Raw genomic sequence first — 57,671 nt, 5'->3', positions numbered from 1 at the left:
CAACGTGGTTCTCGCCGAGACCCTCGGCTCGCTCTCCGCGGGCGTGCACGGCGGCGAAAACCTCGTAGCAGTCGGTGTGGACATCAACGCAACCCACGTGCGCCCGGCAGTCTCCGGTGTGGTTACCGCAACCTGCACCGCTGTCAAGCTCGGACGCACCCTGTGCATCCACTCCATCGACATTGTGGATGAGCGCGGTCGCACCACCTGCACCGCACGCATCACCAACATGCTGATCCCCCGCCCCACCGCCTAACGTCCTACAACTTCAGCAAGTAGCCTAAAATCGTAGAAGCACGGGGTACACGGCACCCCGCCAACACCCCACCAGAAGGTACGACCAGAAGGAGCACCATGGCCCGCGAGCGCACCCCCTATTTCAAGCGTTACCCGAAGATTGTGCGCGCCAAGCGCATTGTCCTGCCCATTGCAATCGGCGTGATGCTAGTGTGCCTGGTGACCGCCATCAACAACCCCGGCAGCTTCTGGTGGCTGGGCGTAATGCTCGGTACCGGCGGAATGCTCTGGGCTGGCTCCCCCACGGACCGCCCGATTAGCGGCCCCAACAATGACGAAGATGATTTGAACCGATACATGCGCTAAGCCTGCCCGACGCTGCGCTTCTTGCGGCGCTGAGTTGCCTGCAGCACTGGCATAGAAACGCTCCGACTGCTCCGGCAGGGTGCGAGCTTCAGAAGATAAAACATTAACGCCCCGTCCCTCAGCTTCATTGTGAGGGATGGGGCGTTAGTGTGTCATGAAAAGGTGCTGGTCAGATGCTGACCAACCGAAGGCGCATACGGGCGAACCCTAGTCTTCGCCGTAGCGTACGTTCGTACCTGTACCGATGTGTACTTTGTACGTCTCGTATTTAGGAGAGCTGCTTGATGATGGTGTCGGAAACTTCACGCATGGACAGGCGGCGGTCCATGGAGGTCTTCTGAATCCAGCGGAATGCTTCCGGCTCGGTCAGGTTCATCTTGGTGATGAGCAGCGACTTTGCGCGGTCAACCAGCTTACGGGTCTCGAACTGGTCGCGGATGGTACCAACTTCCTTCTCGAGGGCGCGAATCTGCTCGTAGCGGCTGATTGCCACCTCGATTGCGGGAACCAGGTCGTTCGGGGAGAACGGCTTGACGACGTACGCCATAGCGCCTGCCTCAACGGCACGGTCTACGAGTTCCTTCTGGCTGAAAGCGGTCAGCAGAACGACGGGAGCGATCTGCTCCTTCGCGATTTCTTCAGCTGCGGTGATGCCGTCCATAATCGGCATCTTCACATCCATGAGGACGAGGTCGGGGCGGTACTTCTGTGCTAGCTCGACGGCGGTCTTGCCGTTATCGGTTTCTGCTACGACGTCGAAACCCTGGTCCTTCAGAATTTCAACGATATCGAGGCGAATCAATGCCTCGTCTTCTGCTACGACGACGGTGCGGGCCGGGGCCTGATTCTCCGCCTGATCCTGAGTGGTCAGCTCTGACATAACTCTTCTCCTTTATCAAATTTCAATCATTTAAAGTCTACAGGACGGATTAAACGTTCATCTACTTTCTCGCCTTGTCTCAGGCGTGTTATATGCGTCCCATGTGCAGGTGGGAGGAGTTTTCTTTCGTCATTTTTGAGCCACCACGCAGATTTTGCATCTTAATGCATGTTTTTGTTCTATACTGCTCATGACTGTGAAAACAAAACCGCACAATGCAGAGGTCACGCGGCGAAATTCACACCTAAAACATGGACCCGAAAATGACTCTGACATGCACTAACACCCCCTCGGGTTAGACACAAAAGTAATAAACAAAATATTTATATCGAAACCCCATCACGCGCCGCAGAAGGCCGATACACTGAAATAGGTATTCTCCTCGACTTCTCCGGCACTCACATTTGACCACCCATACTCGATACCCGGAGGGGATTCATGTCAATCACCCGTCAAGCACGCACCCTGTACTCAGACTTCGTCGAGTACAAGGAACTCGATCGCGCCCCGCTGACTTCCATTCACCCCGGAATTCTCATCGCCTTCGACTCCACCGCGCTTGCAAGCCTCTACAACTACCCAACCCACATCAGCGACGAAATCCTCCGCGTCTACTCGCAGCTGCGCGGACACGCTTTCCTCCCCCACCAGGCACTCAAAGAATTCTGGGCAGCACTCGACGGCGCCTCCCCCGTACCCGCCGCCGCAGACCGCGTCCGCTCAGCGCTCGCATCCTTCAAAGAAACCCTGCCCGAAGAACGCAACTCCCCCTGGAGCGCACTGCGTTCAGTCACGCACCAGCTGGACCACTCCATCGCGCAGATCATGAAGATCCTTGAACCCACCACCGACACCGGATCCATCAACATGGCACGCCGCGAAGACGACACGATCCTGCCGCGACTGAACCGCATCTTCACCGGCCACGTGGGTGCGGCACCCAGCCCCGAACGCCACGAACAGCAGTGCCGCGAAGCCCTCGCACAGGGCCACCCGTTGCTCGCTAACGCCAGCTTTGACGCCGACTTCGCGCTCTGGAACCAGTGCGTTGCCGAAGCAACCACCCGCGTGAAAGGCACCGACTGCGTCTTCGTCACCGGTGGTGTGCGCGACACCTGGCTGCGCAACGGTCAGCAGGTACGCGCCGCATCGGGCGGCGAACACGTGCGTCAGCTCGCGAACCGCCAGCTGCTGCGTGAATACACTAAGGCAACCGGAGGCGGCGTGTTCCGCATCTACACCGTTGAGGAGATCCTGCGGCTCGCCTCCAACCAGTACGGCGTGACCGTCAGCGACGCTACCTACAGCGCGATTCGCGCGGAACAGCCCGTAGCTGTGTAGGCAAGCGGTGTAGGCGGCCAACCATCACGCCACACTAACAACCACCGTTAACCGCGAGAAGCCACATGTGTTTCGAGAAGCCACCAAAAACGTGGCTTTTCGAAACACATGTGGCTTTTCAGCATCTAGCTAGTTCTCGCAGCTGGCGCGGTACAGCTCAGCGGCGCGTTGCTCCGAAGACTCGTCATCACCGAGGAGCAGATAGCACAGGTACAGGGTGAAGGCGGCGCGGCGGTCGTCGGCGAGCGCGCTGGTTCCTTCGCCGGGGTGGGCGCTGAAAGCGATAACGTCGTGTGCCTGAGGCAGGGCGGCAATCAGGTGCGCGGCGGTTTCGTAACCGTCCTGGTCGCCGGGCAGGGTGACGTGGTGCGGCTCCTGGTTCTCGTCAGCAGTACCAGATTCCGCGCGAGCGGCGGAAAAGTTAGCCTTGAGGACGTCCTCAACACGGCTCATCAGCTCATCATCGGGCAGTGCGCGGTCGTCTGAGGCAAACGCAACGTGGATGCCGTTCAGAGTCTCGTAGGGGTGCTCACCCGCAAAGTATCCGGCGGCAAGCGCGTAGCCGGTCAGCAGCTGCGCCTCGGCGGCGGTGAAGGTGCCGCGCGCCTCGCGCAGGGCGGGTAGTAGCAGCTCGGTCAGGAGAGGGTGCAGAGACTCGGGGGCGTTCGCGATAGCCTCCTGCAGGTACTCTTCCGCTTCCGCGGTGGGCTCGGCGTTGAGCAGGGTCAGGAAATCCTCATCGGTGCCAGCCCAGCATCGGGCGATCAGCACGAGGGTCGCGATGAGCGCGAGAAGTTCACGGTAGTTACCCGAACGGTCAGCGCCGAAGGTGTCAGCAACAACGCGTGCGAGCATGCGGGTGGCAATGTTCTCGAGGACGAACTCGTCGTAGGCATTGCTGCCGGGCCAGTTTGCGGGGTCGGGCAGGTAGGTTTCGTCCAGGTACCGCAGCACGGGTTCAAGGGGCACGGGAGCATCCGCCGCAAGGTCGGGGCGGCACTGCTCAACCCAGCTGTTCACGGTAGCCTCGTCGGCAATGCCGGTAGCCTCTGCGAGCTGGGCGCGCGAAAGGCTGTACGGTGCAACGAGTGCGGCGAGGTCATCACACGCGCCATTGGAGCGGTAGGTGGGTCGGTAGTTGGGGGCGGGAAGAGTTCCGGGGAGGTTGGTGGCTGCCATGGTAGCTCCTTCGCTGAGGTTCGGGGTGAATTGGGTTGTATGGTGTGCGATGCTCAGGCCTGTTTGAGGGGCCTGTGCGCCTTCTTTCTACGCATCTTCTAATTTCAGAATATCCCAGAGCCTCGCATCGTGTACTGCCCGTCGTCATTACCCGCCCATTAACCGCGAAAAGCCACATGTGTTTCGAAAAGCCACCATAATGGTGGCTTCTCGAAACACATGTGGCTTCTCGGCGTAAGAGGGAGGAGAAGGAGGGTTAGAGGCTCAGCTGGTCCAGGTGACCCGCGACCTCATCCACAACATCCGTAAACACGGCCCCGGCGCGCTCAATTACCGAGCGGAATTTACGTAGATTACGACGAACATGTCCCTTAAGAGCTGACTTACCGGAGTGATCTGCTGCATCCAAGGATGCGCCGTCCATGATGGAGTCGTTCAACAGACGAGCCAGCATCACCAGTTCGTCCTGCGTTAGCACCTGAGGCAGAATATCAACCGTGCACAGCTCATCGTAGACTCGCACCTCTCGTGCAGACAGGCCCAGGCTGCGGCCACGTTCGGCGTCATTCTCAGCCTCGGTAGCCAGCGAGCGAACAGCGAGCAACAGCTCTTCAAGCTCCTTACTGCTCTTATTCTCAAAGGCGTTGTAGCGCTTGAGTAGCTCCTCCAAACGCTTCATAAAGTAGACGACTCGTGCCTGCTGACCCTCCAGAGAATTCTGAATCTGCATGGTCACTATATCCGCCATATTCTGAGCAACAAGAGAGGCAACTTCCAATTGAGAAAGATACTCGATGTTCTCATCAGTCAACATACGCAGGTCGATAGTGGTCTCACCTTCGTCATCCACGCTAATGATATTGGTGCCGTTGCTCTCTACCGCCTTGTTAAAAAGCAGACTCATCTGCTGCTTAATTTCTTCGGGGTGGGGAACATGACCATGGGCGCGCTCCGTTAGGCGGCGGTTCTTCACGCCCTTGTGCACTTCGCGCAGGAAGTCGAGTCGCGCAATCATGGCCGGGGTCAACACCTCAGCGATGCCAGGCATATCCCGAACGGGAACAAGCTGGCGGTACAGGTCGATCACAACGCCCAGATTCCTAGACACCTGAGCTCCTCCGTCCCGGGCTGAGCGTTCTGCATCCTGCTCGTAGCTGAGGACCTTATTCTGCGCTCGAATCAATGCATCGGTGTATTCCTGGGAACGGCCAACACCGTTGCTATAGGCTTCAGCTACGGCATACCAGTCATCACCCAAGTATTCGGTGATCTGAGCGTAGATATTCTGAAGGTCCTCCAAGAGCTTCTGAGCACGGTTTGAGGGATCAAAATTAACGTCCTCCTGACCGGTTGCATATTTGCTCAACGCCTTACGCAGGTTAGTGTGCAGGGGCAGGAATCCAACAATCAGGCCGGACTGCTTTTCCTTGTAGGTGCGGTTGATGCGGGCAATAGTCTGCATCAGGTTGTGTTCCTTCTGCAGACGGTCCATGTACATGGTGTGCAGTACCGGGGCATCGAAGCCGGTGAGCAGGCGGTCGGCCACAACAATGATTTCCAACGGGTCATTGGGATCCTTGATGCGACGTTCCACCTCACGGGCTGCTGCCCCATTACGGCGGAAGCGAGAGAGTTCCTCGGGATCGCTGGGGGTACCCGAGATTAGCACCTGTACACAGCCAGTCTTAACGTCCTGGGGTCCACCTTCAGGGGCCCAATCAGGACGTAGCTCGATAATCTTGTTGAAGAGCCGTACAGCGTGTTCACGACCGGAGGTAACGACCATAGCCTTACCCGTATTGTCGCCCATCTCTTCTCGCATAAGTTCGCGACGTTCTTCCCAGTGCTCGACAATGTTCCTAGCAACCTCGTCCAGACGCTCGTCGGAGGCCAGCATCTTCATGACCGTGGTCTGCTCGAGTGTGGTCTTCGCTGCGATTTCTGCCTCTAGCAGATCGGAAAGTTCATCAAATGATTTGCTGATCCCGTCGATACCATCAGACTTCCCCATCTTGACGTGACGTAGCTGGTACAGTAGCGGGACCGTTGCACCTTCAGTAACAGCGCGGTCGAAGCTGTAAGTATGGATATAGTCGCCGAAGATGGATCGAGTGCTCCGGCTGTCCTTGTCAATGGGGGTGCCGGTGAACGCAATGTATTTGGCGCGAGGTAGAGCTAGGTTGAGGTTGTGGGCGTAACCTTCGAGGGTGTCGTAGTGGGAGCGGTGAGCCTCATCCACCATGACGATGATGTTTGAGCGGTCGGAGAGTTGCGGATATTCCTCTTCACCTTCCGCCAGACCAAACTTCTGCAAAGTAGTGAAGAAGATACCGCCGGCCTGAATGTCGTTGAGTCGGTTCTTCAGCTCACGGCGCGACTCAAACTTGACAGGGGTGTCAGGGAGCATATCCTCGGCGTTCTTGAAGGTCGTGTAGAGCTGGCTGTCCAGGTCGGTGCGGTCGGTCACCACAACGATAGTGGGGTTGAGCAACGCCTTCTCACGCATGGCGGCACGAGCGAAGAACAGCATGGAGTAGGACTTGCCGGAGCCCTGGGTGTGCCAGACGACGCCTACCTGTCCCCTGCCGATGTGGGTCTTTACGGCGCGGTCGAGCGCCTCGCGTACGGCGTAGTACTGGTGTGCCTTGGCGAGGATCTTGACGTAGGATTTGCTGCCTTCTTCGCTGCCAGTGCCTACGAAGAGGGTGAAATGGCGCATCATGTTGAGCAGAATTTCGGGGGTTCCGAAGGCCTGGATGATGCGGTTGAGCGGGGTGCTGAACTGGCCACATTCATCTTCATAGGTACCATTGGGAGTTTCTACGCCCTCGGAGTCATAGTTCCACTGAGCGGTGTGCGAGAACGGGGTGCCGATGGTGCCGTAGCGTGCCTCGTGAGTCTGGCCCATAATGGTGACGACATTGTAGGTGAAGGCCTGCGGGATTTCACGCTGGTAGGTAGCCATCTGGTTGTATGCTTCACTGAGATTCTTGTCCTGGTCCTTGAGCTCAATAATGCCGATGGGCAGGCCATTACAATACATCACGATATCCAAGCGGTAGGAACGTTCGCCTGAGCTAACGGGGACCTGTTGTGCCGCCAGGTAGGTGTTCTGGGTGGGGTCTGCGGAGATGACGTGCAGGTTGCGGATACGCTGGGTTCCGTCGGGTGCCTTCATTTCCACGGGGATGCCGGTGCTCATGTAGCCGAGAGCTTCCTTGTTCTCAGCCATGACGTTGGTGCTGCGGGGGCGAGTCAGGGTAGTGTAGGCCCTCTGCACCTGATCTTCAGTAGCAGCCGGGTTAAGGCGACGCAAAGCATCCTTAACCTCGCCGGGAATGAGCAGTGATTCGTTGGAGTCACGACAGTGACGGAAGGCTCTGTAGGTGGGCAGGATTGAGTCAGGCTTACGAGTGTCATGTTCACGCTTAGTGTAGCTGGTGCCGGGCTGAATACCGGTGCCGTTGGTCAATTCCCACCCGAGGTCGTTGAGCTGGGAGAGGACGGTCAGTTCCCAATCCTTTTCAGCCATGGTTATTCCTTTCGTTGCGGACACGTATGCATCCTGTATGTTGTATAAATGATTTGCTTATAAGCCGGATGCTCGCCTTCTGTGACGAGATTTGCGACGTTGTATATCTCTAGAATGCCTGATGACGAGGGGAAATGTCGTTATTGTGTTTTACCCCGGGGTAAGCGAACGGGCTGAAGCGCCGGTTTGCTTACCCCGGGGCGCACTGTTGAGAGGAGTATCCGAGCAATTAGCGGGGCTACTCCTCGTTGGATTCTCCTGGAGTGGGTTCTTCTGAAGTGGCCATTTCAGCCGCCAGAGCTTTCATGGCTTGTCGGATTCGCGCCCTTTCTTCTGCCTCAAGGCGTTTCCGCTCAACTGCGGCCTCCCAGGTGGAGCGAAGGTCAAGGCGGTTGGCCATGAGGTCCCGTTCATAGCGTCCGCGGACGGCACGCACCTGCTGCAGGGCTTCGGCCAGGGCGGCTTCCACTTCGTCGAAGGCGTTGAGTTCCTGGGTGAGGTAGCGTGCGACGGGGTGGGTGACGTATGCGTCCGCGTTTTCGGGTGCGTCATCTTCAGCTTCAGCGTTTCCGGCTTCAGCGCTGTCAGTCTCAGGCTTTTCGCTGAACCATTCGAGGTCATTGTTGTTCCACGCCAGACCGTCAATATGGGGTAGCGGCTGCTTCTCCCAACCCTTGATGTCCGTGCTGGTCTTGCGCTTTTCGGGTGCCAGGTGGGTGCTGATTCGGAGGGCGGTTCCTTCGGCTAGGCCGTTGAGGAGCGCTCGCAGAAGGTGCGCGAGTAGCTGGGCGCGCTGAACGTATTCGCTGGTGACCTGCAGGTTGGGGCGGTCGGGGGTGTAGTGACGGAATCGGAGCACGGTCATTCCCAGACCGATGACCTCTCCCCCGCGCTCGCTCAGGTAGACGGCGGGTCCGCCGTAGGCCTGGTCATAGGCGGGGTAGATAACGATATCGTTGGCCCGAGTGAGCTGGGTGCCTTCGGTCAGGTCGAGGGCACGCAGGTAGTGGCTCTCAGCAGGTAGCACACCGTAGCGTGCGTAGTGGCCGAGGGCGTGCGCGTCGAGAACGCGGATGCGCTTCCTGTTGTTTTCGACATCGCCGTAGCGTGCGCCGTCAACCTGGCGGCCGGTGATTTTGGTGAGTACTTTCTCGGTTTTGATGAGCTGGTTGATGGTGATGTCGTATTCTTCGCCGTGCGGGATGGACCGTTCGTCTTCGGGGGTGCGACGGTGCGGCACGCTTACGGGCAGGGCGGCGGGCAGAGTTTCGAGGAGGGCGGGTAGGTCTCGGGTAAGGCTAGCGAGTAGGCTGAGGCTTTCTTCGGGGGTGTTCTCGGAGATTGGGTTGATGTACAGCTCGTTGAAGGAAGCGTTTTTGAGCGCATCGGAGGCTACGATGACGCCGCCGCTGATATCTTCGGAACCGATTTCACCGCGGCTGAGGTAGCTACAGACGGTTTCTTGGATCTGTGAAGCCGCGGTGGTGAGTTCTAGCAGTCCAGTATTTTCAGCCTGCTGGTAGAGCGGGACATCGTCAAGGGATCCGAGATAGATGGATCCCTGGGGTTTGCTGCCGGTCGTGAAGGTGCTGAAGAGGCCAAGGCCGAGGCGGGTTTTGGTGTTGACTTTGAGGTGCTCGGGACCGAGGTCGATGACCGCGCGTAGGCGCATACCATGGTCATCCACCTCAGAGCTTTCAAAGAAGTTTTCAAAGAATTCCTTGTCCTGACTATTATTTTGTTTATTTTGTTGGCGGACTTTGAGGAGGTGGAGGAGGTGACTGAAGTCCGAGAATACGTCTAGAGGTGCGAGTACGGCGAGGTGTTCGCCAGGTCGCACGGGATAGCTGATAGTGCCGTTGACGAAGCTGATACCTGCGTCAACGGTCATAGCGAGGTTATCAATGGCATCCCAGGCGTCTTCCTGCTGCGCAGCGAAGTCGTCAGGGGTGCCCGCGGGGGTGTCAAGCGGCAGGATGATGAGATGGTTGGCTGGTGCCTCGGGCAGGGGTGCCGCGGGTTCGGGGGCGGCAGTCTGTACCGTACGGTTAGCGGTACGGGCCTGCTGTATAGCCCAGCGTTCGGCGCGGTAAAGATCGACGGCCTGTTGTTCGGCGGAGTCTTCGCCGTTCAGCAACAGGTAGCAGAGGTAAAGAGCGAATGCGTCGCGGCTTTCTGATGCCAGGGCACCGGTGGAACCTTCAGGGGCGCTAAAGGCGATAGCCTGGTGGGCTTTTTCAGGCAGGTAGGCAACGAGGTGCGCGGCAGTTTCATAGCTACCGTAGTTTCCGTGCAGGATAAGGTTGCGTTGGCTGGGGTAGTTCCATCCGAATGCGGCGTCGTGGTAGGTGGGGTAGGAGCCGGCGTTGAGGAAGTCGGCTACGTAGCGGATGAGCTCGGCACCCGGTAGGGCGTTGGCTCGGTCTGCGGCGGCAAGTGAGGTATGGATGCTGTTGAGGGTTTCATAGGGATGATCATCAGCGTAGAATCCAGCCACGAGCGCGTAGCTGGTGAGCAGCCGCGCTTGGCTGGCGGGGTAAGTGCCTCGGGCGGTGTGAAGGGTGGGGAGGAGCAAATTGGTGAGGATTTCTCGCACACCCTCGTAGGTGTCCTCGATAGCCTGTTGTAGGTGCTCTTCGGTTTCGTTACTGGGTTCGGAATCTAGCAGGGTGAGGAAAGATTCGTTAGGCCCGCGCCAGTAGCGGGCGAGGAGCACGAGGGTTGCGATGAGTGCGAGGAGTTCGCGGTAGTTGCTGCTGTGCGGGTGGTCGGTGCTGAAAGTGGCGGCTACGACGCGGGCGAGCATGCGCGCGGTGATGTTTTCGAGGATGTACTGGTCGTAGGGGTAGCTGCCGGGCCACTTTTTGGGGTTAGGAAGGTGCGTCTCGTGCAGGTAGCGCAGGATGGGCGCGAGGGGCACGGGGGTGCCCTGCGGGAGGTTGGGGCAGCACTGTTTGACCCAGCTGTTGACGGTGGGTTTGGTGGCGATACCGACGGCTTCGGTGAGCTGGATGCGCGATAGGGCATATGGGCGTACTAGTTCCGCAAGAGTTTCATACGTGTCGTCATTCGGGCTGTAGGTGGGTGCCATGGTGCTAGAGCTCCTTTGCTGAGGCGGTCGTGAAGTAGGTGATTGCGTGGTAGCGGGATGGCACGCCCTGCCCGGTCGGTGTGAACCGGCCGGGCAAGGCGGATGCGGCGCTCCCCTAGCGTCTAACCAATGAGGCGCTTAATGAGAGCGTCACGGGTTTCAGCGAGCTGAAGGTTCTCTTGTTCTAGGTTCATCCAGAGATTCCAGAGATTCTCCATCTGCGGCATTTCTTGCGCGGGAATAGAAATATCCCTTTTGAGGTCGCCACGGCGTATGTGTCCCATGGTTGTAGCTTTATCAACAGCAATAGCTTGGAAATCTTCAATCACAGATTTACAAGCATGGTAAACAAGCCATTTAGGATAATTACCCTTGGGTATCACTTTAAAGATGTGCTGATTAATAATTGCTTCGGGAAGATGCCATACATATGTATCCAGGCTACCGGACCAGGACATCAATACATCACCGGGATAAGCGGTATTTTCTTCTTTTACTTCAATGTCGTTATAGACGGTAGAAGCGCCGAGACCATTATTAAGTTCAGCAATACGAATGACTACTCGACCTGTGCCAGTTGCATCTTTTGTGAATGCCCTACCATTTATAAAATCAGCAATATCTGTGAGTTCTAGAACCTTCCCATTTTTAGCTTCTGCCTTATAGAGTGCGGTCATATACTCTTTGAGGGTCTGGATGAGGCGGGTGTTTGCTTCAATTTTGTCGTCGAGCGAGCCCAAAATCCCGGCAATCCGTTCCTGCTCTTCTAGAGGGGGCAGGGAAACTTCAAATTTTTCAGCAAAAATTTTGAACTGAAAATTAGCGATTCCAGTTGACTGATTTTGAAATTCCCAGGACCCTCCAGAAGCCCACCAAGACTGCAGAAGATAATACATATATTTAGGGAAAACTACTTCTTTTTTGAAACGAAGCAAACGGCAAAAACTTGCCGGTATGACTGCATATTCCACCGAGCTCAGTAGCTTCTCTGAAATATAAACGGTCCTTCCGGTAGGCCTATTCTTAGTACCACCAGATATTTCAAACAGTATGTCTCCATCCTGCAATGACCTTTTATTGACAAAATTCAGTGCTTCGAATCTTAAAGGAACACCGTCAAAGCTTCCCTTCTCAATTGAGGGAAAATCTGCACTGCGGATGACGTAATTTGGAGTATTTTGATTCCCATCAGGAGCTTCAGCACCCCACCCGCCACCGATGACGTATTCAAGAAGATCACCAATAATATGGTTATTCATCTTCTTCACCGCCATCAAGATCCAGCGACGCCAGCTGCTCACGCACGACCGTGCCCAGACGCTCCGACTCAGCGAACTGCTCCAGCAGCTGCTCGCGCAGACCGGCGATACGCGCATCCAGCTCCTGGGCGCTCTCCCCCTCAGACACTGCGCTACCCACGTAGCGGCCCGGAGTCAGCACAAAATCCTGCTCCCGAACATCCTCAAGCGACGCCGAGAAGCAGAAACCCGCCTCGTCCTCATACACGCTAGCAGTCGGCTCCTCGCCAGCCTTCACCAACGAACCATCCGCGTGATACATCGACGGCATGCCGCGCCACGCACACCACGTATTCGCAATCTTCGCGATATCCTCCTCAGAGAACACACGCTCAGTACGAGACACCATATGACCCATCGAACGGGCATCCATAAACAGAACCTGACCCGAACGATCCACCGAACCATTCACACCCGCCGACTTTTCCTTGGACAGCAGCCACACGCACGCCGGGGAGCTCGTCGTCGTAAACATATTCGGCGGCAACACCAACACTGCGGCCACCGCGTCGCCCTCAACCATGGCGCGACGAATACCGCCCTGACCGCCAGTATCAGCAGTCAACGAACCATTCGCCATCACCACAGCAGCCGAACCCTTAACATCCAGCTTCGACCACACATGCTGCATCCACGCAAAATTCGCGTTATTCTTCGGGGGAACGCCAAACACCCAGCGCGGGTCATCCTCAACCCGATGCCACTCCTTAATGTTGAACGGCGGGTTCGTCAACACATAATCAAAACGCTCACCCGGGTGCGAATCCTCAACGAACGTATCCCGCCAGCGGTCACCCACCGAACCATCAATACCGTGAATCGCCAGATTCAGGCGCGCCAAACGCCAGGTCGCCTGGTTACGCTCCTGACCATAAGCGAGCACACGCTGGTCACCCTTGCTGCGGTCATCAAACGCGCCGCCGGCACGGTGCACAAAATTATTCGACTGCACAAACATGCCACCCGAACCACAGCACGGATCATACACGCGGCCATTCGTCGGCTGAATCATACCCACCAGAGTATTCACCACAGTCGTCGGGGTGTAGAACTCGCCGCCCTTCTGACCCTGAGCACGAGCAAACTTACCCAAGAAATACTCATACACGAAGCCCAGAACATCCTTCGATGAAGAATGCTCACCATCACGCACCGCCGCAAAATTTGCGTTCGACAGCAAGTCAATCACCTGCGCCAAGGTGCGCTGTTCCACCTTCTCACTCGCATACATGGGCTCCAGCGCACCACGCAGCGGAGGGTTCTGAGCCATAATCTCGTCCATAGCTTCATCAACCAACTCACCCACACGGTCACCCTTTGCCTGCTGCACCAGGTCAGACCAGCGGGCGCCGACCGGCACATAGAACGCATGACGAGCATGGTAGTAAGGCGGGTACTCCAACTCCTCCGCCAGGTCCTCGCCACTCAGACCATCCTCCACAGTCAGCATGCGGTAAACATCCTCACGGGCCTTATCGAAGGTGTCACCAATGTACTTCAAGAAGATCAGGCCCAGCATGAAGTCGCGGTAACCACCAGGCTCCATCGAACCGCGCAGAATGTCCGCGGACTTCCACAGCATCTCCGCCAACTCAGCCGGAGTAGTAGGGGCACCCGACCCCTGAGATACAGGCGCTTTCGCCATTATTGTGCCTTTCAACGTCACCGGGGGTGGTCCCCGGATGTCCTCAATGTAAGTGTCTAACTGTTTCTATTATCCCTGCTGGCCGGAGGCGAGGTGGCCGGGCTGGTCATCTCGCTCCCTCTCTGTTCTCCGCCGAGAAGCCACATGTGTTTCGAAAAGCAACACGTTTTGTGGCTTTTCGAAACACATGTGGCTTTTGGAGGCTGCTAAGAAGCGCCCGCCCGCAGGAATTCAAAGAATATACTCCCTTTCCCCCACACCCAGTCCGATAATTTTTCGCTTACCCCGGGGTAAATCAAAAAATCTTAGCTGCCCTAAACCCTCCCCCTATTGTGGAGGTACAAGGTCACTGCACGACACCGCACCACCTGCCCCGGTGCAGGCCCGCACGGGCCGGGGCAACAACAATCAAAGGAGCACATTATGAGCCCCACCCTGACTCAGCGTATCCGCGCATTCATCAATCCTCCGGAGGAGACCACCTCCTCCGATACGCTCACCCACGATTGGGCTACCGAGAATTACGAGGAGGCGAACCAGCACGAATTGAATGGCTATACCTTCATCTCCCTGCCGATGCATAACGCAGGCATGAAGCTTAGCCGCCAGGTCCTCGCGCTTCAGGTGGCCTGCAGTATGCACTGGGGTACTGACCACGAGGACGTTCAGATTTACGACCCCGAGTCAAAGAAGGTGATTGCCGAAAGCCTCGTAGAACTCACCGAGTTTGGGAAGCAGAACGGCTGGTTCCAGGCCGGCTACGGTGGCCACTACAGCATCAGTTGGAATGCTGTTGAGGGATCACTCAAGACGGCGAGCTTCCCGTTGAAGGCCGAGTAACACCTCATCCCCCCCCCCGCCGAGAAGCCACAAGTGTTTCGAAAAGCAACATGTTTGGTGGCTTTTCGAAACACAAGTGGCTTCTCGGCACCGACCAAATCAACCACTAACTCTAAGGAGAACAAAATGTCCGTTGAAGAAGTCCTGGCCATTGTAGGAACTGTTGCCCCGCCGTTTACCGCTATCGCAGGACTTGGAACCGCGTGGGTAAAGCTCGGTGCAGCACGTAAGGACGCCAAGAAGGCGGCCACCACTCCCGGAGCAGGAAATACCACCCAGAAGCTCAGCATCGGCACCATCAACGGCAATGGCAACCGCGTGCACAACACCCACCAGCAGGTAGGCAACGGCTCCGCAGCCATTAGTGGCGACGGCAACCGCACCACCATCGACAACAGCCAGCACACGCACAACCACGCACCCTCCAAGAAGGGGCAGGAAAGTACTGAAAACGCCTTCGGTCTCGGCTTTGGAGCACTGGCCGTCACGGTGATTGCTACGGCTGCATTCTGTGCTAGCTGGCCCAGTATCAACCTGATCGGCATCATCTGCTGGGTGCTTTGTCTCGCATTGACCGGTCTGCTCATCAAGAAGTATGCACAGCCGGGCACCGAAACCAGTATCAACGCCCTGATGTATATGCTCTACCCCGGTATTCTGTTGGCCATCGCTGCATGGACCTGGGTAACCCTGAATGGTTCCGGCATGTACAACCTGTCTACCATTCGCACCGCTATCGACAACCATATGAACTCCCACCAGCAGGGCAGTTACATTGCACGGTACATTGAAGCTGTCAACGCAACGTACGGATTCGGTGGCTTCACCTTGCTGATGCTGAATTTGCTCGCCGCCGTACTCACGGTTCTGCTTCTTGTACGTTGCTACTGGCATATTCTGAACGCCGCATGCGCGCGTTACCGTGGCTTTGAGCTTCGCTTCCCTCTGAAGGAAGTTGCAGCAGACATCATCCTAGCAGCCATGGGGTGCGTAGCATGCCAGCCTGCACTTGCTGAACATCTAATCGCACAGATCAACAAGTAGCATCCTGCGGATGAGAGGCGGGGCCGTATTCACTCAACTTATCCACACCCCTCTCACTGAGAAGCCACATGTGTTTCGAAAAGCCACATTTTTAGTGGCTTTTCGAAACACATGTGGCTTTTCGGCGTAATAACTAAACGTAACACTTGAACATAAATACTCTCATTTGATGCAATTAAAGCATGTTTACCAGAGAAGAACTATCAATGATGATACGCACCCGCACCGAACTCATCACCTCAGCCACCCACACGCGAATCACCCTGAGCCACGCCCTCAACCGCGGCGAACTCACCCGCGTCTCAAAAGGGCACCTTCTCCCCACCCAAACCTGGAACAACCTACACCCCAACGACCAGCACTACGTGTGCATCCTCGCGCACCTCAACGAATACCCCGCCAACATCCTCGCCGCTCAAAGCGCAGCCGTCGCCTGGGGCGTCTCCTCCCTCAGCCCACCACGTCACGTTCAAGTACGAGGAGCCGGAGGCGGCCGCAGAGAAAACATCCAGCGCATCCAAGACACCCTCACCGCGGACAGCCCCATCGTGTACACGCCCGAAGGGATTCCCACCGTCACACCACTAACAGCTATCACCACCTGCGTGAAAACGCTTCCCTTTCGCGACGGGCTCGTTCTGGCCGAAAGCGCCCTTCAACGCTTCGCGCGGGAACCGGATATGCTCACCTACGAGGAGCTCAAGAAAGAGCTCTCATCTGCATCTGGCCGCGGGTGCCGAACCGCCCGCCTCGTCGGACATGAGCTCAGCCCACACTCAGAATCCGTTGCTGAAACCTGCATGCGGTTACTTCTCGATGACCAAGGAATCCGATACAAGCAGCAAGAAACCATCATCTGCGAAGGTCATGCCTATCGAGTGGACTTTCTGCTACACACCACTAGCCTCCACGGCAGGCCTGTCATTCTGGAGGTAGACGGCAACGTCAAATACAACGCCAAAGAGGACCTGGTTCGGGAGAAGACTCGACAGGATCGGTTGCTCCACGCGGGGTATGCTGTCGTCCGTGTTTCTGCTAAGGATGCTATTTACCGTCCGAGGCGGGCCTTGCAGGTGCTGCGTACTGCTGGAGTGCCCCAAACTTAACCGCGAGAAGCCACATGTGTTTCGAAAAGCCACTAAAAATGTGGCTTTTCGAAACACATGTGGCTTCTCAGCGAATAGAGAGGCGACTAGCTTGCCCACAAACCACTCGATATCAGGTGAGTCACCAAATAGAGAGCGATACTCACCATGAAAAGACGCTCCGCACTTTCCAACTTTGATCCAACAATCACAGCACGACCTCCCAGCGCACTACCGGCAAGGAAAACAGAGTGCAACAGAACTTCCGGAACAAGCATTCCCCACACAAGGAACAGCACAGTATACACAGCCAGAGTAACCAACCCCGGAACACCGTATGCACCCATAACACCGTTCACAAAGTCCACGTCAGTCGAACCCGCCGAGAGCCCCGCCTGGATCAGATTAGCCATCGACCAATGTTCGCTCATCTGCAGGCCATTCGACAGCGTAGAGCTGAGAGCCGTACCGGACGAAGTCACATACATCAGACCAAGTAAGGCGTTGGGCTTCATCTTCTTACCCTTAGCCCGTGCACGCTTGGAACAACGCACCATTGCAGTCAAACCCAGCAGTAGTACCGCGAATACCGAAATGTCAGCAACCCACACCAAAGCCTCTACCGAAGAGCTTTGCTGTAGCATGACCACCCACATCGCCGCGGCCACAAATCCGCCCATCACGAGGTTGATGATAATATCCGGACCGCCCAAAATGGAGGAACTTAAGATACGGTCTTCGTCGTCCGATTCTCGCGTGTACTCCTCGCCCTTCGTCGTGGCTCGCAGATAACGAATCGATGTGGTTACACCACCCACGGCTGATATTGCAGCCCTCACGAAGAAGATAATTACGCTCACCAACAGCAGGACCAACGTTGCTGAGTTCAACCATTGTGACAAGTTCATATCATGCCTTTCTTCTGGGTGGCCTTGTAATGCAGTGACCACCCATCCAATATGTCCCCTTCAGACTATTCCTGATGTGGGGGCCGACCCCTTGTTCGCAATTTACCCCGGGGTAAATCAGGCTATGTTCTTTCCTTTCAGATAAGCGAAAAGCCACATGTGTTTCGAAAAGCCACCATAATGGTGGCTTCTCGAAACACATGTGGCTTCTCGGCGGAATATGAGGATGCTAGTCCAGCAACGCGTCCACGAATGCTTCGGGGTCGAACGGTGCCAGGTCGTCCGGGCCTTCGCCCAGGCCGATGAGCTTGACGGGAACGCCGAGCTCCTCCTGAATAGCGACCACGATACCGCCCTTTGCGGTGCCGTCGAGCTTGGTCAGCACGATACCGGTGACGTCCACGATATCGCCGAAGACCTTCGCCTGAACCATACCGTTCTGGCCGGTGGTCGCGTCAATCACGAGCAGAACCTCGGTGACCGGCGCTTCCTTCTCGATAACGCGCTTGATCTTGCCGAGCTGATCCATCAGACCGGACTTGTTCTGCAGACGGCCCGCGGTGTCCACGAGCACGGTGTCAACGCCCTGCTCCTTACCAGCCTTCACAGCGTCAAACGCGACGGATGCGGGGTCGGCGCCTTCCTTCTCGGAACGCACGGTCTTCACGCCCACGCGGTCACCCCAGGTGGTCAGCTGCTCGGACGCGGCCGCACGGAACGTATCAGCGGCGCCCAGGAGCAGGGTCTGACCGTCAGCGACCATCACGCGGGCAATCTTACCAACCGTGGTGGTCTTACCGACGCCGTTCACGCCAACGACCAGCACCACGCCGGGGTTGCCGTCGCTGCCGGCGGTCTTCAGTTCGCGGTCCATGTCGGGGCGAACGATCTTCACGAGCTCTTCGCGGAGCATCTTCTTCACGGCGGCGGGGTTGCTCGTACCCTCAACACGCACACGCTGCTGCAGCGCCTCCACCAGGCGGGTGGTCGGCTCGGAGCCGAGGTCGGCGAGCAGCAGGGTCTCCTCAACCTCATCCCAGACGTCCTGGTCGATGCGGTCGCGAGAAAGCAGAGCCAGCAAGCCCTTGCCGAGCATGTTGTTGGAGCGTGCCAGGCGGGCGCGCAGGCGCACCAGGCGACCCGCGGACGGGTCGGGCATATCAAGTTCAATAGCGCGAGGTGCCGAGCTTTCGGGTTCTTCCGCCGAACCGCCGGAGGCCTTAGCAGCCTCCTGGCGCAAAGACTGCAGGTCCGCAGTCTTCTTGGGTCGGCGCAGAACGGCGAAAAGTATACCGGCGATAACCAGTACACCCAGCACAATCGCGCAAATCATCATCATCGTTTCATTCACACTACTAGCTTACCGGTTTGGGCGGTTTGACTGGTCGAGGTGACGCGCATGCCCGGCTGTCGGCGGAGTAGACTGGACACTGTTAAGTTTTTTAGCCGAACACATGATGGGCAGTTGCGGGTGGGGTCCGCGGCTGCCGTACGGCACCGCACTATTTCGAGGATGAGTATGAGGAACCCTGCCAAAACACCGCCTGTTTTTGACCCGCGCACGATTGATCCGAACCGTGTGCCGACCGGTTTGAAGGTTCTGATTGCTGCGTCGTTCATGATTGCGGTGGGTTTTGGTTTGGTGGCGCCGGTGCTGCCGAACTATGCGCAGAACTTTAATGCCCGGTCACCATGGCGACGATGGTGGTTTCTGCGCTCGCAATTACGCGCCTGATTTTTGCGCCGTCGGCGGGTCAGCTGATTACCCGCTGGGGTGAGCGTCCGGTGTACACGATTGGCATGCTGATCGTGTCGGTGACGTCGTTTATGATTGCGTTCGCCTGGGATTACTGGGTGCTGCTGGGTTCGCGTGCGGTAGCGGGTATCGGCTCGGTCATGTTCACGGTCTCCGCGATGGGTCTGCTGGTGCGCCTGTCCCCGGCGCATATGCGCGGCCGTATTTCGGGTTATTATGCGACGGCGTTCCTGCTGGGTAACCTGCTGGGCCCGGTGATTGCGAGCGCCCTGGCGCCCTTTGGTATGCGTGCGCCGTTCATTGTGTATGGTTTTTCGCTGTTGGCGGCGGGCTTGATTGTGTGGTTCTTGATGCCGTCGCAGGCGGCTCTGGAGGCGGAGCGCGACGCGATTATGGAGGCGGCGGCACTGGCTGAGGGTAAGGGCACCGGGGTGTTGCCGTCGGCGGCGCCTTCCCCTGCTGACACTCAGGCTGGCGCATCCGGTAAGGGCGCTAAGTCTGCTGCATCCGGCGGCGCTGCGGGTAAGAGTGACCTGCCTGCGATGTCTGTTCGTGACGCGTTGAAGTTCTCGAATTACCGTTCGGCGCTGGTGTCGAATTGGGCGATTGGCTGGTCGGTGTTTGGTGTGCAGTCGTCGATTATTCCGTTGGCGGCGGCGTATTTGGCGACGGGCGGTGACATGTCGGATTCGGTGGCGGCTACTCTGTTGGCGTCGTTGGCGATGGCGACGAACTCGTTTGGTAATGCGTTGACGCAGACGTTCTCGGGTCGTTTTTCGGATCGTTTTGGTCGCCGTGTGATGGCGTTTTCGGGTCTGCTGTTGGCAGGTTCTGCGGTGACGTTTATGGGTTTCGCGCCGGTGGCGTGGGTGTTTGTGTCGTTGACGGCGTGCCTGGGTATTGGTGCGGCGTTTATGGGTCCGTCGATTCAGGCTGCGGTGTCTGATGTGATTGGTACTCGCCGCAGTGGTGGTCAGGTGTTGGCGGTGTATCAGATGTGTAGCGATTTCGGTATGATTTTGGGCCCGCTGGTGGCTGGTTTGATTGCGGATGCGTGGGGCTTTGTTCCGGCGTTCATTATCAGTGGTTTGTTGCTGGTGGCGGCGGCGTTTACGTGGGCGCCGTTCCGTAAGGCGCGCTGGCCGAAGGATATTGCGGACGCGGACTATACGGGCCGCTAAGAGCTCTCTAATAAGTAAAAAGCCGGTGCCTGCTGCGAAGCAGGCACCGGCTCTATCTCTATGTATCAGGTCTGTATCCGGGAAGTAGATAAAAATCCGACAGGATAAATAACCCTAGAATCAGGTGAGCTGACCCGAGAAGGAAACCCCAGACCAACCCCTATTTCAACCATCCCAAGGCGAGCTAATTAGAGAAGGGAACCACATACCAGCTTCATATACCCAAGACTGCGGCGAGCTACCCCGAGAAGGTACCCACCTACCAACCCCTTCTATCCTCCACCCGAGGGGTAGGCGACCTAGAGGGCGACCGGACACGCGAAGCGGGGGCTCCGTCCTCGAAGCGCCCCCAGGCGCTGAAGAGGGGGCACTCCCCCGCAAGCGTGAACCGGTACAACCTCTCAAACAACTAGCCCACGGAAGTCACTCCCCCGCGAGCGTTGTCCGATACGCCCTCTCTCAAACCCTAGCCCACGGAAGCCTCACTCCCCCGCAAGCGGCGTCCGGTATGCCATCTCTTAGCAACCCTTATCGGGTCACAGGCACCTTGGAGAATTCACGCACGGTACCTTCGGGGTCGCCGGAGCGTACCAGCGCTTCACCGATGAGCACAGCATCGGCACCGGCACCAGCGTAGGCGCGCACGTCCTCAATGCTGGCGACACCGGATTCGGCGACCTTGATGACGGAGGTGGGCAGGTGCGCCGCGAGGGATGCGTAGTGCTCGTTGTTGACTTCGAGGGTCTTGAGGTTGCGCACGTTGATGCCGACGATTTTGGCGCCGATGCGCTGGGCGACTTCGATTTCTTCGGGGGTGTGGGTTTCAACGAGGGCGTTCATGCCGAGCGATTCGGTGAGTTCAAGGAACTCGCGCAGGGTCTGCTCGTCAAGTGCCGCGACAATCAGCAGAACCAGGTCGGCGCCGTGTGCGCGTGCCTCCCAAATCTGGTATTCGTCGACGGTGAAGTCCTTGCGCAGCACGGGGATGTTCACGGCGGCGCGGACTGCGTCAAGGTCGGCGAGGGAGCCGTTGAATCGGCGCTGCTCGGTGAGCACGGAGATTGCTGCGGCGCCACCTGCCTCGTAGCGTGCGGCAAGCGCAGCGGGGTCCGGGATTTCACCGAGGGCACCCTTGGAGGGCGAGGAGCGCTTCACCTCAGAAATAATGCGTGCGGTGGTGCCGTTGCCGCCGCCGGGTACTTCACCGCGTAGGGAGGCAAGCGCGTCACGGGCGGGTGCGGCTGCGAGGGCGCGCTTCTTCATTTCTTCGAGGGGAACCTGCTGTACGCGGGCGGCGAGGTCTTCGCGGACGCCGACGATGATCTCGTCGAGAACGGTGCTCATGGTGTCTCCTTGGGTTACTTGGTGGCGTTGACGGCTGCGTCTGCGTCCAGGGGTGCCAGGCCGGAGGCGGTCAGCACGGCGCGCAACGGGGCGGCGGACTTGTTGACGGTTTCGAGGGTTTCGGAGTCCGGGTTGGAGTCCATGACGAGGCCCGCACCTGCCTGTACGTAGGCGGTGCCTTCCTTGAGTACGGCGGTGCGGATGGCGATTGCCATGTCCATGTTGCCGGCGAAGTCGAAGTAGCCACATACGCCGCCGTAGACGCCGCGGCGGGTGGGTTCGTATTCGTCGATGAGCTGCATGGCGCGCGGCTTGGGGGCACCGGAGAGGGTGCCTGCCGGGAAGGCGACGCGCAGCACGTCGTAGGCGCTGAACTGCGGGTCGAGTTCGGCGCTGACGGCGGAGGAAATGTGCATGATGTGGCTGAATCGCTCAATAATCATGAACTGGTCGACGGATACGGTTCCGGGCTTGGCGATGCGCGAGAGGTCGTTGCGTGCCAGGTCGACGAGCATGAGGTGTTCGGAGCGTTCCTTCTGGTCGGCGAGCAGTTCCTCGGCGAGTGCGAGGTCTTCTTCGCGGGTTGCGCCGCGCGGGCGGGAACCGGCGATGGGGTGGGTGCTGGCGATTCCGTCCTTGAGGGTGACGAGCGCCTCCGGGGAGGAGCCGACAATGTGGAAGGGGGTGCCGTTGCTGTCTTCGAAGTTGAAGAGGTACATGTACGGCGAGGGGTTGGACTGGCGCAGTACACGGTACACGTCGAGTGCCTTGGCGTTGGTTTCGGCTTCGAATCGGCGTGAGAGCACGATTTGGAAGACGTCGCCGTCGATGATGTTCTTCTTGGAGCGGTCGATGGCGTCCTTGAAACCCTGTTCGCTCCAGGTGAGGGTGACGTCTTCGCGGACCTTACGGTCAACGTCTGCCACGCCGGAGAGAGTGGAGGTGGTTGCGGTGGCGCCGCGCTGCAGGCGGCGGAGCATGCTGTGCAGGCGCGCGACGGCGTCTTCGTAGGCGCCGTCGACGTTTTCGCTGGTGCCGTTGAAGTTGATGGCGTTGGCGACGAGCAGGACGGTGCCGTCCTTGTTGTCGTGGATTGCCATGTCGGAGACCATGTTGAGCGCGAATTCGGGCAGGTTCACGTCGTCGGCGGGCGGGAAGGGCAGGTGTTCCCAGTGGCGTACGACGTCCCAGCCGAGGTAGCCGACCAGGCCGGAGGTGAGCGGCGGCAGGGTCGGGTCGGGTTCCGTGTAGAGCATCTGCAGGGTCTTTGCGATGGCTTCTACGGGGTCGCCGTCGACGGGTGCGCCGGCGGGGGTGCGTCCCTGCCAGTGGACTGCGCCGTCAACGGTGGTGAGGGTCGAGCGGGAGGATGCGCCGATGAAGGAGTAGCGGTCCCAGGCTGCGGATTCGCCTTCTGCGGAGATTTTGGCGGATTCGAGCAGGAAGGTGCCGTGGGCTGCTTCGACGGGTTCGCCCTGGTCGTTTTGGAGTACGAGGGATCGGTAGATGCCGATGGGGGTGAGTGAGTCGGCGAGGATTTTGATGTGTACGGGAATGACGCGGGTGCCGGCTGCGCGGGCGCGGAATTCTTCGAGGCTGGGGGTGATGGTGCCCAAATCCTGCATTGCTGTACTCCTTGGTGTTGGGTTGGACCTGCCGTTGCGTGACATGACAGTCGTGACATGACAGTGTGGGCATGCCAGCTTAGGGCATGTCGGCGCGGGTGTTGAGCCTAGTCAGCAAGGTATGCCGAGCCGGAGGTTAGCGCGTCAGTGCGCTGTCACCTCATGGCGTTCTGGCGCTGGGGCTCGGCACACTGTGACTCGATGTAGCTCTAGTGCCGCGCGTTGTTTCAGTTTAACCGGTGCTGCGACCCAGTTCCACGGTGAAGATCCAATAGTTCTCTTCGTGGAACTGAGCCGCGTACCGTTCAGCCGTGTTAGTTGCTGAACTGCTTGAGGGTTGCTGCGGTCTGCAGTGCCGCTGCGGTCGCCTCGTAGCCCTTGTCTTCGTTGGAGCCTTCCAGGCCTGCACGGTCGAGTGCCTGCTGCTCGTTGTCGCAGGTGAGCACGCCGAAGCCGATGGGGCGGCCGGTCAGCACGGACACGTCGGTCAGGCCGTTGGTTGCGCCCTGGCAGACGTAGTCGAAGTGGGGGGTGCCGCCGCGGATGACCACGCCGAGCGCGACGATTGCGTCGAACTTCTCAGCGAGGCGGGTTGCTGCGACGGGCAGTTCGAAGGTGCCGGGAACGCGCACGAGGGTCGGCTCGATGCCTGCGTCGCGTGCTGCGCGCTGCGCACCGTCGATGAGGCCGTCCATGACCTGGGTGTGCCAGCTTGCCGCTACGATTGCGAGCTTGAAGCCCTTGTAGTCTTCGGGGTTGAGGGTGGTGTCTGCTGCGCCTACGCCGCTCATAGTGTTCTCCTTGTGGGTTTTTGGTTTTTGAAAAATTAGGGGTTTGCAGGGGTGCCGCTACGCGCTTTTGAGCACGTGGCGCATGCGCTCACGCTTGGTCTGCAGGTAGTGTGCGTTCTCGACTCGGGCGGGAATTTCGTCCGGGATGAGTTCGGTGACCTGCAGGCCGAGGCTTTCGAGCGCCTCCTGCTTGGCGGGGTTGTTGGTCACGAGCCTCAGCTCGTTCACACCGAGTTCCTGCAGGATCAGTGCCGCCTGCGAGTAGTCGCGCATGTCGCCGTCCAGGCCGAGCGCCAGGTTCGCGTCGAGGGTGTCGAGCCCGGCATCCTGCAGCGCGTAGGCGCGGAGCTTGTTGACCAGGCCGATGCCGCGTCCTTCGTGGTTGCGCACGTAGATGAGGTACCCGCCGGTGCGGCCAATGATGCGCAGGCCGTTCTCCAGCTGGGGGCCGCAATCGCATCGGAAGGAACCGAAGATATCGCCGGTGGCGCATTCGGAGTGGATGCGTACCGCGGGCGCTCCCCCGTCCTCGGCGGGTACGGGGGTGCCGTCACGGTCGAGGGCGCGGGCGCTGATGTGCTCGGCGCCGTCCGCAAATCGCCAGGCACGCAATCCGAACAGGCCCTGCGGGGTGGGTACGGCGACCTCTTCGGTGCTTTCGACCAGCAGCGGGCTGGGGTTGGGCACCATGTCGAGGGGGCTGACTCGGTAGCCTTCAGCGAGCTGGGAGGCGATGCGCAGGGATTCGGCGCTGAGCTCTTCAGCCTGCGCCTCAACCGACTCGACCAAGGTGTCCGCTGAGGGGGTGCCCGGCTCTGCCAAGGTGACAGCCGCGGGGGTGCTCAGCTCTGCGGGGGTGCCCGGCGTTGCTTGGGTGTTAGGGGTTTCGCTCATGCGTTCTCCTACGCCTTAGCTACGTACTTGATGAGGTCTTCGATAGAGATCATGGGCAGGTTGTGCTCGGTGGCGAAGGCGCGCAGTGCGTCGAAACGCATCATGGAGCCGTCGTCGTGCACGACCTCGGCGATAACGCCCACGCCGGACAGGCCCGCCGCGAGGGAGAGTTCCACTGCGGCTTCGGTGTGGCCGGGGCGTTCCGCCACGCCGCCGTCAACGGCGCGCAGCGGGAAGATGTGGCCGGGGCGGGTGATGTCCGCCGGGGTCGAGGATGCATCCGCGAGGATCTGCACGGTGCGTGCGCGGTCCGCTGCGGAGATACCGGTGCTCACGCCGGATGCCGCATCGCAGGAGACGGTGTATGCGGTGCCCTTGGGGTCTTCGTTGTTGGTGACCATGGGCGGCAGGTTCATCTCGTCGGCACGCTTGTTGCTCAGGGGTGCGCAGACCACGCCGGAGGTGTAGCGGATCATGAAGCCCATCAGCTCGGGGGTTGCGTGCTCGGCGGCGAAGATGATGTCGCCTTCGTTTTCGCGGTCTTCGTCGTCAACAACGACCACGGCGCGACCTGCGGCGATAGCGTCCACTGCGGTCTGCACGCTGTCGAGGACGCTTGCGGCGTCGGCGCGACGCGGCGCAACCTGCTCACCGGAGTGCGCAGAGTCAGCCTGGGGCACGCCTGCGAACGCGGTCAGACGCTGCACGTACTTAGCGAGCGCATCGGCCTCAAGGTTCACGCTGTCGCCAACCTTGAGGGCGCCGAGGTTGGTTGCCTTCAGGGTTTCGGGAATCAGGCCGACCTCGAACCATGCGGGGGTTTCGCCGGGCTCAGAAACGGCGGTAACGGTCAGGGACACGCCAGAAACAGCGATGGAGCCCTTCTCAGCGAGCAGGGGTGCCAGTTCGGTGGGCAGGTTGAAACGCAGGGTGCTCCACGCCTCGTGCGCGGTGACGGATGCGAGGGTACCGACCGCATCCACGTGGCCCTGCACGACGTGACCGTCGAGGCGGCCACCGGCGGGCAGGCAGCGTTCCAGGTTGACGGTGTCGCCGGGGTTCAGGTTGCCGAGGTTGGTGCGGCGCAGAGTCTCACCCATCGCGTAGGCGCGGAACTGGCCGGGCTGCAGCTGGTCGAGGTCGATAGCAGTGAGGCATACACCGTTGACGGCGAGGGAGCCACCGTGTTCGAGGTCGGCGACGATGTCTCCGGCGTTGAGGGTCAGGTAGGCTGCGTCGCTACCTTCGATGGGGGTGATGGATTCTACGGTGCCGAGGGCGCCAATGATTCCGGTAAACATGTATGCTTTCCTTTTCTCGCCGTGTCCGCCGGGGCGTCGTCGTTGAGGGCGACGGGCGGCGATGGTTTGTTCGTCGGTATAACTATACGTATTTTTCGAATATTCCCCGTGACGGGGAGCTTTTGTGCCAGCATACGAACCAGCCGGCACAAACTAGCCGGGCGCCGGCGGGGGTTCCTTGAGGTACTACTCCCCCGCCCGCGCTCAACCCAAGCGGAGGCTAGTCCAGCCGCGACTAGTCCAGCCTCGGCTAATCTAATCTCGGTTCGGGCGCGTGGCAGGCGTCCAGCTTCGGCAGGGTACGCCGCTCACCCGGTTCCTGCGCCGTTCCGCGAGGTGCCGGCACCAGGTGCGTTGCGGTGTCATTGCCGAGCACGCGCACCGCCGGGAACATGCCCAGATCGTCCAGTTGCAGGCGCGGCGCCTGCGCGAGGGTGTCCACGAGCAGACGGTACACGGCACTCTTGCCCTGCCCCATGATCATGGGGGCGCGGTACCAGACCATCTCGTCGATGAAGTCTTCACCGGCGAAGAGGCCGACCATGCCGGGGCCGCCCTCAATCATGAGGTGCCGCACCCCGCGGGCGTACAGCTCATCGAGCAGTTCGCGCGGGTCGTGGGTGAAGACCTGCAGGAAGTTCTGCGGATCCGCCTCCACACCTTCGGGCGGGTTGAGGCCGCGCACGCGGTAGTTCTCGGTAATCTCGGTTTTGCCCATGACCACGCGCAGCGGCTGCTTCTCGAAGCGTTCACCGTTGGCGTCGCGCGCGTCCAGGGTCGGGTCGTCCATGAGGGTGGTGCGGGTGCCAATCATGACGGCGTCGGCGCGGTGACGAATCAGGTGCCCGTCAACGCGCGCGGCGGGGCCGGTAATCCACTTGCTCGTGCCATCAGCAGCCGCAATGAACCCGTCCAGGGTGGAGGCGCTCTTTGCGGTAATGAAGGGGCGGCGTTCGGCGGCGGCAATGAACCAGCGCTCGTTCAGCAGGTAGGATGCGTTCGCGAACTCCTCCATGGCGTGCACGGTGACGCCCTGCGAGCGCAGGTAGGCGGCGCCTCCGGCTGCGTTTTCGGTGTCGTCGCTGTAGGCGTAGTAGAGTTCGCTAATGCCCGCCTCGGCGACGGCGTGGGAGCAGGGGCCGGTGCGTCCGGTGTGGTTGCAGGGCTCGAGGCTCACGTACATGCGGGCGCCGGTGAGGTCGGTTCCCGCGGCTCGGGCGGCGGCGAGGGCGTCTGCTTCGGCGTGCGGGGTGCCTGCGCCTCGGTGGTAGCCCACGTGCAGCAGGTGCCCGTGCGCGTCAGTGATGACGGCGCCGACGAGGGGATTCGCGCCGCGAATACCCTGGCGTGCCGCCTGCAGTGCCAGGGTCATGGCTTCTGCGTGGCTGAGCTCCTGCTCGGGGCTGGGCAGCTGGAGGGTGCGTGCGGCGGGCAGCCCGGCGAGGTGGCCGTACTCCGCGGCAGAATAGTCCACATCGTTGCGCGGCGAAGATACGCTCGGGGTGACGGTTACGGGCAGGTGCGCGCTCGCCAGCACCTGCTGCGAGGGGTTCTGCGGCATTTATGCACGGCCCTTCTGCACGTCGGTTACTTCAACGGTCACGTCGGGGAACTGGGTCTGTACCTGGGTCTTCTGCGCCTCCAGGTTGCGGGTGCGCCACCAGACGAAGAAACCAACCAGGGTGAAGCACCCGTAGAACACGTACATGAAGGAGGTCGCGTAGTAGCCTGCACTCCACAGCAGCGGCACGCCGACCAGGTCGACGGCAACCCAGATGAGCCAGAATTCAACCCAGCCGCGCGCCATGCCGTAGGTGGCGAGCAGCGAGCCGGTGAAGATCCAGGCGTCGGACCAGACGGGTTCGTAGGAGCCGAGGGCGCGGAAGATGGGGGTGAGTAGCAGGGTGCCTGCGACCATGGCGACAACCAGGCCTGCGCGTTCGGTGTTGGTAGCCCACTTGGGGATCACCGCGGCACCTTCGGAGGCGTCACCACCGGCGGCGCGGGTTGCACGCCAACGATGCCAGCCCCAGATGGACACGGCAATAAACATGATCTGGCGGCCTGCCTGGCCGAGCATGGTGACGGGGTGCGGGCTGCCGACGAGGGCGCCCAGGAAGACGGTGAGGAGCAGCAGGTTGCCGAGAATGCCGACGGGCCACGCCCATACTTTGCGTCGCATTCCGCCGAGCGCCGATGCCAGGCCGAATGCGTTTCCGAGAACTTCGCGCACGAGGAGGGACTGATCCCCCACGTGAATTTGTGCGTCGAAGAGCCACCGCAAGATGTCCATTGTTTCTTTCCTCTCTGAGTTGGACCGTGTGTCGGATGCGCTGGGTGCGCATCTGCGGCGGCTCCGGGGAGAGGAACAGAAAAGGGCGGCTACCGCGGGCATCTTAAGGGTGCCCGGTATCCGTGGTGAGGCGGGAGCGGCGAATCAGCTAACCGTAGCTGAAAACCGTGGCTGGCACCAGCCGGCTGCGGTCGAGGGGAATAACGTACCGGCACCTACGAAAGGTGCCTCTCCCCTGTCTCACAGAAAGCTGTCTCTCAGAAAACCGCTGTGCTCTCGAGTAACAGCTTTTTCGAGCAACAGTTTTCTCAAGCAACCGCGTCAGTGCACCCTGCATGCTATCCCGGTTTTCGGGAGGTGCGGCGGAGTGCGCTCCTGCCTTTTTCTGCTCGTGCTACCTTCCATCCAGACTGTACTGTCGGCACCGGATTTTCACCGGTTCGGCCTCTCTTGCGGGCGGGTGCCTCCAGCGGATTCTTATCCCCGACTGTGGGGCGTGGAATCATGTGAGTTTCACCTGCCTGCGAGAGCGGTTCGCGGGCTGTGACCGCCGGTTCGGAATTTCACCGACCCCGGAGCACGATGTTGATACTGATTATGCCACAGCGCATGCCGGGGTTTTAATTTGTTTTCTCTGGGATAACTTCCGTGACAAGATGACGTTTTATGACTGTACTCTCAGCGCGTCTTCAAGACCCTCTCAACAAGCCCTCGCGGCAGTCACTTGCGGGACCGTTTTGGAACCCGATTCTTCAAGTTTTCGGGGATGATTTATCACGGTTTCATAACGGTGGAGAGCACCAAACAGACCAAAGAGTTATGAGGACCTTCTGAGGGGTTACCCAGAACACATTGAACACCCGTCAATACCTTTATGACAAGGAATTATAACAATAAGGTTAAATTATTGGTTTAAGGTTTACTCCAGGGGTGATTTAAGGTTATTCTTATCTACAGGAGCTCCCATCACCGATAAACCGGTTCCGTTGAGAGCGACATGATTCGGACCATCCGAGCACTCACATCAAACCCTTAAGCTTCTGCCATTTGAAGCTGGAAGACTACTCCGTGGACTGCATTCTTTGGATAGTTTTCGACGCAGCATCTGCGCGCACTAAACTGCGCGGTTTATGCGGCACACGATGCTGAGGTGCTTCACCATCGGGAGGCAACCACACCGAATTGTTTTTCTCAACGGAACCGGCGTGGGAGCTCTTCCGAATAAACTTCCGGAAGAACGCGTAGCGTGCGCCTTTGTAAACCTTTACGAGGGGGCGTTGTGCGTGTCGAACGGTCATAGACTCCCATTCTTCTGTCGTCGCCTACCGTGGTGCGCGATGGGGGTTACGGGAACCTTGCGGGATGGTTGATCCCGCGCGCTCTGCATTGTCTTGTGGAGTGTGGTGTGTTTGGGTGGCGTATTCGCAGTGCCGGAGCGAATACGCCACCCGTTTTTAACATCTAAAACAGGGGCACCCCAGACTGAGGCAAGCTAGCCTGAGAAGGAAACCCCGCACCAAGCCACCCATATTCCCTACCCCAAGGGATTGGCGCGTTACCTCTGAATCCCAACCACAGACCAACCCCTATATAAACCCCACCGAGGGGTAGGCGACCTAGAGGGCGTACCGGACACGCGAGGCGGGGGCTCCGTCCTCGAAGCGCCCCCAGGCGCTGAAGAGGGGGCACTCCCCCGCGAGCGTGAACCGGTACAACCTCTCCAAACAACTAACCCACGGAAGCCACACTCCCCCGCGAGCGGCGTCCGGTATGCCACTCTCTCGTAAACGCATTCAGAAAACGTAACGCTCCCCCAGCTACACACGGTAGTTGAGGGAGCGTTATATCTATATAAGGCTAGAAGCCCTGAGGGATTAGCCCTCTACGGAGCGGAATGCTACAACCGCGTTGTGACCGCCGAAACCGAAGGAGTTCGACAGTGCCACAATCTCACCAGCGGGCAGCTCGCGCGCCTCGGTCACCACGTCCAGGTCAATCTGGGGGTCCTTGTTGTCCAGGTTGATGGTGCAGGGTGCGGTGCGGTGGTGCAGCGCCAGTACGGTCAGCACTGCCTCGAGGGCACCCGCGCCGCCGAGCAGGTGGCCGGTCATGGACTTGGTTGCGGAGACGGCAATGTTCTTGGTGTGCTCGCCGAAGGTTTCGTGCATTGCGGTTGCTTCGGGCAAGTCACCGGCGGGGGTGCTAGTGGCGTGCGCGTTGATGTGCACGACGGTCTTCGGGTCGATGTTGCCGTCTTCGAGGGCTTCGCGCAGTGCGCGGGTTGCGCCGAGTGCTGCGGGGTCCGGTGCGGTGATGTGGTAGGAGTCGGCGGATACGCCGGTGCCTGCCAGTTCCGCGTAGACGCGTGCGCCGCGTGCCTTGGCGTGCTCTTCGGATTCGAGGATGAGGGCTGCTGCGCCTTCACCCATGACGAAGCCGTCGCGGTCGACGTCGTAGGGGCGGGATGCCTTTTCGGGTTCGTCGTTGCGGGAGGAGAGTGCCTGCATCTTGGCGAATGCTGCCATGGGAAGCGGGTGGATTGCTGCTTCGGCACCGCCGACGATGACGACATCTGCCTTACCGCTGCGGATCATTTCAGCACCGAGCTGCATGGCTTCGGTGGAGGATGCACATGCGGAGACGACGGTCTGTGCTGCGGCGCGTGCCTTGAGGTTCATGGAGACGGCTGCTGCGTTGCCGTTGGGCATGAGCATGGGAACGGTCATGGGGAGGACGCGGCGGGGGCCCTTTTCGCGGAGGGTGTCCCATGCGTCGAGGAGGGTCCACACGCCACCGATGCCGGTGCCGAAGGCTACGCCGGTGCGTTCGGGGTCGACTTCTTCCGCGGATTCGGCGTCGGGGCCGGAGAATCCTGCGTCTTCCCATGCTTCGCGTGCGGCGATGAGGGCGAGCTGGCCCGAGGGGTCCAGGCGCTTTGCTTCTACCTTGGTGAGGCGTCCGGAGTCGAGGGCGGGCACAGCGAGCTGGCCTGCAATGTATACGGGCAGGTCGTATTCCTTGACCCAGGGGTAATCAAGGGTGGATACACCAGATACGCCCTTGGTTGCGTTTGCCCAGGTGGTGGGGACGTCGCCGCCAATGGGGGTGGTCGCGCCGAGGCCGGTCACCAGCACTTTTCGAGACATTGTGGCACTTTCTCTTCGGTGGTCGATTTGGTGGTTTATCCGGTGGTGTGTGGATAAAAACCTGTAGGGCCCGGGGGTATGCGGTGTGTATTCCGCGCGGGGTCCACGCTACGGGGTCCGCGCTGTGCTCCCGGGGGTATGTTGGGTTGATACTGAGTGAATAGCGATGCGGCGCGGGCCGGTGAGAGCCCGCGCCGCCTCGTTATTGGTTATAGCTTAGGCAGCGTTCGCGATGAACTCGACTGCGTCGCCAACGGTCTTGAGGTTCTTGACCTCTTCGTCCGGGATGGTCACCTCGAACTTCTCCTCAGCGTTCACGACGATGGTCATCATCGAGATGGAGTCGATGTCCAGGTCCTCGGTGAAGGACTTGTCCAGCTGAACGTCCTCAACCTCAACGCCGGTCTCTTCGTTAACGATTTCTGCCAGACCTGCGAGGATCTCTTCCTTGTTAGCCATTCAGGGGCTCCTTTGTTGTTCGATGGTCATCGCACCCACCGAGCGGGGTACGCGTGCATTACCGAGTTTATCGTGTCTGCGTGGTGTACGCATGCGGCAACTCGGAGTTTAGGGGATGCTTTCCCGCTTTATTTTCTTTCTCGTGTACCGGCACTGTGCCGGTCGTGAGGGGCGGTGAGCATCGGGCTCTGGTGGTTTTCCTTAGGGAAGGACGACTACCTGAGCTGCGAATGCCAGGCCGGCACCGAAGCCGATCTGCAGGGCGAACTTGCCGGAGAGTTCCGGGTTCTCCTTGAGCAGGCGGTGTGCGGCGAGGGGAACCGATGCGGCGGAGGTGTTACCGGCATCAACGATGTCGCGTGCCACTGCCACCGTGTCGGGAAGTTTGAGGGTCTTGACCATCTGGTCAATGATGCGGGCGTTTGCCTGGTGCGGGATGAGTGCGCCGAGCTCGTCGGGGGTGATGCCGGCAGTTTCGAGTGCCTGCTTGGCGACCTTTGCCATTTCCCATACTGCCCAGCGGAAGACGGAGGGGCCGTCCTGGCGCAGGGTGGGCCAAATCTTTTCGCCTTCCTGCACGGGGTTTGCTACGAAGTCGCGGTTGCGGATATCCAACAGGGAGTGAGTCATACCCACAGTACCCCAACGGGAGCCGTCCGAACCCCATACGGTCGGGGCGATGCCGGGTTCGTCGGAGACGCCTACGACTGCTGCGCCTGCGCCGTCGCCGAGCAGGAAGGAGATGGTGCGTTCGGTGTTGTCGATGAAGTCGGAGAGCTTCTCAACGCCGATGACCAGCACGTGCTTTGCGGTGCCGGCGCGGACGAGGGCGTCTGCCTGGGCGATGCCGTAGCAGAAACCTGCACACGCTGCGGAGATGTCGTATGCGGGGCATTTGGAGCCGATTGCGTCGGCGACCAGGGTTGCCAGGGAGGGGGTTGCGTAGGGGTGCGAGATGGTCGAGATGATGACCGCCTCAATGTCCTCACCGGTTACACCGGATGCTTCGAGGGCGTCCTTGGCGGCACCGATAGCGAGGTCGGTTACCGACTGGTTTTCGCTGGCGCGGTGACGAGTTGCGATGCCGGTGCGCTGCTTGATCCACTCGTCGGAGGAGTCGATTGCCTCAACGATGTCGTCGTTGGGGACGATGACCTCACCGCGGGCTGCGCCGTAACCGAGGATGCGGGAGTAGCGGTTGATTTCGTACTGCTTGAGGGTAGTCACGTATTCAATCCTTAGTGCTGATGCTCGCAAGGCAGTGTGTGCCTCGCATGTCTAAAGTGCATGTCTAGTGTGAAGGGTTCCTAGCGCGGGGAGGGCTGGGTGCTCTCCCCCCGGCGTTTAGCCCTTCAGCGAGGCGAGGTCCTCGGGAGTGTTGATGGAGGTGCCGGGCACGCCGCGCATCGCGCGCTTTGCCAGGCCGACCAGGGTGCCTGCGGGGGCGACCTCGATAATGCCGGCAACTTCACGCTCAAGCAGGGTTGCCATGCACAGGTCCCAGCGGACGGGGCTGGTGACCTGGGAGACGAGGGTCTTGACGAACTCTTCACCGGATGCCACGGCGGAACCGTCGCGGTTGGTCAGCAGTGCGGAGGTCGGGTCGGAGACCTGCAGGGATGCGGCGAACTCTTCCAGGGCGGGCACGGCGGGTGCCATTGCCTCGGTGTGGAATGCGCCAGCGACCTTCAGGGGGATGACGCGAGCGCGTGCGGGCGGGTTCGCGGCGAATGCCTCGATGGCGGGAATGGGGCCTGCGGCTACGATCTGGCCGCCGCCGTTGGAGTTTGCCGCGACGAGGCCTGCTGCGTCGATGGCTTCGCGGACGTTTTCTTCAACGCCGCCGAGTACTGCAGCCATGCCGGTCGGGGAGGCGGCTGCCGCCTCCGCCATGCCGTTGGCGCGCACGCGTACGAAACGCATTGCGTCTTCGTCGCTGAGTACGCCCGCGAGGGCTGCTGCGGTGATTTCGCCGACGGAGTGGCCCGCGAAGATGAGCTCTTCACCGTCGAGTTCGCGCAGGGCGAGGCGGCCGGTGACGATGCCTGCAGCCACGATGAGGGGCTGGGCGATTGCGGTGTCCTTGATGGTTTCTTCTTCGGCTTCGGTGCCGTAGTGAATCAGGTCGATGCCTGCCGCTTCGGAGAGTCGTTCCAGGTGCTCACGCACACCTTCAATCTCGAGCCAGGGGCTCAGGAAGCCCTTCTTCTGGGAGCCCTGTCCGGGGCAAACGAGTGCGCGCATGCGGTGCGACCTTTCTGGTTTTTAGTACTCGTACGCGGTGCCGTTATAGAGACGGAGACCACGGTTAGTCTGTTACCTATGCTACCTTGTTCAGCCGCCCTGTATAAACATCACTGTGCAGAAACTTTGGGCTGCACTGGGAACCTAGACAGAGAGGTTGAACAGTGTATAGCTTAGATTGAACTCACCCATTCGTACAACCCGGACGGGCAAGGTTCAAATAGAGAGACATTAGCGGCGGCGTTCAGAGTACCCTTCAAAGCGCTACCCAGAGCTCTATTTACGGCACAGTCCAGCAAAGCGCAGGCCGGAGCGCTCCCCCGCACCTGCGCATGACCCTTAGACACACGAATGTCCTACGCTCGCGGATGCGCCCGCGCGTACGTCTCCGCCAGACGCTTCATCGACACGTGCGTGTAAATCTGCGTGGTCGCCAACGACGAATGCCCCAGAAGCTCCTGCACCGAACGAATATCGGCACCACCATCCACCAGGTGAGTCGCCGCCGAATGACGCAAAACGTGCGCACCCGACGCCTGAGTATTCTCCACCGTGCGCAACAGGTGGGTCAGGTCCTCACGAATCTGACGGGCGTTCGCACGCCCGCCCCGAGGGCCAATAAACAGCGCCGTCACGCCCTGGGCCCCCTCCGGAATCCACTGCGGACGACCATAGGACACCCAACGATTCAACGCCTTAAGCGCCGGAGTACCCAACGGCACCACGCGCTCCTTATTGCCCTTACCCAGCACGCGCACCGTCTTATTCGCCCGGTCCACGCTCTGCAAATCCAGGCCGGTCAGCTCAGAAATACGCATGCCCGAGGCGTACAGCACTTCAACCACGGCTTCGAGGCGCAGCAGGCGCGCATCACGAGGATCCTGCGCCCGACGCTCCTGCAGGGTAGTCAGCAGCTGGTTCATCTGCTCACGGCTCAGCACCGGCGGCAGGTGATTCTCCCGCTTGGGGGTGCGCATACCGCGGGTCGGGTTAGCGTGCACCAGCTCCTCCTCCTGAGCCCAGGTGAAGAACGTACGGAGGGTCGAACCACGGCGCGCCACCGTAGAACGAGCCGCCTGCCGCAGATGCAACGAACCCAACCACTCACGAATCAGGGACGCATCAATGCTGTCCAGATGCCGCACACCGCGGCGCGCCATATAGCCGAAGAAGCCCTCCAAATCGGAGATATACGAGCGGATTGTCTCTTCGGAACGGTGCTTCTCGTAGCGCAGAAAACGCTCAAAACGGTCCAGGACGGGGCGGAACACCTCGCCGGAAACCCCTAGCGCCGATTCAGGCAGTGCAGAATCAGGTAGAGCAGAGCTCTCTACTTGCTCCGGCGCAAGCGTGCGAGTATAGGTCACCGGCAGGGTCGTGGAGGGAGCATCATCCCGGTACTCTTCCCGGCTTTCGCTCCGGTTCTCTGCCTGGTTTTCAGCCTGGTTTTCGTGCTGGCGGGCGGGGGTCATGCGTCCCTCCTTTCGGGTTTCTGGTTCCTGGCTCTGCTCTGGCGGCGTTGATGCTTCTCGACGTTGTATTTCTGCCCCCGGCGTATCTGCTGATAGCGTGGCGGCGGGGTAAGCTCCGCGCCAGTATGCGCAAGCCTACCCCCAATTGTAGAGAGGTTCCGAGCTCTCCACGTGCCGCCCCGTCATCAGGAAGAACCCTACGCAGCGACAGTCGGGCGGACCTTCCGCCAGCTCGTTCCGCTACTCTCCGCCAGACCGCAACGACCCAGGTGGAACAGGTCAGCCATCACGTCGCGAGCGCTCAACCCGAGGGCTGCGGCAATCTCATCCACGCCGCGGTAGGAGCGCGGGCTCAAATCGTCCCAGACTCTACCCTGTCGTTCGGTCAGCTCGTCCAGTGCACTGGAGGAGGCAGCCTGATCCCATTCGCTCTCGTGCTCGGTGCCCAGCTCGAACCCCGCGGCGGCATCGTACTCGAGGATGTCGGCGGCCTCGGTGAGTGTTTGCGCTAGTCCATCGCGCAACAGACGGTTCGTTCCCACCGAGTTCGGCGAGTTAATCTGCCCCGGAACCGCCCAGAGGGTACGCCCAATCTCCATCGCGTGACGAGCCGTATTCAGGGCACCGGAACGCCAGCGCGCCTCCACCACAATGGTGTGCCGCGCCAACGCCGCAATCAGGCGGTTACGCTCCAGAAAACGCCAACGCGTGGGGGTGTTACCCACGCTCACCTCGCTCATGATGAGCCCGCGGTCAACAATCATATTCAGTGCATCCGAGTTCTGCGCCGGGTACAGCCGATCCAGCCCACCCGCCATGAAAGCGATGGTCGGCAGGTCGCTACCCTGCTGGGTCAGTGCCGCCCTATGCGCCGCAATATCAATGCCCATCGCACCGCCAGAAATCACCGTGTACCCGCGGCGCGCCAGCTCAGCGGCAAGGTGGGTCGTCGCCTCCGTACCGTAGATGCTCGGGTCACGCGAACCGACCAGCGCCACGCTCGGGGCAGAGGCCACATCCAGCAGGTGCCGCGAATCGCCTCGGCACCACAGCCCGTACGGTCGAGCAGGCCCCAAATCGTTCAGCTGCGGCGGCCACAGCGGATCGGCGGGAGTGACCAGCCACGCCCCGCAGGTTGCCGCCATGTGCGCCTCCGCGTTCAGGGTGCGTTCCATGCGGCGGTTCCAGCGCAGGCGGCGGGTCGCGAGCGCCTTGCCGAACTTATCGCGGCTCATCTGATGCTCACCCGGCGTGTAGTAGCCATTCGCGCTACAGAACAGGGCGGACTCCCCTTCCGCGGGTGCGCCCACCGAGTGCAAATAATCGCTGAGCTGCGTATCCGGTTCGCCGTGCTCCCAGGTGTGCGCATCGGGGATGTGCCCGGTCAGCAGGTAGTGCAGGGTCAGCGGCGCTCCCAGGGTGGTGAGGGATTCGACCACGAGCTCATCGGCGGGTTCGGCGTAGCGCATCAGCTGGGCGGTGCAGCAGCGGATGTACTCGCGGCACGCCGCCTCAACCTGCTCCGCGCTGAGGGCGGGGTTGAACAGGGGTGCTGGATTGAGCAGAGGCACAGGGTCAGAACCGCTGGAGGCTGTACCCGCCGCAGGTTCGGGGTGCTCACCCTGTGGCACCTCGCTCTGCTGTTCCTCCCCCGGCTGCTCTTCCCGGCTCAGGTCCTGCAGGTTCATCTGTTCCAGGTACACCGGGTTCAGGCAGGAGGTGAGGAAACCCGGCAACCGCGCCGCGTTATAGGGGCTCGGTGAGGGTTCGTTCCCCAGCGACAGAATATGCGCCACCCTCTCACGCACCAGGGCGTGCGCATCCAGGGTGCGGCCTGGCAGGCGGATCTGCAGTTCCTCCTGCACAAAATCCTCCGCCGCGCGCTCTTCTGGCACATGCTCTTCAGGCACGCTCACTTCTGGCACACACTCGTCCGGCGCTGTTTCTCTCAGCCCATTTTCTTTCAATTCGGCCTCTTCAGCTCGTTTTCTGAGCTTCTTCTCACTCATGACGTTCTTCTCCTCTCGTGAGTGATTCCTTCTATAAACCGGCACGCTATGTCAGCTGGCCCTATTTCAGCTGGCGCATTATTTCAATTGCCCCTGCTGCCGCAGAAAAAGCGCCACATCCAGGTGCTCCCGGCTCGGGTAGGCGGCCCCCTCCAAATCGGCGAGAGTCCAGGCGATACGCAGCACCCGGTCGTAGCCGCGCGCCGTCAGCGTTCCGCGGTCCACGGCGGCGTTCAGCTCGCCGGTGAGCTTCGCGTCCAGACGCAGCGGGCCGCGCAGAATCTTGCCGTTCATCTCCGCATTCGTCTTCAACCCGTACGGTTCCAGGCGCTCCCGCTGAGCCTGCCGTGCCGCCATGACGCGCTCGCGAATCTGCGCCGAACTCTCATTCACCTGACCGCCCGCAAGCTCCGTGGACGACACCTTCGGAACCGTCACATTCACATCAATGCGGTCCACCAGCGGGCCGGACAGACGCCCAAAATAGGCGCGACGCTCACGCGGAGCGCACGTGCACTCCGTACCGGTGCCCACGTTCATGCCGCAGGGGCACGGGTTCGCCGCCAGGATCAGCTGAAAACGCGCCGGGTACGTCGCCGATGCGCTCGAACGATCCAAGGTCACGGTCCCCGATTCCAGGGGCTGACGGAGCGAATCGAGCACCGTGCGTTTGAACTCCGGCGCCTCGTCGAGAAAGAGCACGCCGCGGTGCGCTTTAGACACACAGCCCGGGCGGGGAATGCCGCTACCGCCACCAAGAATCGCCGGCGCGGAGGCGCTATGATGCGGCGCCTCAAAGGGCGGCTGACGCACCAGCTCGCTCAGGTGCTCCCCCGCCGAGCAGAGGGAACGAATAGCGGTCACTTCCATCGCGGCATCATTATCGAGGGTCGGCAGGATGCTCGGCAGGCGCTCCGCCAGCATGGTTTTACCCGAGCCGGGCGGGCCTGTCAGCAGCATATGGTGGCCGCCGGCAGCTGCAATTTCCAGGGCGAAACGGCCCTGTGACTGACCGGCAACATCGCTCATATCGGAGGGAATTTCAGTCGGTTTCGCTACCGGTGCGCTCGCCTCCGTCTGCGGGGCGGGCGGGTAGGTCAGCTTCTGACTCTCCGCGCCGAGCGCGGCAAAAACCTCAGCCAGGCAGCGGAAACCGCTCACCTGCGCGCCGGGAATGAGCGCCGCCTCCTCAGCGTTTTCGGCGGGCACAATCACGCGGTGGTGTCCGGCGTCCACGGCGGCTTTAACTGCCGGCAGGATGCCCGGCACGGGGCGTAGCGTTCCGTCCAGGCCCAGCTCACCCAGGAAGACGCTATCGCCGCTGGGGTGCAGTTTCTTCTCCGCCTGCAGCGCCGCAACCACAATGGCTAGATCGAACGCCGAGCCGCGCTTGGGCAGGGTCGCCGGGGTCAGGTTCACCGTAAGCCGGTGCTGAGTGAGGGTGATGCCGGTGTTCTTCGCTGCGGAGCGCACACGCTCTTTCGACTCGTTGAGGGCGGTGTCAGGCAGACCCAGCAGCACGAAGCCGGGCAGGCCCTGTGAGATGTCAGCCTCAACGTCAACAATGTGCCCGCGCAAGCCCACGAGCGCCACGGAATAGGTGCGTGCGAATCCCATTACGCCACCGCCTTCAGATGCTCGAAGGTAAAGGTTTCGCAAGTTCCGGTCACCGCAATTGCGTCGATGCGAAAGCGTGGAAAATCCAGGTTCTCGCGCAGCCTGCACCAGAGAATCGCCAGCGAGCGCGTGCGGCGCGCCTTATCACGGTCAATGGACGCGAACGGGTGCCCAAAGTCTTCGCTGCTGCGGGTCTTGACCTCAACGAAAACCAGTTCGTCCTCGGGGTCAATGGCGATCAGGTCGAGCTCCCCGCGAATCTGTTCGTGTTCCAGTCCAGCGGGCGGTCGCCAATTCCTCTCCAGAATCCGGTAGCCGTTCGTCTCCAGGATGCGGGCGGTCAGCTCCTCGCCCCACCTACCGACGCTGTGGGCGCGGGGCGAGGTTCTGCGGAGCAGGGGTCTGTTGGGTGCGCTTCGGGTTGCGGCGCGGGCTGTTATTCGGGCTGTTGTCATGGGTCTCTCCCCAGGTAGATAGCGGTAGTGTTTCTACTGTGCCCGCCGCGCGCGTGCCTGAACGCGGTTAACGAAAAACTGTGGATAACCTCGGTTCTCAGAAGGAATTAGAGGTTATCCACAGCCATTTATTTGAAATTTTGGGGCATATTTTTCAAAAACACCGCTCGAGTGCCGATTCGCCGCGTCATATTCGTGCTGGTTTATCACGCAGTTTCATCACGCGGTTTCATCACCCAGCGCTGCCGCCCGGTAGCTCAGCAGCCGCCTGCTTCCCCCGGCAATGCGGTGAATCAGGCGTGAGCTAGGTGTTAAAGTCCGGCATTTCCGGCACGGTGAACTCCTGGTTGGGCAGGCGCTCCTCCACGTTCACGTCACGTACCGAGTAGGCGTGCACCTTCTTCACAAAGCGGTTGGAGCGGAATACATCCCACACCCACACGTCGCTCATGCTCACCTCAAAGTAGAGGGTGCCGTCCTGCACGTGCGGGGTGACGTCCACCTGGTTTGCCAGGTAGAAGCGTCGGTCGGTTTCTACCGCGTAGCTAAAGAGCGACATGACGTCTTTGTATTCGCGGTAGAGTGCCATTTGGGCGTCGGTCTCGTAGTTTTCGAGGTCTTCTGCGCTCACTACTCTTCCTTTCCTGGACTTTTGTAGTACTGATTCAGCGGTGGCACGTTAGGCTTTCGCGGCTTTCCGAGGCGCGGTTTTCAGGAATACCACACGCCCTAGCCGCGCTGTGCCACAGCGGCCTCAATCTGCTCGGCGGTCGCCGGAAGCGACCATGACAGTCGATGCTGCAGGCTGGGGCCCTGCACGCTAATCGCCTCGCGGTGAGCGGCGGATCCGTAGCCTTTGTTCTTTGCCCAACCGTACCCCGGATAGCGGGTATCCAGCTGGACCATCAGCTCATCACGTTCTACCTTCGCTACCACCGATGCGGCGGCAATGGAGGCGCACTTGTAGTCGCCCTTAATGACCATGGTCACCGGCATCTGCGCGGGGTCGCCTGCGCCTTCCCACGCCTGGGCGAGCAGTGCGTTGTAGTGTGCCTGCGCCGGGTCCGGTGCCAGCGCACTGAACAGGTCTTCCTGCGGAGGGGTGAACCAGTCGTGCTTACCGTCCAACAGGGCGGCGTCGGCACGGTATCCGCGGCGCGCCAGCTCTGCGAGCGCACGCTGGGCGGCAAGCCTCAGCGAGAGGGTCATGCCGAGCCGGTCAATGTCTGCCGGTTCCACGTGCCCGACCGCCACGGCGCACCACTGGCGGATTTCGGGAACCATGGATTCGCGGCGTGCCGGTGAGAGCGCCTTGGAGTCGATCAGCCCGCCCACTTCGAGGGTGGCGTCCGGGGTGAGGATTGCGACGCCCACGGTGACCGGGCCCGCCATGGAGCCGCGGCCTACCTCGTCGATTCCGGCAACCGTGCGGGCGCCGGAGGCGAAGAGCTGCTGCTCGTACTCGAGGTCGGCGGCGGGCGGGGTTGTTTTCGCGGGCTTAGCTTGAGCGGGTTTCGTTGCGCTCTTCTGAGCGCTCACCATCATTGCCACGCTCGCTTATTCGCTCGGGGTGGAGGTCGGTGCGGGAATCGATGAGAACACCGAGCTCTGATCCTGCAGCAGACCGAAGTGGTTCAGCGGCCACGCCACAACGAACACGTTACCCTGCACGTCATCCTTGGAGATGAACGCGGTGCCGTCGCTAATGTGGTAGCGGGAGTCAGCGGAGTTGCTGCGGTGGTCGCCCATCACGAAGTACTTGCCGGCGGGCACGGTCACCTTGAAGGGGACCTCCGAGGGCGGGTTGCCCGGGTACAGGTACGGTTCGGTAATCTCTACACCGTTGACCTTGATTTTGCCGTTGCCGTCGCTTTCGACCACGTCACCGGGAGTACCGATAACGCGCTTGACCAGGAAGTTCGAGGAAGTATCCGGCAGAATACCCGCGAAGGACAGGGCGTCCTTAAGCGGGCTGCTGGACTTCTGGGTGGAGGGAATCCAGCCCTGAGAGTCCTTGAAGACGATGACGTCGCCGCGCTTAGGCTCGCTAAAGTAGGAGCCCGCCACGTTAATGAACACGCGGTCGTTGACCTGTAGGGTCTGCTCCATGGAGCCGGAAGGAATGTAGAAGCCGCGCAGCAGGAAGGTCTTGACCAGGAATGCGATGACCAGCGCGTACAGGATGACGGTGCCGCCCTCACGTGCCTGCACCCAGAGCCATTCGCCGAGGCGGCCTTCTTCCTGCGCCTGGGAGTAGGTCAGCTCCGCCTGTTCGGCACGCTTTGCCTTGCGGCGTTCCTTGGGGGTCATTTCGGAGAAGTCCTTGGTGGTTTCCACGTCTGCGGCACTCTCCTCGTCGGTGGTTTCTTCGCGCTTAGTGTTCTTCTCAGCGGAAGAAGTCGCAACGGCGGCATCTGCGGAGGCGGCGCTCGCCTCGGCGCTAGCTACCACCTCGTGATCACGCTCAGATGCACCCTTGGTATCGCTTTCGGTCGCCTCAGTAGCGCCCGCGGATGCCACCCAGGGGGTAGCCTTCTCGGTTGCAACCTTTTCAGCACCATCATTCTCTGCGGCGCTCTTTTCTGCAGCAGCCTTTTCGGCGGCGAGGCGCGCGAAGTATTCTTCCATTTCGCGGCGCTCGCGGCGGCTTTGAGGCTGGTATCCCTCAGGGAAGGGGCTGGTGTTCGCAGTGTTCTTGTCGTCTGCCATGCTGGAGTGAGCCTTTCGTTTGAGAGATACCTAGCTCGAGTGAAACGGTACCTAGCTATTGTATCGAGAGTGTTTGCGCTCTTGGGCTTTTATTTTCTGAGAGCGGCAAGGTTCTCAGAAAACGAGGTCTCAGAATATGCAAAAACCGCTCCTTGCCCGCGGAATGCGGTTGGGGAGCGGTTTGCAACAGAATTCTGTATCTATAAAGATTAGAACTCGCGCTTCTCGCGGATACGAGCAGCCTTACCGTGGCGGTCGCGCATGTAGTACAGCTTTGCACGACGGACGTCACCGCGGGTCACAACCTCGATCTTCTCGATGGAGGGAGAGTGAACGGGGAAGGTACGCTCAACACCAACGCCGAAGGAAACCTTGCGGACGGTGAAGGTCTCGCGAACGCCTGCACCCTGGCGGCCAACGACGAAGCCCTTGAAGACCTGGATACGGTGGTTCTTACCTTCAACGATCTTAACGTGAACGTTCAGGGTGTCACCGGGGCCGAATGCGGGGATGTCGTCACGGAGGGACTTCTTGTCGAGGAAGTCAAGAGTCTGCATAGTTGTAGATCTCCAGAGTCATCTGCCGCAGGTCAAATAGACTCAGATTGCTCTGCCCCACTGCGGGACAGAAAACTTGATGCTTCGGACAGGATTGGTGCCCGAAGGTTGACATCGTTGGTCGCTCTTCCCCCTGCGGCAGGGGCGTGCCCGATGTCAACACAATGCTCCATTATCCCAATGCGCCCGCGTTTATGCAAGCATCCGGGGAGCACTTTTAGAAGGGGGGTTCGTCACTCTGCGCTCCCCCGCTCTGGGATGCGCCGTCCTGTACCGGAGCGCCCGGAGCGGTCATGCCCGGCGCCTCCGGGTTCTGCTGGGGTGCGTACTGAGGTGCTTCCTGCGGCGGCGCGTACTGCTGCGGCGCACCCGGCATACCCTGCTGAGGTGCGCCCTGCAGGGAGCCTTCGTTGACCGTGCGCTTCTCCACGGTGCGGGCAAAGATGCTCGTACCGTAGTTCAGGTCGTGACCGATGCCGAGGGCATCCACCTCTACGGTAGTGCCCTGCGTGCCGTCTTCGCGGTTCCAGCGGCTAATGCGCTGGCGGCCGCTCACAACCAGCGGCTGCCCCTTCTCAATGGAGGTGGCAATGTTCTGGGCGAGGCGCCGGTAGGCTTTCACGGTGTACCAGTTGGTGGTGCCTTCTTTCCAAGTGCCGGTGGCGTCCTGCCAGCGCGGGGTGCTGGCGAGGCGAAAGTTCACGACGGGCACCCCGTTGGGCAGGGTGCTCAGTGCCGGATCGGAGGCGGTGAATCCGCGGATCAGGATGGTGTCGCTCATGGTTTCTCCTTAGAAACTAGTGGGTGGGTTCCTTCACCTTGCCAGCACTGAGCCGACCCTGCATCCGGCGGTTACCGCTTCTGTGGATAACTTCGCGTTTTGCAGTTTTGAGTGCCGTCTGTGGATAGAGTTTTTGAACTTTTCACCCCGTTTTTTCAAAAATCGCCTGCGGGCAACGCATTCCCTGCAGAAATATGACGGCTATGCCCCATTCGACATCGTGATAGGTATCATCGTGATAGGTATCTCAGCGTCGGGGCGGCTATTTTTACCCTCAAGTTAACTATTTCTATCCCGCGCCCTCTATCCTTGATGATGCGGTGCACTCAGCCGCATCCCGTCTACCCGCCTTGGAGAATCCGTGAGCAAAAAGCCCGCGAACAACAACCTGCCTTCTTTACAGGAACTTCAGCAGCTACAGCGCAACCTGCCCAAGCTGCCCGACTCGATGGACCCGCAGAAGAAGCGCCTCATTTACGGTCTGCTCGCTGTGCTTGCCGTGATCGTGCTGATTATTGGCCTGGTCTATGTGAGCAAGAACGGTGTGGACGGCCTGCTCGGCTCCGATAAGAGCACCTCCGCCACCGATGAGGAAGAATCCAACGTTCCCACGGAAACCCTCGCCGAGGTCAAGAACCCGTACAAGGCAGTTGACCCCGCGACCGCGCTCGCACCGGATCTGGCAACCGCGAAGAGCGAGCTGGCGTCCCTGCAGGTGAAGGAACGCGCGTCGAAGGCCGGCTACTCTCGTGATCAGTTCGGTCCCGCCTGGGATGACGTTGACGGCAACAAGTGCAACACTCGCGACGACATTCTGCGCCGCGACCTGACCAATGTTCGTTTCAAGGTCAGGACCCACGCATGCACCGTCATCAGCGGTACTCTGGATGACCCGTACACCGGCAAGACCATCGAGTTCAAGCGCGGCAAGAAGACCTCCTCGGCTGTGCAGATTGACCACGTGGTGGCTCTGTCGAACGCATGGCAGACCGGCGCGCAGGATTTGACCGCAGAGCAGCGCCGTCAGCTGGCGAACGACCCGGAAAACCTGCTCGCTGCAGACGGCCCGGCGAACCAGCAGAAGTCCGATGCGGACGCCTCCGAGTGGTTGCCGAGCAACACCGCCTACCGCTGCACCTACGTGGCTCGTCAGGTACACGTGAAGGCGAAGTACAAGCTGTGGGTGACCGCGGACGAGAAGAAGGTTATGGAGCGCGTGCTCAACTCCTGCAAGGACACCAACCCGGCTAAGAAGTAATCCCAGCCAAGAAATAGCCTCCCGGCACCTCGCGGCACACCAACGCAAAAAGCATAAAGAAAACCGCCTCGCACCCTGAGTTTTGGGTGCGAGGCGGCTTTCTTATGTGGCGCCCCAGGAGGGAATCGAACCCCCGACCAAGAGATTAGAAGGCTCCTGCTCTATCCTCTGAGCTACTGAGGCCTTCCTCTAGGGTACATGAGAATTTATGCTTCTCATGCACCGCGCCTCTCACGCGGGGGCTGTTCCGTTGGGCAGCTCATCCGGCTGGCGCGGCATCCATCGAGCGTGCCGGGAGCTTACACCGGGAGTTCGCGCTGGGAATTCACGCTAGGAGCCTACCTTGGCGGCTTCCCGTTCTGCTTTCTTCACCTCGCGGCGGCGTGCACGGCGGCTTGATGCGCCGGGGAACAACTGCCACCACAAGCGGATGGTGGTGCGGCGAATCTGCGTGGGGTGCAGGCTCACGTACACCAGACGGCGGGTTGCCGGGTCGAGGGCGACCAGGTAGGTGATGTAGCCCAGGCAGATGACCGTCGCGATGAGTCGGCCCATGTCCTGGTTGAAGTCGCGCAGGTAGGGCGACACATTCAGCTGGTCGCTCACACCGTACGCCATGAAGAACAGCGTGGTGATGAAGTACCACATGAGCTGGAAGTGCGAGCGCAGACCGGTTGCGGCGAGCATCGGGATTGCCCAGAGCAGGTACCAGGGCTGAATCATGGGGCTGCACAGGAGCATGAACAGGATTGCGAGGCCGGCGTGGCGCACGATGTTGCGGTCGCGTCCAACGAATGCCATGGCTACTGCGCCGAGCATGCCGATGCCCTTGCCGGCGGTCTCGATGAGCTTGCGGATGACCTCGAAGGCGTCTCCCTGAATGAACAGGGATGCGGCGCCGATGACCAGGCCGAAGGGGGTGTACCAGATGTACTGGCCGCCGGTGGTGGACAGTGCCTTAATCCAACCGAATTCCAGTCCGGTCACCCAGCCCATGAGCGCCATTTCGGCGAGCAGCAGCACGCCGGAGAATGCCCAGAAGATGAACTTACGCGGCCAGGAGGCGTTCTTACCAGCCCAGAGCAGACCCACGAAGGGTAGCACCACGAGGGCGAGCGGCTTGACGGCAACGCCGAGGGCTACGAAGGTCACGCCGAGCGGGCCGCCCCACCAGGTGTCGCGGTAGCGCTTGGCGTAGTAGAGGCCTCCGAGCATGAACATGGTCATGAGCGAGTCGTTGTGGCCGCTGGCGATGAACGATGCGATGAACAGCGGGTTCGGGCCAATCTGCCAGAGAGCGCGGACCTGGTTGAAGCCGTGCGCCTGGGCGAGTTTTGCCACGTAGAAGAGGATGCCGATGACCGCGAACACGGAGAGTAGGCGGAAGTAGAAGAGGGAGAGGTCGATATTCTCCCCCGCCAGGCGCACAATCCACTCTTCGAGCTTGAGGGAGACAGGTCCGTACGGGGGCGGGGATTCCGCCCACATGGGGTCCGCACCGTTCTGCATGAAGTTCGAGATTTCGGAGACACCGTGCTTGTACGGGTTGAGGCCGTGCGCCATGACCATGCCCTGACCGTAGTAGGAGAACATGTCGCGGCTGTAGATGGTGAACGCGAAAATCTGCGGCAGGGACCAGCTGGCGGTGACGGCAATCATCCACCGCATGGCGTTGGGTTCGTTCCAGTCGCCCATTTTCTGGTAGATGCGCAGCCATTCACGGCACATGATCATAGCGCCGAGGGCGAGCAGAATAATGCCGGTGATGACCCATGCTGCTTCGAATCGGATGGCTCGAATAATGTCGTAGCGCCAGAAGCTGGAGCTGTCGGCGAGCCAGCCGACGGCGTAGGAGCCGAGGGTGACCATGATGGAGCCGATGGTGCCGATAATCAGCGTGCGCAGACGGTGATTATTGACGTAGTCCAAGAGTTTGGGTGAGAGAGGTGCGTCGTGTGCACCGGGGGTGGTGAGCCGGTGTGCTAGCTCCTTTGGTGCGCGCATAACTCCCTTTCTGTCTGCATCGTCGTTCTGGTTTTTATCATACCGGAGCCCTTGGATGCACTTGCGAGAATCACTGTTGCGAAGACGCTTGTGGACACGCCTCAAGGGCACGCAGAGTGGCGCAGTTCTCCCCCGCTGCCGCCGTTTGCGCATCCGCTCGTACCTTTCTTGCGCCCTCTTGTACCCCTTTTGTGACGTGCTGCCCGCCGGGCCGGCAGCGTTTGGGGGTAGAGTGGGAGAGTGAGTATTTCTAGTGAACGTATTGTATGGATTGACTGCGAGATGACCGGCCTGGACGTGGAGAACGACGCTCTCGTCGAGGTGGGCGTTCTGGTCACGGATGCCGATTTGAACATTCTGGGTTCTGGCGTTGAGTTCGTCATTAAGCCCGGTGATGAGTCTCCTGCCGGTGCGCTGGAGAACATGAATGACTTTGTGCGTTCGATGCATGAGGCGTCGGGTCTACTGCCCGATATTGAGCACGGTGTGTCGATGGATTACGCGCAGGAGCAGGTGCTTCGCTACATCAAGAAGTATGTTCCGGTGGCGGGCAAGGCGCAGCTGGGCGGCAACTCGGTGGGCATGGATAAGCGCTTCTTGGAGCGCTACATGCCCGAGGTCATGGCGCACCTTCACTACCGTGTGATTGATGTGTCGACCATTAAGGAGCTAGCGTCGCGCTGGTACCCGGCGGCTCGTCACAGCGCCCCGGCGAAGACCGGTAACCACCGCGCACTGGGTGATATCAAGGACTCGATTGATGAGTTGAAGTATTACCGTCGCGCTATTTTTGTGCAGCAGGGCCCGGATGCGATTGCGTCGGCGCAGATTGCGCGTGAGGTGGAGGCTGAGCGTGCCGCACGCGAGGCTGCTGAGGCATCCAAGGCGTAAGCGCAGAATGTAACGAGCATCATAGCTTTTCAACTTGGCAGGTTTCTGAATCTCCTGTACAGTAGTATCCGTTGCATATCGCAAGGGAAACCAAGCGAAGCACATGGTGGTCGTAGCTCAGTTGGCAGAGCGCCTGGTTGTGGTCCAGGAGGTCGCGGGTTCAACCCCCGTCGATCACCCCGATGGAAAGGGTCGTTATGGTTATCCGTAACGGCCCTTTCGCTTACCCTCAATCCGGTTCACCCACACACGGTGTACCCGGCAAGTTCCCACTCAACAGTTCCCGTTCAACACAAGCAAAGGATAATTCCGTGGCTATTCGCCCCATCGTTATTCACGGCAACCCCGTTCTGCACCGCCCCGCGGCACCCGTCACCGAGTTTAATGATGAGCTCAAGGAGCTCGTGGCTGACATGTACGAAACCATGGACGCATCCAACGGTGTGGGCCTGGCGGCACCGCAGATTGGTGTGGGCCTGCGCATCTTCACCTACAAGATGGAGAATGAGGACGGCGTTCCCCCGCGCGGCTGCATCATCAACCCGGTACTGACCCTGGGCAAGATTTCTACCGCTGACCCGGACCCCTACGAGGAGGAAGAGGGCTGCCTGTCCTTCCCCGGTTACGGCTTCCCCCTCAAGCGCGCCGAATGGGTGACCGTGAACGGTCTTGACGAGCACGGCAACCCCGTCCAGTTTGAGGCGACCGGCTGGTTCGCACGCTGCATGCAGCACGAAACCGACCACCTGGACGGCAAGCTGTACGTGAACCGCCTGAACAAGAAGTGGACCAGCAAGATGAAGAAGGTCGTGAAGAAGGAAGGCTGGACCGTCGACGGTAACTCGTGGACGCCCGGCGTGGACCCGGATCCGTTCGGCCACTAATCACGAGCTCTTCTAAAGGTCAGAGACCTTTTCAAGAAGTTTAAAACGAAGACCGCGAATGCACTCTAAAAACGCATTCGCGGTCTTCGTTTTCCATCAGCCGATGATGTTTTCCATCAGCTAACGGTAGCGTGAAACGGGTCATCCTATGAGCCGGGTTCTGTCTAAAACGCCACCCGAAGGGGCATTTTGAGGCAATCATCTATCTAGAACGTACGTTGCCGCACGTCTCAAGCAGCCTACCCGAATACGCACCCCACCTCCGTAAAGGAAGCTGACGGGGATCGGGCGCACTACCCTACCATGGCGTATTCTGTTTGACCTTGCTCCGAATGGGGTTTACCTAGCCGGGCACGTCACCGCGCCCGCTGGTGGTCTCTTACACCACCCTTTCACCCTTACCGCGGCAAACCGCGGCGGTTTACTTTCTGTGGCACTGGCCTGCGGGTTACCCCGAGTGGATGTTATCCACCATCCTGTGCTGTGGAGCCCGGACTTTCCTCGAAGCACGTGTGCCTCGCGATTGCCCAGACGGCCCGTTTCACCCAACCCATTATACGCACACCAGTGGAGGTAGCTATTTTGGGGTCCGTCTCGCAGGTACACATGGGTACACTAGCGACCTCGCGGGCACGCTGACGTCTCGCAACTACACTGCGCCTCGTAGCTACCCTGCGTCTCGCGGGTACACTGGAGAGATGCTGATTCTTCTTCCCCCGTCTGAAGGTAAGACCCCCGCCCCGGCTGGCAACGCGCCCGTATGCTTCGCTGACCTCTCGTTCCCCGAGCTCACTGCCGAGCGTGAGAGCGTCCTGGAGGAGCTGACCGCAGTCAGTTCGGGCCCCGATGCTCTGGCGGAGCTCAAGGTGGGTGCTTCCCTCGCAGCAGAGGTGGAACGCAATACGCGCCTGCTCACCGAACCGGCACAGCCCGCGATCCGCACCTACACGGGTGTGCTCTTTGAGGCACTGGATTATGCGAGCTTCTCCCCCGCCGAACGCGATGCCGCGCACTGGTCGCTACTGATTTCTTCGGCACTGTGGGGTATTCTGCGCCCCGAGGACGCAATCCCAGCCTACCGTCTGTCGATGGGCGTGAAGCTGGGTTCGGTGGGTTCGCTCGCCTCCTTCTGGAAGGGCGCGTTGGGTACCGCACTGGAGTCGACCGCGAGGGATCAGCTGATTCTGGATTGCCGTTCTGCAGCCTACGCGAAGTCGTGGGTGACTCCCCCGTCGCAGACTCTGGCGGTTCGTGTGGAGCGTGTGGCGGCTGATGGGTCGCGTAAGGTCGTCTCGCACATGGCGAAGCATTACCGTGGCTTGTTTGCGCGTTACCTGATTCAGTCGGGTTTGGCGGCTCGTCCTATTGATGGCTCTACGGCTGGTATTGCCGAATTTTTGGAAGCGGTCAGCGAGGATTGGTCGGTGGAGTGTACCCTGCCGACGGCGCGTAAGGCGGGTATTTTGACGCTGCTGGTGCATGAGCAGTAGGTTGCCCAACTATTTGTTTCCGCTTATTTTTTGCATCATATTGAAAAATTTTTTTAACTATTTTTCTAGTGGCTTAAATCTGTATTGCCCCTTGTAAAACCACACTTTCCCACATTTTAGGGGTAGCTTTTGATGAGCGGAGAAGGCGGTTAGTGTCTAGCTATCCGCCTTCTTTTTGTGCACAGAAGTGCTTATAGTATTTAATGGCTCGCCGCTGGTGGCGGGTATTTCACTCACTAACATTCACATTCTCAACCCAGCACACATGGAAACACGTCACGCCACGTACGTATAACAAACGACTAGAGGTTTAACCAATGGTTATTGGTTTGCTAGCGTAGAAGTAACCACTCAGAAACACATCGATGGGACAATGATATGTCTACTTTTTCCTCTCGTCGCGCCCTTTTTAAGGGTGCGGCAGCACTAACAGTCGCTGGCGCTTTGGGTGCGCACCATGCCGGCGAGCAGAGCGCCCAGGCTGCCACCTTGGACGTTATGACCACCCCGCTGACGTTCAAGATTACCGAGGCGTCGTTTGATATTAGCGGCTTCAACCTCAGCTACGAGATTACAGGCCTGCAGGCTGTGCTTGATACTGGCCTGTACACCCCATACATTGAGGCTGGCTACTACACCAAGGAGAAGGGCTTCACGCAGTTCTACTTCTTCGCTCTTGAGCCGAAGAAGCGCATCGAGAATGACCCCTACGTGAGGCACCACGTCATTTCTCGCGAGGTCACTGGTGGCCCGAAGGCGGACTACGGGATTCGCTTGTCTCTTCGTCCGCGCCGTGAGCAGTACACCATCCTGCGTACTATTGAGGTTCGCCCGACGATTAACACTGAGTTTGCGTGGGCACCTTTCATTGTGGATATTGATATGGATGGCGAGTACGCTCCCGATATCTACAGGTCATGTAAGGCAAAGGTTTTGCTGCTCGATAAGGAACGTTGCTTCTACCCTAAGCGTGCGGTGACCCGCAGCGATCTGATGGATGCAATCTACCGAGGCGCCCGCTCGCCGAAGGTTAAGCTTCCGGCGCGTTCCCCGTTCCCGGATGTGTCCCCGAAGGATGAGCGTTACTCGGCATACATTTGGGCATACCAGAATGGTCTGACCTCGGGTTGGTCTGACGGTAAGATGCACCCGGAGGCGGTGGCTAGCCGCGCTACGATGGCAGCGTTCTTCTACCGTTACTTTATGCTTACCCCCGGCCGTCGTCCTTCGTGGTTCCGTCCCACTACCCCGCAGGACATGAAGCCGGGTGCCCCGTTCTACACCGAGTCGGTGTGGCTGCACTCGTCGGTGAATATTGATACGAGCTTTCACAATAAGAGCAAGGATTTCCGTCCGACCAAGATTGCTACCCGCGAGGAGCTGGCTCGTGTCCTGTCAATGCTGGACATGATTGACATCCCCAGTAGCCCTTATATCGATGCTTAAGATTTGGCAGGTGCCGTGAACCGGGCGGTTAACCTACATGTTTTAGCTTGGGTTGATCTCTGAGAACAGCAGCTGAAGATAGTGGCCTATGGCCTATAGAAGGGGCGGCGAGAGTTTTTCTCTCACCGCCCCTTTTTGTATGCCCCTTTTTTCGTGTGCCCGTTTTCTGGTGCAGGCGCTGCTGGGTGCGGTTTTTAGTGCTGGTGATGCTTCCATTTTTGTCTCTCTATTGTGTGGTCTTTTTGGGGGTCGGGCTTTGTATAAAACCGGGGGCGTAATTTTCGAATTTTTTGTCTTATAACTCTTATTGGAATGTTTTTCTCGTGTTTTCATTGAATGTCTAAGACGCGGGTTGGTAGGCTGAAATTGCACTTCAGCATGCCGCCGCTACGGGTCCTCCACGATGTGGATTTGGCGTAGGCTCAGCGCGGTGGACTGTCACTCATTGATCCTCTCAACTTCTTTTCTCATTCACCCTCATTCATGCAGAAAATTCAGATTGGATAATGATGTCCTCATTCTTTAAGCCTGCCCGTGGCGCACGCCGAAAAGTTGCGGGCGCTTCCCTGGCGTTGGGTTTGACTCAGCTGTTGGGCGTGTCTCCGCTGTTGGCTTTGACGCCGGTGGCGGCCCAGCCGGCGCCCGCCTCCCCTGTGAACACGCAGCAGGCAACTACTCAAGAAACACCGGCCCGTCAGATGCCTCAAGTGCAGGGTGGCGATCCCGCCTCTGAGCTGGAGAACATTGATTTGAAGGTCACGACAGGCCCCCTCAACATTTCTCAGGGCGGTATCGTGTCGGTGACAACCTCTCCGTTGAGCGCCGAGTTTAGGCAGAAGTACACGTTCCACGAGCTCGCGTTGGTGGAACGTGGTTCCACGTACGTCCATGTCGGGCATCATAATTATGTTCCCCTCACTCAGTACGGTGGGATGGTCGAGGACCTCAAGCAGCAGGGTAATGTGCGAGAGAACCCGGATGGCAGCCTCACTTTCACGCTCGTTGTTCCCGCCCATATTGTTGAGGCTAAAGAGGGGACTCTCTTCGATACGGTACTGACGTATTACCCGTCGAATGAGTATGCGCCGGATCCGTTGACGTGGTCGAATCGCCGGGTAGTCCGCACTCCTACCGATGTGGTGCAGGACGCTAAACCTACGAAGACCACCTACCTTTTCAGTTCATCTTCTATCGAGCACCCGGAAGAGGATACAACCCTGACGGTTGAGGGTTTCCATATCCTCTCGAAAAGCACCTTTTGGGGTCCTGAAGGCCCGGCGGTCCTGACCCTCTATGAGGTTGATCCGGTGACCGGGCAGGGTATTGGTTCGCCTGTGTTTATGCAGAATCTGAATTACACCAGGTGCAATCAGTACTGTGATAGTTTCTTGAACGACCATTTCAGTACGGCTATCACGATTCCCGGGGGTACTCTCAAAGCGGGCAGGCTGTACAGGATTGGTTTCTACGGCGGTGGTTATCCTGGCCCGGGTTCCGAGGAATACCCTGGTGCATGGATGACCGATGTGGCAGATTTCATCCCGGTAGGTACCCCGGAGCAAGATGCAGCTCCCACCAGCATCTACGTCTCGGGAGATAAGATGAGCCCTTATCGCGAGAATAATACTTTGAAGGTGACTGTTTTGGGTCTGCCGCCGCTGACCAAGGGCTACTACCGTTTCTCCTTGCAGCCGATTGATGATCATGGCCGTCCGACCGGGCAGAAGTCTTGGGAGAAAGTGATTCCTGCCGAGAGCATTCAGAAGGGTCGTACGGCGCAGACGCTTTCTCTTCCCGGCTATGCCCTGAATTTTGAGGTGGCCTATAGGCTCTTTGTGGAGAAGGTAACCCCAAATCAGGGTGACGCTGTCGATTCGGTTGAGCAGGTTGCTTCCAAAGATCTGGACTTGGATATCAGTCAGGAACGGGAAATGGAGGCTGCCAGGAAATGGATTGTGAACCGTCAAATTCTGCCAGGCTACCCCACTGATCGCGATTGGGAATCAGTGAACCGCCGTTCTGTGACGGTGGCACTGTACCGGTTAGCGGGTGCGCCGCAGGTTGAGCTTCCTGCAGTCAGCCCTTACACGGATATTACGCCGGATGACCCTGACTATACCGCGATTATTTGGGCTCGTCAGCGGGGTATTACGTTCGGCTGGGTTGATGGTCGCTTCCACCCGAATGAGCCGCTTTCGGACCGTTCCACGGCTGCGTTCCTCTACAGGTATCAGCGATCCCAGGGGGAGGCGTCGCCAAGCTTACCGACGTCTCCTTCACTACCGGACTCTAACCCGAAGAAACAGAAGCATTTCCCGCTTAGCTCTCATTGGCGGCTCTGGATCAGCCCGGAGACTGCTTTTTCACGTGAGTCTCGCTGGGCTATTGAGCAACGTATCTGGGGTTACATGCCTGATCAAGGTTACTTCTATGAGAGCTTTGACGGCTTCAAGATGTCGTACCGTCAGGTGGCTGTGATGCTGTACCGTATGGAGCACGGAGGCAGCCACCTCAGGTAACGCCCGGTCGCGGTGAGGGGGTAACCGGTGGGCTGGGATGCTCGACGTAGTTCGGCTTTTCAGCCCGCCGGTGCCGCCTCGGTTGCCCTCTCACCAGCGATCTCTCTTGCCTGACACCAGGCTTTACGGGTCTCCCCTAGCCTGGCTTTTCAGAATCTATCCGCTCAACTTCTTCACTCACTTCATCTACTCACTCACTTCAATCACCGTATAAATTTTGTAGATGGGATTATGATGTCTTCATTTTTCGCCCCACGAGGTGCCCCGCACCATTCTGATACCCCGCGCCACCCGGCGAGCGCCCGCGCGCTCAGCCTGTCGCTGTTGCTGGGTTTGAGCCCGCTTGCAGGTCTTACTCCTGCGGCGCTGGCAGCGCCTCAAGAAACACCCGCGCAGAACGCGCCTGCCCAGAACAAACCTGCGCAGAACGAACCTGCGCAGAACACTCCCGTGCAAGGTGATAAGCAGGATGCTTCCCTGCCGACCCTGCGCGTGTCCAGCGGTTCCCTCGACATTCTTCACGGCGGTACCGTGCACGTGGAGGGTACCGGGCTGAGCCCCGAGTTCTTGGCGCATCATGAGCTGCGTAGCCTCACGATTGCCCCGAAGGGCTCTTCGACCTACGCTAACCCCTACCAGAAGCTTGATCACCGCGGCCTTGTCTTTGACGCCCCGAAACCGGCTGCTGACGGCAGTTTCAGCGCTGACCTGACGGTTCCGGCGAATAGCCTACCGGCAAACCTGGAATACGAGATCATTCTCACCTACCGCCCTGTAGATGATGCGCACCCTTACGCGTGGAACACTGAGGATCGCGTCCGTACGGCGCTGCCGGTGGAGTTCAACCTCCCGAAGGCTGTCCTTCCCTCCATCACCTATGATGTTTCGGCTATTTCTGAGGAGCAGATTGCTTCCGGTCAGCCGATTGAGGTGACGTTGACGGGTACCGGTTTTCAGGATGTCAGCTCCGTGAAGTTCACCTTGTCCGAGCATGATGAGCAGGGAAAGGTCACGAACGATAATGTGGCTTCGCTTGGTGAACTGAAGGCACCGGATACGGAAGAGAATCAGCGCATTTTCAAGGGCCTGATTCCTAACGGCTATTTCCAGAAAAAGGTCACTATCCCCGCGGGAGTTCTGAAGTCCGGTAAGGGATATTCCCTGGGTGTTTCCGGTGTAGAAACCCACGGGTGGAATAAGCTGACGCGTAAGTTCCCCTTCGTTCCGGTGGGCAATAACCCTGCGCGCATGGCGTATCAGGATAATTCGTTCAGGAATACCCTGCCGAAGGTATCTGTTGCTGCGCAGGATTTTGATCCCGGTCAGGACCGCGTCTATAAGGTGACTATTTCTAATATTTCACCCGAGGTTGACCTGGGGTACTACATTGACTCTGTGTCGATTTATAACGCTACCTCTGGTGAGCAGGGATATTTTGCGAGGAATGATGTAGCGGGTCAATACTATAAGCGTGACGAGCTGGTAACCCGCAATGCTGACGGCACTCTGACCGTGGAGGTTGAGTATAAGGCTCATGGTGATTCCTACAATAGGCCTTCTTCTCGCGGTTCGATGGCTGAAGTGCGTGTGGTGTTCTCGGACTCTCAGTATTCGTACGGTAGCCATAAGTTCACGGTGAGCGCGCAGCTTCCGATGGCGCCTCTTGCCGCTGATGCTGTTGATTCGGAGAACCCGGGGAATGTTGAGTTGAAGGTGACTTCGGGAACCCTCAATATTTCTCAGGGCGGTACGGTGTCGGTGACGACTTCCCCGTTGAGCCCCGAGTTCCGTAAGAAGTACACTTTCTACGAGCTGGCTCTGGTGCAGCGCGGGTCGGTGTACGTGTATGCGGAGCACAATAGTTATGAGCCTCTCGACGAGTACGGCGGAATGCTCAAGGATTTGGTGCATCAGGTGCGGGAGAACCCGGACGGTAGCCTCACCTACACGTTTAAGGTTCCCCCGCAGTACGTTGAGGCTGCCGACGGTGAGCTCTTCGATGTGGTGATGACGTACTACCCGTCGGATGAAACTGAGCCGGAACCTTCGAGTAGGTCGAACCGTTTGTATGCCCGCGCCCATATTGATGTGGTTCAGGAAGCGCAGCCGACCCGTGGAACCTACACCTTCAGTCAGTCCGCTATCGATAACCCGTGGAAGGATACGACGCTGCGGGTTGAGGGACGCCATATCCTCTCCCAGGCTAGTGAAATGGTTGGTAATGATTGGCCGGTCATCGCTATCTATGAGGCTGACCCTGCAACGGGAAAGATGGTGGGTGAGCCTGTGTTCACTCAGCGGGATGACTACACGTACTACGGGGTTAACACCAGGTGGTTCCGCAATAACTATTTCAGTGCGGAGCTGAAGATTCCTGCGGGTACGTTGAAGCCGGGCAAGCTCTACTTTATTGGTATGTATGGGAACGGGGTGCCTTACCCCGGCATGGAAGATTCTCCGGGTTCTATGCTGAATGATGTTGCGGAGTTCCTTCCGGTGCATTCTCCCGAGCAGGACTCTGCGGGGCCCACGCTGCACCTTGGGTCGGTGGGCCTGAGCCCTTATGCGCAGACGAACTTGTTTACGGCGCGCGCTACCGGGCTTTCTGATCCGGGTGAAGGATCGTACCGCCTCTCGGTGCAGCATGTTGATGAGCAGGGGCGTTTGACCGGTCAGACGGTGTTCCAGCAGGCAATCCCGGCTGACCTCATCAAGGACGGCAGGGCGGAGCTGAATCTGACGATCGCTCAGCCGCTGAGCTATTCGGGCACTTATCGTCTGGTCTTGGAGAAGGTCACCCCCGGTAAGGATGGTGCCGGCGAGTCGGTGGAGCAGCTTGCTGTCGAGGATATTCCTCTGAAGCTGACGCGTGAGGATGAGTTGCAGGCGGCTGAGCAGTGGTTTGCTGATCGTGATATTTTGCCTAATCCTTCGCCGATGTCCTGGCATAGCGGTATGACGCGCCACGATGTGACGGTGTCGCTGTACCGTCTGGCGGGTTCCCCGAAGGTTGAGCTGCCTGCTTTTAGCCCGTACGCGGATGTGGCAACAAGCGACCCGGACTACGCCGCGTACATTTGGGCTCGTCAGAAGGGCATT

The 57,671-nt window shown here is 59.5% G+C and carries 44 protein-coding genes, 2 tRNA genes, 1 other RNA gene and 1 riboswitch (1 of these 48 running past the window's edge); of the genes, 16 read left to right on the top strand and 31 right to left on the bottom strand.

The annotated features are described in order from the left end of the window. Both HMPREF2765_RS06395 and HMPREF2765_RS06390 read left to right on the top strand, forming a co-directional pair. On the top strand, positions 1–256 hold the 3' portion of the coding sequence (locus tag HMPREF2765_RS06395) for a PaaI family thioesterase (RefSeq protein WP_049341349.1). It extends 251 nt beyond the left edge of the window; 256 of the gene's 507 nt are visible here — the last part of the coding sequence; the start codon falls outside the window, past its left edge; it ends in the stop codon at positions 254–256. 98 nt (positions 257–354) lie between these two features. Continuing rightward, positions 355–603 (top strand): hypothetical protein, encoded by a 249-nt coding sequence (locus HMPREF2765_RS06390; protein ID WP_049346050.1) that lies wholly within the window; start codon positions 355–357, stop codon positions 601–603. Between the two features lie 268 nt (positions 604–871). Here HMPREF2765_RS06390 and HMPREF2765_RS06385 read toward each other — a convergent pair whose 3' ends face one another. Next, entirely contained in the window at positions 872–1,483 is a 612-nt protein-coding gene (locus HMPREF2765_RS06385) for an ANTAR domain-containing response regulator (RefSeq protein ID WP_012903637.1), read from the bottom strand. Positions 1,484–1,921: 438 nt separating this feature from the next. On the opposite strand from HMPREF2765_RS06385, the gene HMPREF2765_RS06380 reads away from it, so the two are divergent. Next, entirely contained in the window at positions 1,922–2,824 is a 903-nt protein-coding gene (locus tag HMPREF2765_RS06380) for a PIN-like domain-containing protein (RefSeq protein ID WP_070604757.1), read from the top strand. A 129-nt stretch (positions 2,825–2,953) separates the two neighbouring features. On the opposite strand, the gene HMPREF2765_RS06375 is transcribed toward HMPREF2765_RS06380, so the two are convergent. The 5 genes from HMPREF2765_RS06375 to HMPREF2765_RS06355 form a co-directional block, all read right to left on the bottom strand. Then, the gene (locus HMPREF2765_RS06375) at positions 2,954–4,003 is read right to left on the bottom strand and encodes a glycosyltransferase (protein WP_070604755.1); all 1,050 of its coding nucleotides are present in this window, start codon (positions 4,001–4,003) and stop codon (positions 2,954–2,956) included. A 256-nt stretch (positions 4,004–4,259) separates the two neighbouring features. Then, entirely contained in the window at positions 4,260–7,535 is a 3,276-nt protein-coding gene (locus HMPREF2765_RS06370) for a type I restriction endonuclease subunit R (RefSeq protein ID WP_070604754.1), read from the bottom strand. A 238-nt stretch (positions 7,536–7,773) separates the two neighbouring features. Further along, positions 7,774–10,626 carry a hypothetical protein gene (locus HMPREF2765_RS09205; RefSeq protein ID WP_070604752.1) on the bottom strand — a complete coding sequence of 951 codons (2,853 nt, stop codon included), beginning with the start codon at positions 10,624–10,626 and terminating at the stop codon, positions 7,774–7,776. A gap of 122 nt (positions 10,627–10,748) precedes the next feature. Beyond that, positions 10,749–11,900 carry a restriction endonuclease subunit S gene (locus HMPREF2765_RS09100; protein WP_168163561.1) on the bottom strand — a complete coding sequence of 384 codons (1,152 nt, stop codon included), beginning with the start codon at positions 11,898–11,900 and terminating at the stop codon, positions 10,749–10,751. Next, complete coding sequence (locus tag HMPREF2765_RS06355) at positions 11,878–13,569, bottom strand: type I restriction-modification system subunit M (protein WP_070604748.1); 1,692 nt, start codon at positions 13,567–13,569, stop codon at positions 11,878–11,880. Before HMPREF2765_RS06355 ends, HMPREF2765_RS09100 begins: the two co-directional genes overlap by 23 nt. A 423-nt stretch (positions 13,570–13,992) precedes the next feature. Between HMPREF2765_RS06355 and HMPREF2765_RS06350 the strand changes: the two genes are divergently transcribed. The 3 genes from HMPREF2765_RS06350 (at position 13,993) to HMPREF2765_RS06340 (ending at position 16,559) form a co-directional block, all read left to right on the top strand. Continuing rightward, the gene (locus HMPREF2765_RS06350) at positions 13,993–14,409 is read left to right on the top strand and encodes a hypothetical protein (RefSeq protein ID WP_070604747.1); all 417 of its coding nucleotides are present in this window, start codon (positions 13,993–13,995) and stop codon (positions 14,407–14,409) included. 126 nt (positions 14,410–14,535) lie between these two features. Next, a complete protein-coding gene (locus HMPREF2765_RS06345; RefSeq protein WP_070604745.1) occupies positions 14,536–15,453 on the top strand; it encodes a hypothetical protein in 918 nt (305 codons plus the stop codon). A gap of 206 nt (positions 15,454–15,659) precedes the next feature. Beyond that, entirely contained in the window at positions 15,660–16,559 is a 900-nt protein-coding gene (locus HMPREF2765_RS06340; protein WP_049341356.1) for a hypothetical protein, read from the top strand. A gap of 86 nt (positions 16,560–16,645) precedes the next feature. Here HMPREF2765_RS06340 and HMPREF2765_RS06335 read toward each other — a convergent pair whose 3' ends face one another. Together HMPREF2765_RS06335 and ftsY are read right to left on the bottom strand one after the other, a co-directional pair. Further along, a complete protein-coding gene (locus tag HMPREF2765_RS06335) occupies positions 16,646–17,446 on the bottom strand; it encodes a hypothetical protein (RefSeq protein ID WP_049341357.1) in 801 nt (266 codons plus the stop codon). Positions 17,447–17,675: 229 nt separating this feature from the next. Next, entirely contained in the window at positions 17,676–18,785 is a 1,110-nt protein-coding gene (gene ftsY / locus HMPREF2765_RS06330; RefSeq protein ID WP_070506468.1) for a signal recognition particle-docking protein FtsY, read from the bottom strand. Between the two features lie 180 nt (positions 18,786–18,965). Here ftsY and HMPREF2765_RS09380 point away from each other — a divergent pair, with 180 nt between their 5' ends. After that, positions 18,966–19,181, top strand: a complete 216-nt coding sequence (locus HMPREF2765_RS09380; protein ID WP_246824931.1) for a hypothetical protein — start codon at positions 18,966–18,968, stop codon at positions 19,179–19,181. Then, on the top strand, positions 19,148–20,383 hold the full coding sequence (locus HMPREF2765_RS06325) for an MFS transporter (RefSeq protein WP_246824930.1): 1,236 nt from the start codon (positions 19,148–19,150) through the stop codon (positions 20,381–20,383). Before HMPREF2765_RS09380 ends, HMPREF2765_RS06325 begins: the two co-directional genes overlap by 34 nt. 528 nt (positions 20,384–20,911) lie before the next feature. On the opposite strand, the gene trpC is transcribed toward HMPREF2765_RS06325, so the two are convergent. The 20 genes from trpC to HMPREF2765_RS06225 form a co-directional block, all read right to left on the bottom strand. Next, entirely contained in the window at positions 20,912–21,727 is an 816-nt protein-coding gene (gene trpC / locus HMPREF2765_RS06320; protein WP_049353149.1) for an indole-3-glycerol phosphate synthase TrpC, read from the bottom strand. Between the two features lie 14 nt (positions 21,728–21,741). Next, positions 21,742–23,352 carry an anthranilate synthase component I gene (locus HMPREF2765_RS06315; protein ID WP_049353150.1) on the bottom strand — a complete coding sequence of 537 codons (1,611 nt, stop codon included), beginning with the start codon at positions 23,350–23,352 and terminating at the stop codon, positions 21,742–21,744. Between the two features lie 314 nt (positions 23,353–23,666). Beyond that, a complete protein-coding gene (gene ribH, locus HMPREF2765_RS06310; protein ID WP_005506244.1) occupies positions 23,667–24,143 on the bottom strand; it encodes a 6,7-dimethyl-8-ribityllumazine synthase in 477 nt (158 codons plus the stop codon). A 57-nt stretch (positions 24,144–24,200) separates the two neighbouring features. Continuing rightward, positions 24,201–25,037 carry a GTP cyclohydrolase II gene (locus HMPREF2765_RS06305; protein ID WP_141749094.1) on the bottom strand — a complete coding sequence of 279 codons (837 nt, stop codon included), beginning with the start codon at positions 25,035–25,037 and terminating at the stop codon, positions 24,201–24,203. Between the two features lie 8 nt (positions 25,038–25,045). Then, positions 25,046–26,338, bottom strand: coding sequence for a 3,4-dihydroxy-2-butanone-4-phosphate synthase (ribB, locus tag HMPREF2765_RS06300; RefSeq protein ID WP_049353151.1), 1,293 nt, complete (start codon positions 26,336–26,338; stop codon positions 25,046–25,048). A 250-nt stretch (positions 26,339–26,588) separates the two neighbouring features. Next, positions 26,589–27,899: a bifunctional diaminohydroxyphosphoribosylaminopyrimidine deaminase/5-amino-6-(5-phosphoribosylamino)uracil reductase RibD gene (ribD, locus tag HMPREF2765_RS06295; RefSeq protein WP_070604743.1), complete on the bottom strand. Its 1,311-nt coding sequence runs from the start codon at positions 27,897–27,899 to the stop codon at positions 26,589–26,591. Beyond that, complete coding sequence (pnuC, locus tag HMPREF2765_RS06290; protein ID WP_049337701.1) at positions 27,900–28,631, bottom strand: nicotinamide riboside transporter PnuC; 732 nt, start codon at positions 28,629–28,631, stop codon at positions 27,900–27,902. A gap of 387 nt (positions 28,632–29,018) precedes the next feature. Then, positions 29,019–29,216, bottom strand: a riboswitch (FMN riboswitch). 1,289 nt (positions 29,217–30,505) lie between these two features. Continuing rightward, the gene (gene fabF / locus HMPREF2765_RS06285; RefSeq protein WP_049347216.1) at positions 30,506–31,777 is read right to left on the bottom strand and encodes a beta-ketoacyl-ACP synthase II; all 1,272 of its coding nucleotides are present in this window, start codon (positions 31,775–31,777) and stop codon (positions 30,506–30,508) included. A 216-nt stretch (positions 31,778–31,993) separates the two neighbouring features. Continuing rightward, positions 31,994–32,236, bottom strand: coding sequence for an acyl carrier protein (locus tag HMPREF2765_RS06280; protein WP_005507475.1), 243 nt, complete (start codon positions 32,234–32,236; stop codon positions 31,994–31,996). 201 nt (positions 32,237–32,437) lie between these two features. Further along, the gene (locus HMPREF2765_RS06275; protein WP_049347218.1) at positions 32,438–33,463 is read right to left on the bottom strand and encodes a beta-ketoacyl-ACP synthase III; all 1,026 of its coding nucleotides are present in this window, start codon (positions 33,461–33,463) and stop codon (positions 32,438–32,440) included. A 117-nt stretch (positions 33,464–33,580) separates the two neighbouring features. Next, the gene (locus tag HMPREF2765_RS06270; RefSeq protein ID WP_005507477.1) at positions 33,581–34,480 is read right to left on the bottom strand and encodes an ACP S-malonyltransferase; all 900 of its coding nucleotides are present in this window, start codon (positions 34,478–34,480) and stop codon (positions 33,581–33,583) included. 356 nt (positions 34,481–34,836) lie between these two features. After that, on the bottom strand, positions 34,837–35,952 hold the full coding sequence (locus HMPREF2765_RS06265; RefSeq protein ID WP_070604741.1) for a tyrosine recombinase XerC: 1,116 nt from the start codon (positions 35,950–35,952) through the stop codon (positions 34,837–34,839). A gap of 197 nt (positions 35,953–36,149) precedes the next feature. Continuing rightward, entirely contained in the window at positions 36,150–37,862 is a 1,713-nt protein-coding gene (dprA, locus tag HMPREF2765_RS06260) for a DNA-processing protein DprA (RefSeq protein WP_246824929.1), read from the bottom strand. A 177-nt stretch (positions 37,863–38,039) separates the two neighbouring features. Then, on the bottom strand, positions 38,040–39,578 hold the full coding sequence (locus HMPREF2765_RS06255) for a YifB family Mg chelatase-like AAA ATPase (protein ID WP_049337706.1): 1,539 nt from the start codon (positions 39,576–39,578) through the stop codon (positions 38,040–38,042). After that, entirely contained in the window at positions 39,578–40,033 is a 456-nt protein-coding gene (locus HMPREF2765_RS06250; RefSeq protein ID WP_012903656.1) for a YraN family protein, read from the bottom strand. The genes HMPREF2765_RS06255 and HMPREF2765_RS06250 overlap by 1 nt, the downstream gene beginning before the upstream one ends. A gap of 304 nt (positions 40,034–40,337) precedes the next feature. Further along, positions 40,338–40,664, bottom strand: a complete 327-nt coding sequence (locus HMPREF2765_RS06245) for a DUF2469 domain-containing protein (protein ID WP_049337707.1) — start codon at positions 40,662–40,664, stop codon at positions 40,338–40,340. A gap of 98 nt (positions 40,665–40,762) precedes the next feature. Next, complete coding sequence (locus tag HMPREF2765_RS06240) at positions 40,763–41,584, bottom strand: ribonuclease HII (protein WP_070604738.1); 822 nt, start codon at positions 41,582–41,584, stop codon at positions 40,763–40,765. A gap of 6 nt (positions 41,585–41,590) precedes the next feature. Next, positions 41,591–42,742 (bottom strand): signal peptidase I, encoded by a 1,152-nt coding sequence (gene lepB, locus HMPREF2765_RS06235; RefSeq protein WP_070604736.1) that lies wholly within the window; start codon positions 42,740–42,742, stop codon positions 41,591–41,593. Positions 42,743–42,951: 209 nt separating this feature from the next. Then, complete coding sequence (gene rplS, locus HMPREF2765_RS06230) at positions 42,952–43,299, bottom strand: 50S ribosomal protein L19 (protein ID WP_049337710.1); 348 nt, start codon at positions 43,297–43,299, stop codon at positions 42,952–42,954. Between the two features lie 217 nt (positions 43,300–43,516). Continuing rightward, the gene (locus HMPREF2765_RS06225; protein ID WP_070604734.1) at positions 43,517–44,080 is read right to left on the bottom strand and encodes a single-stranded DNA-binding protein; all 564 of its coding nucleotides are present in this window, start codon (positions 44,078–44,080) and stop codon (positions 43,517–43,519) included. Between the two features lie 361 nt (positions 44,081–44,441). Between HMPREF2765_RS06225 and HMPREF2765_RS06220 the strand changes: the two genes are divergently transcribed. Continuing rightward, entirely contained in the window at positions 44,442–45,338 is an 897-nt protein-coding gene (locus HMPREF2765_RS06220) for an HNH endonuclease family protein (RefSeq protein ID WP_070604732.1), read from the top strand. Between the two features lie 107 nt (positions 45,339–45,445). Here HMPREF2765_RS06220 and HMPREF2765_RS06215 read toward each other — a convergent pair. After that, positions 45,446–45,521, bottom strand: a tRNA-Arg gene (locus tag HMPREF2765_RS06215). Positions 45,522–45,668: 147 nt separating this feature from the next. Beyond that, positions 45,669–47,342: a polyprenol phosphomannose-dependent alpha 1,6 mannosyltransferase MptB gene (gene mptB, locus HMPREF2765_RS06210; RefSeq protein WP_070604730.1), complete on the bottom strand. Its 1,674-nt coding sequence runs from the start codon at positions 47,340–47,342 to the stop codon at positions 45,669–45,671. Positions 47,343–47,582: 240 nt separating this feature from the next. Between mptB and orn the strand changes: the two genes are divergently transcribed. The 3 genes from orn (at position 47,583) to def (ending at position 49,117) form a co-directional block, all read left to right on the top strand. Continuing rightward, positions 47,583–48,233 (top strand): oligoribonuclease, encoded by a 651-nt coding sequence (gene orn / locus HMPREF2765_RS06205; RefSeq protein ID WP_070604728.1) that lies wholly within the window; start codon positions 47,583–47,585, stop codon positions 48,231–48,233. A gap of 106 nt (positions 48,234–48,339) precedes the next feature. Further along, positions 48,340–48,412, top strand: a tRNA-His gene (locus HMPREF2765_RS06200). 132 nt (positions 48,413–48,544) lie between these two features. Continuing rightward, positions 48,545–49,117 carry a peptide deformylase gene (def, locus tag HMPREF2765_RS06195; RefSeq protein ID WP_005506273.1) on the top strand — a complete coding sequence of 191 codons (573 nt, stop codon included), beginning with the start codon at positions 48,545–48,547 and terminating at the stop codon, positions 49,115–49,117. A gap of 133 nt (positions 49,118–49,250) precedes the next feature. Here def and rnpB read toward each other — a convergent pair. Beyond that, an RNA gene (gene rnpB, locus HMPREF2765_RS06190) (RNase P RNA component class A) lies at positions 49,251–49,656 on the bottom strand. A 159-nt stretch (positions 49,657–49,815) separates the two neighbouring features. Here rnpB and HMPREF2765_RS06185 point away from each other — a divergent pair. The 4 genes from HMPREF2765_RS06185 to HMPREF2765_RS06170 all read left to right on the top strand — a co-directional run. Further along, on the top strand, positions 49,816–50,607 hold the full coding sequence (locus HMPREF2765_RS06185) for a YaaA family protein (protein WP_070604726.1): 792 nt from the start codon (positions 49,816–49,818) through the stop codon (positions 50,605–50,607). A 378-nt stretch (positions 50,608–50,985) separates the two neighbouring features. Beyond that, positions 50,986–52,053 carry an S-layer homology domain-containing protein gene (locus tag HMPREF2765_RS06180; protein WP_012903668.1) on the top strand — a complete coding sequence of 356 codons (1,068 nt, stop codon included), beginning with the start codon at positions 50,986–50,988 and terminating at the stop codon, positions 52,051–52,053. Between the two features lie 578 nt (positions 52,054–52,631). Further along, entirely contained in the window at positions 52,632–54,572 is a 1,941-nt protein-coding gene (locus tag HMPREF2765_RS06175) for an S-layer homology domain-containing protein (protein WP_239663329.1), read from the top strand. A 231-nt stretch (positions 54,573–54,803) separates the two neighbouring features. Then, positions 54,804–57,671 (top strand): siroheme synthase (locus HMPREF2765_RS06170; RefSeq protein ID WP_070604724.1); only part of this gene is annotated, 2,868 nt, incomplete at its 3' end.

Origin of the sequence: Rothia sp. HMSC062H08, from assembly GCF_001810775.1 — a bacterium.
Lineage (GTDB): Bacteria > Actinomycetota > Actinomycetes > Actinomycetales > Micrococcaceae > Rothia.
The sequence above is the reverse complement of the archived record's forward strand: the minus strand, read 5'-3'. Positions and strand labels throughout refer to the sequence as shown.

Excerpts from the sequence above, each read along its gene's own strand:
- HMPREF2765_RS06390 (WP_049346050.1), top strand. The coding sequence starts at position 355 with ATGGCCCGCGAGCGCACCCCCTATTTCAAGCGTTACCCGAAGATTGTG.
- HMPREF2765_RS06385 (WP_012903637.1), bottom strand. The coding sequence starts at position 1,483 with ATGTCAGAGCTGACCACTCAGGATCAGGCGGAGAATCAGGCCCCGGCC.
- HMPREF2765_RS06380 (WP_070604757.1), top strand. The coding sequence starts at position 1,922 with ATGTCAATCACCCGTCAAGCACGCACCCTGTACTCAGACTTCGTCGAG.
- HMPREF2765_RS06375 (WP_070604755.1), bottom strand. The coding sequence starts at position 4,003 with ATGGCAGCCACCAACCTCCCCGGAACTCTTCCCGCCCCCAACTACCGA.
- HMPREF2765_RS06370 (WP_070604754.1), bottom strand. The coding sequence starts at position 7,535 with ATGGCTGAAAAGGATTGGGAACTGACCGTCCTCTCCCAGCTCAACGAC.
- HMPREF2765_RS09205 (WP_070604752.1), bottom strand. The coding sequence starts at position 10,626 with ATGGCACCCACCTACAGCCCGAATGACGACACGTATGAAACTCTTGCG.
- HMPREF2765_RS09100 (WP_168163561.1), bottom strand. The coding sequence starts at position 11,900 with ATGGCGGTGAAGAAGATGAATAACCATATTATTGGTGATCTTCTTGAA.
- HMPREF2765_RS06355 (WP_070604748.1), bottom strand. The coding sequence starts at position 13,569 with ATGGCGAAAGCGCCTGTATCTCAGGGGTCGGGTGCCCCTACTACTCCG.
- HMPREF2765_RS06350 (WP_070604747.1), top strand. The coding sequence starts at position 13,993 with ATGAGCCCCACCCTGACTCAGCGTATCCGCGCATTCATCAATCCTCCG.
- HMPREF2765_RS06345 (WP_070604745.1), top strand. The coding sequence starts at position 14,536 with ATGTCCGTTGAAGAAGTCCTGGCCATTGTAGGAACTGTTGCCCCGCCG.
- HMPREF2765_RS06340 (WP_049341356.1), top strand. The coding sequence starts at position 15,660 with ATGATGATACGCACCCGCACCGAACTCATCACCTCAGCCACCCACACG.
- HMPREF2765_RS06335 (WP_049341357.1), bottom strand. The coding sequence starts at position 17,446 with ATGAACTTGTCACAATGGTTGAACTCAGCAACGTTGGTCCTGCTGTTG.
- ftsY (WP_070506468.1), bottom strand. The coding sequence starts at position 18,785 with ATGATGATGATTTGCGCGATTGTGCTGGGTGTACTGGTTATCGCCGGT.
- HMPREF2765_RS09380 (WP_246824931.1), top strand. The coding sequence starts at position 18,966 with ATGAGGAACCCTGCCAAAACACCGCCTGTTTTTGACCCGCGCACGATT.
- HMPREF2765_RS06325 (WP_246824930.1), top strand. The coding sequence starts at position 19,148 with ATGGTGGTTTCTGCGCTCGCAATTACGCGCCTGATTTTTGCGCCGTCG.
- trpC (WP_049353149.1), bottom strand. The coding sequence starts at position 21,727 with ATGAGCACCGTTCTCGACGAGATCATCGTCGGCGTCCGCGAAGACCTC.
- HMPREF2765_RS06315 (WP_049353150.1), bottom strand. The coding sequence starts at position 23,352 with ATGCAGGATTTGGGCACCATCACCCCCAGCCTCGAAGAATTCCGCGCC.
- ribH (WP_005506244.1), bottom strand. The coding sequence starts at position 24,143 with ATGAGCGGCGTAGGCGCAGCAGACACCACCCTCAACCCCGAAGACTAC.
- HMPREF2765_RS06305 (WP_141749094.1), bottom strand. The coding sequence starts at position 25,037 with ATGAGCGAAACCCCTAACACCCAAGCAACGCCGGGCACCCCCGCAGAG.
- ribB (WP_049353151.1), bottom strand. The coding sequence starts at position 26,338 with ATGTTTACCGGAATCATTGGCGCCCTCGGCACCGTAGAATCCATCACC.
- ribD (WP_070604743.1), bottom strand. The coding sequence starts at position 27,899 with ATGCCGCAGAACCCCTCGCAGCAGGTGCTGGCGAGCGCGCACCTGCCC.
- pnuC (WP_049337701.1), bottom strand. The coding sequence starts at position 28,631 with ATGGACATCTTGCGGTGGCTCTTCGACGCACAAATTCACGTGGGGGAT.
- fabF (WP_049347216.1), bottom strand. The coding sequence starts at position 31,777 with ATGTCTCGAAAAGTGCTGGTGACCGGCCTCGGCGCGACCACCCCCATT.
- HMPREF2765_RS06280 (WP_005507475.1), bottom strand. The coding sequence starts at position 32,236 with ATGGCTAACAAGGAAGAGATCCTCGCAGGTCTGGCAGAAATCGTTAAC.
- HMPREF2765_RS06270 (WP_005507477.1), bottom strand. The coding sequence starts at position 34,480 with ATGCGCGCACTCGTTTGCCCCGGACAGGGCTCCCAGAAGAAGGGCTTC.
- HMPREF2765_RS06265 (WP_070604741.1), bottom strand. The coding sequence starts at position 35,952 with ATGACCCCCGCCCGCCAGCACGAAAACCAGGCTGAAAACCAGGCAGAG.
- HMPREF2765_RS06255 (WP_049337706.1), bottom strand. The coding sequence starts at position 39,578 with ATGGGATTCGCACGCACCTATTCCGTGGCGCTCGTGGGCTTGCGCGGG.
- HMPREF2765_RS06250 (WP_012903656.1), bottom strand. The coding sequence starts at position 40,033 with ATGACAACAGCCCGAATAACAGCCCGCGCCGCAACCCGAAGCGCACCC.
- lepB (WP_070604736.1), bottom strand. The coding sequence starts at position 42,742 with ATGGCAGACGACAAGAACACTGCGAACACCAGCCCCTTCCCTGAGGGA.
- rplS (WP_049337710.1), bottom strand. The coding sequence starts at position 43,299 with ATGCAGACTCTTGACTTCCTCGACAAGAAGTCCCTCCGTGACGACATC.
- HMPREF2765_RS06225 (WP_070604734.1), bottom strand. The coding sequence starts at position 44,080 with ATGAGCGACACCATCCTGATCCGCGGATTCACCGCCTCCGATCCGGCA.
- mptB (WP_070604730.1), bottom strand. The coding sequence starts at position 47,342 with ATGCGCGCACCAAAGGAGCTAGCACACCGGCTCACCACCCCCGGTGCA.
- HMPREF2765_RS06185 (WP_070604726.1), top strand. The coding sequence starts at position 49,816 with ATGCTGATTCTTCTTCCCCCGTCTGAAGGTAAGACCCCCGCCCCGGCT.
- HMPREF2765_RS06180 (WP_012903668.1), top strand. The coding sequence starts at position 50,986 with ATGTCTACTTTTTCCTCTCGTCGCGCCCTTTTTAAGGGTGCGGCAGCA.